At 46.0% G+C, this 57671-nt stretch carries 48 protein-coding genes and 1 pseudogene; 21 read left to right on the top strand and 28 right to left on the bottom strand.

Annotated features, from left to right (window positions below):
* Positions 1-68: 68 nt before the first annotated feature.
* Together L5L94_RS07925 and L5L94_RS07920 are read right to left on the bottom strand one after the other, a co-directional pair.
* A complete protein-coding gene (locus L5L94_RS07925; protein WP_263162368.1) occupies positions 69-530 on the bottom strand; it encodes a TerB family tellurite resistance protein in 462 nt (153 codons plus the stop codon).
* A gap of 100 nt (positions 531-630) precedes the next feature.
* Complete coding sequence (locus L5L94_RS07920) at positions 631-1161, bottom strand: DUF2780 domain-containing protein (protein WP_168827259.1); 531 nt, start codon at positions 1159-1161, stop codon at positions 631-633.
* 190 nt (positions 1162-1351) lie between these two features.
* On the opposite strand from L5L94_RS07920, the gene L5L94_RS07915 reads away from it, so the two are divergent.
* Positions 1352-2059: a hypothetical protein gene (locus L5L94_RS07915; protein WP_105250588.1), complete on the top strand. Its 708-nt coding sequence runs from the start codon at positions 1352-1354 to the stop codon at positions 2057-2059.
* A 33-nt stretch (positions 2060-2092) separates the two neighbouring features.
* Positions 2093-3571, top strand: a complete 1479-nt coding sequence (locus L5L94_RS07910) for a DUF4145 domain-containing protein (RefSeq protein WP_263162366.1) — start codon at positions 2093-2095, stop codon at positions 3569-3571.
* A 22-nt stretch (positions 3572-3593) separates the two neighbouring features.
* Here L5L94_RS07910 and L5L94_RS07905 read toward each other — a convergent pair.
* Positions 3594-3942: pseudogene (locus L5L94_RS07905) on the bottom strand (hypothetical protein).
* 376 nt (positions 3943-4318) lie between these two features.
* Between L5L94_RS07905 and L5L94_RS07900 the strand changes: the two are divergent.
* Both L5L94_RS07900 and L5L94_RS07895 read left to right on the top strand, forming a co-directional pair.
* On the top strand, positions 4319-6190 hold the full coding sequence (locus L5L94_RS07900) for a methyl-accepting chemotaxis protein (RefSeq protein WP_263162362.1): 1872 nt from the start codon (positions 4319-4321) through the stop codon (positions 6188-6190).
* A gap of 482 nt (positions 6191-6672) precedes the next feature.
* Positions 6673-8544, top strand: a complete 1872-nt coding sequence (locus L5L94_RS07895) for a methyl-accepting chemotaxis protein (protein WP_263162360.1) — start codon at positions 6673-6675, stop codon at positions 8542-8544.
* A gap of 83 nt (positions 8545-8627) precedes the next feature.
* On the opposite strand, the gene L5L94_RS07890 is transcribed toward L5L94_RS07895, so the two are convergent.
* Positions 8628-9599 (bottom strand): LysR family transcriptional regulator, encoded by a 972-nt coding sequence (locus L5L94_RS07890; RefSeq protein ID WP_113940290.1) that lies wholly within the window; start codon positions 9597-9599, stop codon positions 8628-8630.
* Positions 9600-9712: 113 nt separating this feature from the next.
* Between L5L94_RS07890 and L5L94_RS07885 the strand changes: the two genes are divergently transcribed.
* Positions 9713-10921 (top strand): multidrug effflux MFS transporter, encoded by a 1209-nt coding sequence (locus tag L5L94_RS07885; RefSeq protein ID WP_113940291.1) that lies wholly within the window; start codon positions 9713-9715, stop codon positions 10919-10921.
* 170 nt (positions 10922-11091) lie between these two features.
* Here the strand turns inward: L5L94_RS07885 and L5L94_RS07880 are convergent, their stop codons facing one another.
* Positions 11092-11925: a hypothetical protein gene (locus L5L94_RS07880; RefSeq protein WP_263162358.1), complete on the bottom strand. Its 834-nt coding sequence runs from the start codon at positions 11923-11925 to the stop codon at positions 11092-11094.
* 226 nt (positions 11926-12151) lie between these two features.
* Between L5L94_RS07880 and L5L94_RS07875 the strand changes: the two genes are divergently transcribed.
* Complete coding sequence (locus L5L94_RS07875; RefSeq protein WP_263162354.1) at positions 12152-12772, top strand: tRNA-uridine aminocarboxypropyltransferase; 621 nt, start codon at positions 12152-12154, stop codon at positions 12770-12772.
* A gap of 558 nt (positions 12773-13330) precedes the next feature.
* Here the strand turns inward: L5L94_RS07875 and L5L94_RS07870 are convergent.
* Positions 13331-15451, bottom strand: a complete 2121-nt coding sequence (locus L5L94_RS07870) for a putative bifunctional diguanylate cyclase/phosphodiesterase (RefSeq protein ID WP_263162352.1) — start codon at positions 15449-15451, stop codon at positions 13331-13333.
* 292 nt (positions 15452-15743) lie between these two features.
* Between L5L94_RS07870 and L5L94_RS07865 the strand changes: the two genes are divergently transcribed.
* The 8 genes from L5L94_RS07865 (at position 15744) to L5L94_RS07830 (ending at position 23318) form a co-directional block, all read left to right on the top strand.
* Positions 15744-16115, top strand: coding sequence for a hypothetical protein (locus L5L94_RS07865; protein ID WP_173497729.1), 372 nt, complete (start codon positions 15744-15746; stop codon positions 16113-16115).
* A gap of 105 nt (positions 16116-16220) precedes the next feature.
* Positions 16221-16889: a class I SAM-dependent methyltransferase gene (locus L5L94_RS07860; protein WP_263162347.1), complete on the top strand. Its 669-nt coding sequence runs from the start codon at positions 16221-16223 to the stop codon at positions 16887-16889.
* A gap of 108 nt (positions 16890-16997) precedes the next feature.
* Positions 16998-17549: an SMI1/KNR4 family protein gene (locus tag L5L94_RS07855; RefSeq protein WP_263162345.1), complete on the top strand. Its 552-nt coding sequence runs from the start codon at positions 16998-17000 to the stop codon at positions 17547-17549.
* Between the two features lie 11 nt (positions 17550-17560).
* Entirely contained in the window at positions 17561-18007 is a 447-nt protein-coding gene (locus tag L5L94_RS07850; protein WP_263162341.1) for a DUF6985 domain-containing protein, read from the top strand.
* A gap of 311 nt (positions 18008-18318) precedes the next feature.
* Positions 18319-18735: a hypothetical protein gene (locus L5L94_RS07845; RefSeq protein ID WP_113940298.1), complete on the top strand. Its 417-nt coding sequence runs from the start codon at positions 18319-18321 to the stop codon at positions 18733-18735.
* Positions 18736-18991: 256 nt separating this feature from the next.
* Complete coding sequence (locus L5L94_RS07840) at positions 18992-20389, top strand: amidohydrolase (protein WP_263162338.1); 1398 nt, start codon at positions 18992-18994, stop codon at positions 20387-20389.
* A 137-nt stretch (positions 20390-20526) separates the two neighbouring features.
* Complete coding sequence (locus tag L5L94_RS07835) at positions 20527-21858, top strand: M16 family metallopeptidase (RefSeq protein ID WP_263162335.1); 1332 nt, start codon at positions 20527-20529, stop codon at positions 21856-21858.
* Positions 21855-23318 carry a M16 family metallopeptidase gene (locus L5L94_RS07830; RefSeq protein ID WP_263162332.1) on the top strand — a complete coding sequence of 488 codons (1464 nt, stop codon included), beginning with the start codon at positions 21855-21857 and terminating at the stop codon, positions 23316-23318. The genes L5L94_RS07835 and L5L94_RS07830 overlap by 4 nt, the downstream gene beginning before the upstream one ends.
* An 88-nt stretch (positions 23319-23406) precedes the next feature.
* On the opposite strand, the gene L5L94_RS07825 is transcribed toward L5L94_RS07830, so the two are convergent.
* Complete coding sequence (locus L5L94_RS07825; protein WP_263162329.1) at positions 23407-25434, bottom strand: alpha/beta hydrolase family protein; 2028 nt, start codon at positions 25432-25434, stop codon at positions 23407-23409.
* A 212-nt stretch (positions 25435-25646) separates the two neighbouring features.
* On the opposite strand from L5L94_RS07825, the gene L5L94_RS07820 reads away from it, so the two are divergent.
* Positions 25647-26198 (top strand): hypothetical protein, encoded by a 552-nt coding sequence (locus tag L5L94_RS07820; protein ID WP_263162327.1) that lies wholly within the window; start codon positions 25647-25649, stop codon positions 26196-26198.
* Between the two features lie 29 nt (positions 26199-26227).
* Here L5L94_RS07820 and trmL read toward each other — a convergent pair whose 3' ends face one another.
* A complete protein-coding gene (trmL, locus tag L5L94_RS07815) occupies positions 26228-26692 on the bottom strand; it encodes a tRNA (uridine(34)/cytosine(34)/5-carboxymethylaminomethyluridine(34)-2'-O)-methyltransferase TrmL (RefSeq protein WP_006079682.1) in 465 nt (154 codons plus the stop codon).
* Positions 26693-26885: 193 nt separating this feature from the next.
* On the opposite strand from trmL, the gene L5L94_RS07810 reads away from it, so the two are divergent.
* Both L5L94_RS07810 and L5L94_RS07805 read left to right on the top strand, forming a co-directional pair.
* Entirely contained in the window at positions 26886-27743 is an 858-nt protein-coding gene (locus L5L94_RS07810) for a DMT family transporter (protein WP_173248142.1), read from the top strand.
* A gap of 28 nt (positions 27744-27771) precedes the next feature.
* Complete coding sequence (locus L5L94_RS07805) at positions 27772-28713, top strand: LysR family transcriptional regulator (protein ID WP_263162325.1); 942 nt, start codon at positions 27772-27774, stop codon at positions 28711-28713.
* Here L5L94_RS07805 and L5L94_RS07800 read toward each other — a convergent pair.
* Together L5L94_RS07800 and L5L94_RS07795 are read right to left on the bottom strand one after the other, a co-directional pair.
* Complete coding sequence (locus tag L5L94_RS07800; protein WP_263162324.1) at positions 28697-29578, bottom strand: patatin family protein; 882 nt, start codon at positions 29576-29578, stop codon at positions 28697-28699. The two genes, L5L94_RS07805 and L5L94_RS07800, sit on opposite strands and share 17 nt — an antisense overlap.
* 77 nt (positions 29579-29655) lie before the next feature.
* Positions 29656-30669 carry a LysR family transcriptional regulator gene (locus L5L94_RS07795; RefSeq protein ID WP_263162321.1) on the bottom strand — a complete coding sequence of 338 codons (1014 nt, stop codon included), beginning with the start codon at positions 30667-30669 and terminating at the stop codon, positions 29656-29658.
* Positions 30670-30793: 124 nt separating this feature from the next.
* Here L5L94_RS07795 and L5L94_RS07790 point away from each other — a divergent pair, with 124 nt between their 5' ends.
* Positions 30794-32794, top strand: coding sequence for a ligand-gated channel protein (locus L5L94_RS07790; protein WP_263162318.1), 2001 nt, complete (start codon positions 30794-30796; stop codon positions 32792-32794).
* A gap of 53 nt (positions 32795-32847) precedes the next feature.
* Here the strand turns inward: L5L94_RS07790 and L5L94_RS07785 are convergent, their stop codons facing one another.
* From L5L94_RS07785 to L5L94_RS07775, 3 genes are all read right to left on the bottom strand, one after another.
* On the bottom strand, positions 32848-33789 hold the full coding sequence (locus L5L94_RS07785) for a DUF4424 domain-containing protein (RefSeq protein ID WP_263162316.1): 942 nt from the start codon (positions 33787-33789) through the stop codon (positions 32848-32850).
* Positions 33790-33835: 46 nt separating this feature from the next.
* Positions 33836-34069, bottom strand: a complete 234-nt coding sequence (locus L5L94_RS07780) for a hypothetical protein (protein WP_011787794.1) — start codon at positions 34067-34069, stop codon at positions 33836-33838.
* 132 nt (positions 34070-34201) lie between these two features.
* Positions 34202-35539: a coproporphyrinogen III oxidase family protein gene (locus L5L94_RS07775; RefSeq protein ID WP_263162313.1), complete on the bottom strand. Its 1338-nt coding sequence runs from the start codon at positions 35537-35539 to the stop codon at positions 34202-34204.
* Positions 35540-35919: 380 nt separating this feature from the next.
* Here L5L94_RS07775 and L5L94_RS07770 point away from each other — a divergent pair, with 380 nt between their 5' ends.
* Positions 35920-36831: a bile acid:sodium symporter family protein gene (locus tag L5L94_RS07770; RefSeq protein ID WP_263162311.1), complete on the top strand. Its 912-nt coding sequence runs from the start codon at positions 35920-35922 to the stop codon at positions 36829-36831.
* A 72-nt stretch (positions 36832-36903) separates the two neighbouring features.
* Here the strand turns inward: L5L94_RS07770 and L5L94_RS07765 are convergent, their stop codons facing one another.
* From L5L94_RS07765 to L5L94_RS07695, 15 genes are all read right to left on the bottom strand, one after another.
* Complete coding sequence (locus L5L94_RS07765; RefSeq protein ID WP_263162308.1) at positions 36904-38295, bottom strand: tetratricopeptide repeat protein; 1392 nt, start codon at positions 38293-38295, stop codon at positions 36904-36906.
* A gap of 493 nt (positions 38296-38788) precedes the next feature.
* Positions 38789-39502 (bottom strand): methyl-accepting chemotaxis protein, encoded by a 714-nt coding sequence (locus L5L94_RS07760; RefSeq protein WP_263162304.1) that lies wholly within the window; start codon positions 39500-39502, stop codon positions 38789-38791.
* Between the two features lie 12 nt (positions 39503-39514).
* Positions 39515-40372 (bottom strand): HAMP domain-containing protein, encoded by an 858-nt coding sequence (locus tag L5L94_RS07755; protein ID WP_263162301.1) that lies wholly within the window; start codon positions 40370-40372, stop codon positions 39515-39517.
* 449 nt (positions 40373-40821) lie between these two features.
* On the bottom strand, positions 40822-41805 hold the full coding sequence (locus L5L94_RS07750) for a formate dehydrogenase subunit gamma (RefSeq protein WP_263162682.1): 984 nt from the start codon (positions 41803-41805) through the stop codon (positions 40822-40824).
* A gap of 79 nt (positions 41806-41884) precedes the next feature.
* On the bottom strand, positions 41885-42454 hold the full coding sequence (gene fdh3B, locus L5L94_RS07745; RefSeq protein WP_105250558.1) for a formate dehydrogenase FDH3 subunit beta: 570 nt from the start codon (positions 42452-42454) through the stop codon (positions 41885-41887).
* 29 nt (positions 42455-42483) lie between these two features.
* A complete protein-coding gene (locus tag L5L94_RS07740; RefSeq protein ID WP_263162299.1) occupies positions 42484-45336 on the bottom strand; it encodes a molybdopterin-dependent oxidoreductase in 2853 nt (950 codons plus the stop codon).
* A 17-nt stretch (positions 45337-45353) separates the two neighbouring features.
* Positions 45354-45554, bottom strand: coding sequence for a twin-arginine translocation signal domain-containing protein (locus L5L94_RS07735; RefSeq protein ID WP_105250556.1), 201 nt, complete (start codon positions 45552-45554; stop codon positions 45354-45356).
* Positions 45555-45950: 396 nt separating this feature from the next.
* Positions 45951-46979 (bottom strand): formate dehydrogenase subunit gamma, encoded by a 1029-nt coding sequence (locus L5L94_RS07730; protein WP_113940318.1) that lies wholly within the window; start codon positions 46977-46979, stop codon positions 45951-45953.
* A 49-nt stretch (positions 46980-47028) separates the two neighbouring features.
* Positions 47029-47625: a formate dehydrogenase FDH3 subunit beta gene (fdh3B, locus tag L5L94_RS07725; RefSeq protein WP_006083566.1), complete on the bottom strand. Its 597-nt coding sequence runs from the start codon at positions 47623-47625 to the stop codon at positions 47029-47031.
* A gap of 26 nt (positions 47626-47651) precedes the next feature.
* Entirely contained in the window at positions 47652-50504 is a 2853-nt protein-coding gene (locus L5L94_RS07720) for a formate dehydrogenase subunit alpha (protein WP_113940319.1), read from the bottom strand.
* 24 nt (positions 50505-50528) lie between these two features.
* Positions 50529-50720: a twin-arginine translocation signal domain-containing protein gene (locus tag L5L94_RS07715; RefSeq protein WP_113940320.1), complete on the bottom strand. Its 192-nt coding sequence runs from the start codon at positions 50718-50720 to the stop codon at positions 50529-50531.
* 177 nt (positions 50721-50897) lie between these two features.
* A complete protein-coding gene (locus L5L94_RS07710) occupies positions 50898-51575 on the bottom strand; it encodes a molecular chaperone (RefSeq protein ID WP_113940321.1) in 678 nt (225 codons plus the stop codon).
* A gap of 10 nt (positions 51576-51585) precedes the next feature.
* A complete protein-coding gene (locus L5L94_RS07705) occupies positions 51586-53247 on the bottom strand; it encodes a 4Fe-4S binding protein (RefSeq protein WP_263162680.1) in 1662 nt (553 codons plus the stop codon).
* Between the two features lie 185 nt (positions 53248-53432).
* Complete coding sequence (locus tag L5L94_RS07700; protein WP_263162295.1) at positions 53433-54110, bottom strand: DUF3306 domain-containing protein; 678 nt, start codon at positions 54108-54110, stop codon at positions 53433-53435.
* The gene (locus L5L94_RS07695) at positions 54110-54574 is read right to left on the bottom strand and encodes a DUF3305 domain-containing protein (protein WP_105250549.1); all 465 of its coding nucleotides are present in this window, start codon (positions 54572-54574) and stop codon (positions 54110-54112) included. Before L5L94_RS07695 ends, L5L94_RS07700 begins: the two co-directional genes overlap by 1 nt.
* A gap of 337 nt (positions 54575-54911) precedes the next feature.
* On the opposite strand from L5L94_RS07695, the gene L5L94_RS07690 reads away from it, so the two are divergent.
* On the top strand, positions 54912-55784 hold the full coding sequence (locus tag L5L94_RS07690; protein ID WP_113940335.1) for a formate dehydrogenase accessory sulfurtransferase FdhD: 873 nt from the start codon (positions 54912-54914) through the stop codon (positions 55782-55784).
* 69 nt (positions 55785-55853) lie between these two features.
* On the top strand, positions 55854-56759 hold the full coding sequence (locus L5L94_RS07685; RefSeq protein WP_006083558.1) for a helix-turn-helix transcriptional regulator: 906 nt from the start codon (positions 55854-55856) through the stop codon (positions 56757-56759).
* Positions 56760-57671 lie beyond the last annotated feature (912 nt).

Genomic DNA, 57671 nt, shown 5'->3' with positions numbered 1-57671 from the left:
GGTGTTTCGCATTCACGCTTTTTTATGGGCTTTTGTTGATTTGCACTTTGACTGAATAGTGGATGTGGTTAGCCAGTTTGTTGGGTTGCAGCTATGGCAAGATTACGCATTTGGATCAACTCGCTGTGTTTGAGGTGCAACAAATCAGCGGTGCGTCGAATGATCTGGTCTTCATATTGGGATAGCTGGCCATCGGCGTAGGCCAGTTGCCACATTGCGAGCAACAATTGCTGCTTTTGCGCTAGGCTAAATTCAGCGTTAATGGCTGAGGTGAATTCAAAGAGTGAGGTTGCGCTTCCTTGTACGCTTTTAGCTTCATCAATCAGTATCTTAGCGTCTATTTCTGACATTGATAAGGTATCGGTTAGCAGCTTAGGTAATAAGGCTTCTTCCTCTGCCGTTAAGGTCTCATCGGCAAACACGACTTCAAGTAACATACTCGCTGCGGCCAGTTTAAGTTGATGTGCCTTGTCTTCAGGGGAGACTGCTTGAGTATGAGCTTCAAAAAATCGTCTTAATTTCGCAATCATATTTGGCGGTTCTCATGCTGGAGGGAATATAAAGTAGAGTCGATAGGGAAGTGAAAGTTCACCCTAAACCTTGTATTGCTTAGGGTGAGGTAAGACTGAATTACAGTAGCGAGTTCAGACCTTTCACCAGTAAGTCTGAGGTGCCTTCAGTGCCATTGGTATCTAAGTAAGACTTTGCTATGTTGATCATTGGCATTGCTAGATCTTTAGAAATACCCAATTTTTCAAAGGCGTCTAATACCATAGCACTGCCTTGCAGTGATGAACCTAAATCACCCGCTTTGGATAATAAGCCAGAAACACCCGATTTTGAGTCCAATTTAGGCGCAGCGGCTAGCAAGCTATCGGCATTAGGAATGCTGGCAGCCAGTTTTGAGTAGTCGGTTGTTCCTAAGCTTGATTGCGCTAAGCCTAATAAACTGCCTAAGCCACCTTCGGCTTGAGTTTGGTTTAAACCCAATTGTGACATGACGCTGCCAACTAAATCATTCGACTGAGTTGCCGCTGCTGTAGTGGTCGCTTTTTCAGTTTTGGCTTGAGTTCCTGCCAAGTTATCTAACCAGCCTGCACTGGCGGGCGCCGCTAAAATACAAGTGCTGAGGAGGATAGAGAAGGTCAGAGTGTGTTTCATATGGAAGCGTCCTTTGATGGTTTGCGCACGAGTTCGCTGGACAGTTTAGCGGGTTTGTCACTTTTGTTGCAGTAGTTTTCTGTGATTTACGGTTCACACTGGTGATTTCTACTGTGCATTGCCAAGGGATTTTCGGTATCCTTAGCGGCAATTCTAAGTGTTAATTCATTTCAATTATTTGGAAAGTCGCATGTCACTATCCGCAATTTTGTCAGAAGCCTATAACTTCTTCCGTAATCATCTGGCGCAACTCGCTATGCTGACGATCCCATTACTCTTGATCCAAGTGGGGATCCAGTTATGGCTTGGTATAGAGATGAGTAAAGTTGATCTAGAAAACCCACAGTTTGGCGCGCCGCATATGATCGCCATGATGCTGTTACTACTTACTTTTTCGGTATTAATTGCCGCTTTGACTCTGTTTTTAGAACTGCGCTCACAAGGGCATAGTCCTTCAGCGGGCGTGGTGTTGAAGGCGAGTTTACCTTTTGTTCCACCATTATTATTGGCTGGGGTGTTTTCTGGTCTAGCGATTTTAGCACCAGTGATGCTGTTTGCCGCCTTCGGTCCTGTGTGGCTGGTAGGATTGGTAATTAGCTTCTATCTCTTTGCGCGTTTAGCCTATGTGAACTTTATGGTTGTGGTTGAGCGCTTAACACCGCTAGAAGCGATTAAGGGTAGTTTTAGTTTTAGTGGCCCTATCGTACTGAAAACCATTGCATTATTGATGTTATATTTACCACTCTCAGTCATAGGTAGCCAGCTTTCTGGGTTAGCGTCCATGGGCGGATTACCTGTGCAAATGTTAGCGGATACTTTTATGTCTTTTATTGGATTATTCGTTAACGTCGCTTTGTTCCGCTTATATATGGTGTCGAAAAAACCAAGCGTCGAATAGTGCAACATCAATTCAGCCTGCAGGGAATCACTCATGGGGACGAAAACAGTCATTAAGGATAGTGAGTTTATCCACGATTTTTCGGTCTCCTTGAGTGATGATTACCTCAAGGCTAAAAGCTATGTGCAGGATGTACCGACACAGTCGCTGCTACACATTCGCAGTTTTACCCATAAACTTACAGAGTTACTGGGGCAAGATAAGCAAATCGCGTTTTCGAGTCCGAATTTATACGATAGGATCGAACAGCTAAATCAGCGGCGCGTGATTGATGTGAAGACCACTCGTGCCCTGCATCGATTGCGTGCCGACGGTAACCGCGGTGCTCATCCTGAGAAATACCATCTCACCCAGGAACAATTACTCGCGCTAGCGCAAAAATCCATTAAAGATGTCCTGACTTTAGTCGAGCACTTGTATCCTAAGGTTAAAAGTCGAGTTGCCCCTGACTACTGTTATGAAGCGACTGACGCAATGACGGTGAGGGACTTATGTTACCGCGCGGTGATGGAAGATGACCCGCAAGCGCAGTATTTGGTGGGGATATCGTTTAAGACCAAGGCTTTGATACTGAAAGAACAAGAACTGCTCAAAGAGCAAGAACTTGCGGCAGAAGCCGAAGCTATATCAAGCCAAGATTTATCCACAGTTTCACCTCTAAATACCATTTCTCACATTAGCGCAGCTGACAGTTTTGCCCGAGCGGCCTATTGGTTTTCCCTTGCGGCACCTAAGCACATGGAAGCCTTACATGAGCATGGCGTAGCACTGATCCACGGTTATCAAGGCGCGCCAGAAGTGGCTAAAGGTGAACAGATCATTGCCATTGCAGCAGCAGCAGGTGTGGTCAATGCGATGGCGTTATTGGGATATTTTTATCTTGTAGGCAGTGAGTCGTTTCAACCCGACAGCAAGTTAGCACAGCAATATTTACAAGGTGCGGCAGATGGCGAGCAAACCGAAGCGATGGCGAATCTAGGTGTATTGCATTACCAACAAAAGAACTTAACTCAAGCCTATCATTTTATAAGCAAAGCCGCGCAAGCAGGTTATCCCCATGCCCAGTATCATTTAGCATTAATGCTTGCCAATGGAGATGGTTGTACTCGAGATATGATTGCCAGTGAGCATTGGATGGCCGAAGCTGCCGAGCAAGGACAACTCGATGCTATGCTCACGCGGGCGCAACATATGCTCAATGATGACAATGCCTTTGGCAGTGATTTGACTCAAGCTGAGGATTATTTGCGCCAAGTGATAAAATATAGCCACAGTGTGCCTGCGATGATTGAGCTGAGTATGGCACTGGCCGACGGTATCTTAGGACGAATTGATGTCGTTGGATCTGCGGCTTTACTTAAACTGGCACGGCAAAATGCCAATAAAAAAGAGGCGGATATTATCGAGCCTCTGTGGCGTTCACTGGTATTACAGATTGAAAATGTGCTTGAGGTAACCCAAGATCCCGCCGAAATTCATAGCCTTAAACGCGCGCAGACCTTACTCGCTTGAGCGCAGTTTTGCTTCGATTGAACTAGTGTTCATCCTCTTTAATGCTCAAAAGTGCGCCCTTGATGGCGTGTCGCATTAGATTCCCTAACAATAGTGTCAGATCCATAAACCTGACTCTGCGGCTCCTCTGTCGCGTGGGCATGCTGCGTTGCGCTTGCCTGAGCCTGATTAAACTTAGCCAACTGACGTGCCATATAAAAGCGGCTAAATAGGACTAAACAACCGAGCGCAATCGCGCCAAATAAGAGCACGAAGGGCAATAAAAATAGTGATAAACAAATTAGGCTAATGCTAATTGCCATCGCTAACCAAGCCCGTGGGCCAGAAATTCGGGTCTGCAGTGGGCTCTGTTGGAACTGTTGAAAAATCATAAGAACTCCTCGATAGGCAGTGGACATTTAGTGTGCAATAGCGAGTGCGTCTAGGTCACGTTAATCTTGATTAATTTACTTTATTTTACTCCAGAGGCCATTTGGGTGTTGCGCATTACTTTGATATGTGATCGCATGCCTATCTATATGTTGTTGCTCGAATAACGGTTGGTTAATTATATGTGTTTGCTAAAATCTTTTTGATGTAAATCTGAGCAATTTCTTTGCTAACTGTACAGAATATGAGAAAATTCAGCGCAAATTTAACTGCAGTTTTAACTCAGTTAGCCGCCTTATTATATTGGTTGTAAATATTCGTTCGACCCGCTCAAACACCCTCTTGTTTCACTGCTTTGTTAATTAATTAGACGCCAACATGAACTCATATTCGCTCAAGCAAAAAATTCTGTTCTCTGTCGTGGCAGCCCTTTCACTCGTGATTGGTTTGTTGTCATGGCAAAGTTATTCCAGCCAAAAATCCCAGCTGTTACAAAACAGCCTAGAACAAGTGCAGCGCTTAGGTGAACAGCAGGCTGAGCGGATCCAAGAATGGTTGGCTGGCCGCCAAGATATTATGGGAGCCCTGGCGAACAAAGTTGAAGGTGACAGCCTCAATACACTTCAACAAGCACAGGCATCGGGCCGTTTTCAGCTGACCTATTTCGGCTCTCAAGCAGGGCAAATGTTGGATTCTGATCCGAGTATTGATCGTACGGGCTATGATCCTCGCCGCCGCCCTTGGTATCAACAAGCCATCAGTGAGCGCGGTCTTATTTTGACAAAACCTTACGTGGATGTTGCCTATAACATTCTGGTTGTGACTATGGCACAGCCTACCGCACAAGGTGTTGTGGGTGGTGACTTATCTATCGCAAGCCTAGTTGACGGTGTTAATCGGATGAAGTTACCGGCAAACGGTTATGCCATCATGATGCACAAAGACGGCACTGTGATCGCTTATAAAGATCAAGCTAAGACGATGAAACCTATAGGTGAAATCGACAATGAGCTTAATCGCAACTTACCAGAACAGAGCCGTGCAGCGGGTACTCTGTTGCCTATGTATTTTGAAAATGAAGGACGTGACAAATTAGTCTGGAGCGTTGATATCCCTAATACAGATTGGGAATTAGTGTTAGTGCTTGATAAGGAAACGCTAGAGTCGCCACTGTCGAGCTTGTTACTCACTCAGTTTGGGCTTTCTGCACTCGTGTTGATCTTAAGTGTATTAGCCATTTCTTGGCTAGTAAGTGTCCTGCTGGGTCCATTGAGCCGAGTATCGCAGGCACTGGCGCGTATTGCCGATGGCAATGGTGATTTAACTCAGCGTATTTCAGTCGACACTCAAGATGAAGTGGGCGTGCTTGCCGACAGCTTTAACCGCTTTGTGGGCAGTCAACATCAGCTGATCAGCCATATTCGCCAATTAGCGAATGAGTTAGATGCCGATGCTGAACGTAGTCTTGCCACCACGCAAACTTCAGTTGCGGAGTTACAACGTCAGCAGCAAGAAGTCGCTATGGTCGCGACTGCGGTAACTGAAATGGCGAGTGCGACTAATGAGATTGCAGCCAATGCTGAGAACACGGCAACAGCGGCTCAACAGTCTGCAGCGAGCAGTTTACAGGGCAAAGAGTTAGTGAATAAAACTCGTAACTCGATTAATTCCCTCGCCGATGAAGTGACTCAAGCAACGGATGTCATTGAAGACTTGAGCCGTCATGCTAAATCCATTTCGAGCATCCTGGCGACAATTCAAGGAATTGCCGAGCAAACTAACCTGTTGGCGCTTAACGCAGCCATTGAAGCGGCGCGTGCTGGCGAGCAAGGCCGTGGTTTTGCGGTCGTTGCCGATGAAGTTCGAGTACTGTCACGTCGTACACAGGATTCGACTCAGGAAGTACATACCACGATTGAAACGCTACAACGGACTACTGCCAGAGCAGTCAGCTTGATGGAAAGCAGCCAAGCATTAGCGGGTCATAGCGTAGAAGATGCCAATGCGGCGGCGAAAGCCCTTGAAGAGATTACGCAAGCGGTCAATGTGATTTCAGATATGGCAGGCCAAATTGCTACCGCAGCGGAAGAACAGACTCAAGTGACGGGTGAAATAACCCAGAATACGGTTGCGATTAAAGATGTGACCGATGAGATTACCGCATCGGCCATGGCAGATTTGGCACAGGCGAGGGGCTTAAAAGCCCGCGCTAATGATCTGAATGCGCAAGTCGCGACATTTATTCTTTAGTTTCCTTAACTCGATTTTTTGAATAATAGATATTTAAGTAAATTTCAAACGTAGGTTTACAATAGCTAATAGTTTTCCTCCGCGCCTTAGGCGGCGCGAAGGTATTACTTTTTAAGTTTTTTTGTGACGAGACAACAGTTAGTTGATTATACCTTTATTTAAAGGTGTCATTCTGTTTAGTTTTTACAAGATTTTAAAATCAATTAATAAATATTTTAATTTGCAATTTTGGTTGAATTTAATTTTTAGTTGTTTGCATTAATATGCATTTTAAGCCTTTTTAATGTTTTGTACTTATTTAAATTTGGCTAATTTAGTTTGTTTTTTAACTTAAATTTATTCTTTAATTTATTTATCTTTCATGGTCAGCGTGAAATAATTAAGTTATTTTACGTCTCTAAGTAAACTCACTGCTGCTAAAAATAGCTGTTGTTATATTTAGTCGGTATGGTTATCAGGTCTTTATTTGTGAAAAATATATTATGAAATCATATTCATTAAGACAAAAAATCCTTTTTTCCGTAATTCTCGCTCTCTCATCGGTAATTTTACTGTTATCTTGGCAAAGTTATACAAGTCAGAAGAAAGTACTATTAGACGTGAATTTAGAACAGGCTCAACGACTTGGTGAGCAGCAAGCGCTACTTATCAGTGAGTGGCTCGTAAGCCGTCAGCAAATTGTTAAAGGAATCGGTGGGCAGTTGAGTCATGACATTGTGCAAGCAATGAAACAGGCTAAGCAATCGGGAGGGTTTGAATCGACATATTTTGGTGAGTCTAACGGCAATATGAGAGATTCAGAGCCTGCAACTGACTATACAAATTATGATCCTCGTACACGACCTTGGTACCAAGAGGCTATGCGAACTGGTGGAAGTGTATTTACTCGACCTTATCTTGATACTGCTTTTAATATTTTAGTGGTGACCTTGGCCGAGCCTGTTGCAGGCGGAGTTATTGCTGGAGATCTATCGATTAGTAATCTTATCGAAGAGGTCAACCGCATGAAGTTACCGGCAAACGGTTATGCCATCATGATGCACAAAGACGGCACAGTGATCGCTTATAAAGATCAAGCTAAGACGATGAAACCTATAGCTGAAATCGATAACGAGCTTAATCGCAACTTACCAGAACAAAGCCGTGCAGCGGGCACTCTGTTACCTATGTATTTTGAAAATGAAGGACGTGACAAATTAGTCTGGAGCGTTGATATCCCTAATACAGATTGGGAATTAGTGTTAGTGCTTGATAAGGAAACGCTAGAGTCGCCACTGTCGAGCTTGTTACTCACTCAGTTTGGGCTTTCTGCACTCGTGTTGATCTTAAGTGTATTAGCCATTTCTTGGCTAGTAAGTGTCTTGCTGGGTCCTCTGAGTCGAGTATCGCAAGCACTTGCGCGTATTGCCGATGGCAATGGTGATTTAACTCAACGTATTTCTGTTGATACTCAAGATGAAGTGGGCGTGCTTGCCGACAGCTTTAACCGCTTTGTGAGCAGTCAACATCAGCTGATCAGCCATATTCGCCAATTAGCGAATGAGTTGGATGCCGATGCTGAACGTAGTCTTGCCACCACGCAAACTTCAGTTGCGGAATTACAACGTCAGCAGCAAGAAGTCGCTATGGTCGCGACTGCGGTAACTGAAATGGCGAGTGCGACTAATGAGATCGCAGCCAATGCTGAGAACACGGCAACAGCGGCTCAACAGTCTGCAGCGAGCAGTTTACAGGGCAAAGAGTTAGTGAATAAAACTCGTAACTCGATTAATTCTCTCGCCGATGAAGTGACTCAAGCAACGGATGTTATTGGCGATTTAAGTCGTCACGCTAAGTCTATCTCGAGTATTCTGGCGACAATTCAAGGGATTGCAGAGCAAACTAACCTGTTGGCGCTTAACGCAGCCATTGAAGCGGCGCGTGCTGGCGAGCAAGGCCGTGGTTTTGCGGTCGTTGCCGATGAAGTTCGAGTACTGTCACGTCGTACACAGGATTCGACTCAGGAAGTACATACTACGATTGAAACGCTACAACGCACTACCGCTCGAGCAGTCAGCTTGATGGAAAGCAGCCAAGCATTAGCGGGTCATAGCGTAGAAGATGCCAATGCCGCGGCGAAAGCCCTTGAAGAGATTACGCAAGCGGTCAACGTGATTTCAGATATGGCAGGCCAAATTGCTACCGCAGCGGAAGAACAGACTCAAGTGACGGGTGAAATAACCCAGAATACGGTTGCAATTAAAGATGTGACCGATGAGATTACCGCGTCGGCCATGGCAGATTTGGCACAGGCGAGAGGGTTAAAAGCCCGCGCTAATGACCTGAATGCGCAAGTCGCGACATTTATTCTGTAATCGCTATTCTTAATAGCGTGCCTCGATATTAGCCCGATAAAGCCTTTGCTTTGTCGGGCTTTTTACTGGCCGTTTTTGTCGTGTTAAAGCATTTCTGTGGGATTGAATAACTTAGCCACACTTTGACAAATGGTTTCTCTAATCCATTTATGCCCTTGATCTTCATCATTTCTTTGATGCCATAACAGCACATAGGCCATTGGCATAAATTCGAAAGGCAGTGGCAGTTGTTTGAGCGGATAAAGTTGGCAGGCGTGACGGGCAAAGCTCGACGGCAGAGTGAAGATTAAATTGCTGTGGGCGCAAACGCTGGCGGCGCCATAAAAGTCGGGTACAGTCGTGCTGATCCGGCGTCTATGCCCAAGATCGGCAAGAAAGTAATCCAGTGCCCACCAATCACTACCTTCACAACGAACCTGCACATGGGCCATATCGAGGTAAAGGGGTAAATTCCATTGTTCTGAGGTGAGCGCCGCCATCAGCGGGTGATCCTCTCGCACTAAGCAGACTTGTTGATCGGTAAATAATGTTTGATAGGCAATCCCTTCGGGCAAGCGATCCACTTGAAAATCCGACAGTGGATGCAAATCCCGCCCTGAAATACCAAAGTCGATTTGCCCTTGCTGCAAATCCTGCATCGATTTTTCGGTCCAGACATAGGAGTCGAGTTTGACGTTGGGTGCCGTGGTCAGCATAGGGCCGATAAAATATGGGATTAAGGTCTCATAGGCGCTTTCCACCATGGCAAAAGAAAATTGTCGATTGCTACTGGCAGGATTAAAGGTCGGAGGCTGAGTGAGTTGATACAAGTCTTGCAATATATTCGGTAGTTTTTGCCCAAGAATGAGGGCATGCGCGGTGGGTTTTAAGCCATGCGCCGTGCGCTGAAATAGGGGATCATCTAAGGTTTCTCTGAGTCGATTTAAGCTCTTACTGAGTGCTGACTGGCTTATATGTAATCGGCTGGCGGCGCGAGTGACACTCTGCTCCTCTAGCAGTACTTTGAGTATGACCAGCAAGTTCAAATCGATTCTGGCTAAGTTGTCGATATTCACAGATATTCCTCAGAGGAAATTTACTTTGGAAATTATACCATTTCTGTTCATACCTTGAGTTAATTAAAATAGCGCCCACTGAAATACCTTTCCCTGATCAACTGAGATTATTTATGCGGCGCAATCTGTTACCTATCCTGATGTCTATGGTGCTGCTCAGCCCATTAGCCATCGATATTTATTTACCTTCAATGCCAACTATGGCGACAGAATTCGCCGTATCTGCCAGTGATGTGCAATCCACACTCGTATTGTTTTTATTCGCCATGGGCTTAGGCCAAGTGTTGATTGGGCCATTAGCCGACCGTTATGGCCGCCGTCCTGTGGCCATTTTCGGGGTCTTACTCTACGGCGCAAGTAGTCTTCTCGCTGCCGCGGCCATCGAGTTTCATTGGTTACAGATTGCTCGTGTGCTGCAAGGTTTAGCCGCCTGTTCAACTTCTATCGTGGTGTTTAGTGCGGTGCGCGACTGCTACTCGCAAAAAGAAGGCGCTAAAATTTACAGTTACTTAAATGGTGCGATTTGCGTGATCCCAGCTTTAGCACCAACCTTAGGTGGCTTGTTAGCGATGCAATTCGGCTGGCGTTCAACCTTCGTTTTCATGACGTTATATGCCATGTTGATGATGCTCGTTGTTGGTTATCGCTTACCTGAGACTCGTCCAGCTAACACTGTTACTACTGGCCCACTTTACCGTTGGGGCAGATTCAAACCTGTACTCGGTAACACCCACTTTTTGTTTTATGCCTTTGCTTGTATGTCGGCTATGGCGGCTATTTTGAGTTATGTGTCTTATGCGCCTGTGTGGTTGATTGGGCATTTAGGGGTTTCTGAGCTGGCGTTTAGTGGCTTATTCGGACTCAATGCTGTGTTCAATATCGTGGCCTGTTTTGCGGCACCGATCGTCATTCGCAAACTGGGTAATCGTCCAACGGTTATTTTGGCTCTATCCTTACTCGTTCTGTCTTCAGTGGCGACAGTGGCGGGCCAACAGTTTGGTCCAAATACAGGGATGGCAGCAGCTTTTAACTTCATGTTACCTATGATGTTGTTATGTGTGGGATTTGCCTTCTTACTCGGCCCCGCGACTAGTATGGCGCTGTCAGCTTTCGGTGAGCGAGCGGGGACTGCCGCGGCTATGCTAGGTTTTATTCAGATGAGTGGTGCATCCGTTTTAGCTGGACTTATACAGCAAACGAATTTAACTGCACCTTATGCAGTGGCACTCGTCATGGGCGTGTTTTCTATCGGTTTATTGTTGATGATGGCGCTGAGTCGATTCGACCACTGGCACCAAGAGCAGTTAGTTGGCGAGCATTAGTAGTATTGAGTTCAGGAGCGATAAAGCGGGATTAGACCCATCATATGATCGATTGTGATGACGATGCTTCAAGAGTAAACAGGGCTGTTTGTGAAATCAGTGCTGCTGAGTATATTCTGTAAACCCTTTGCCCGCAGTCTTGCTAACCACAAGCTGCGGGCATTTTTTATTTAAAAGCGGCCGTTGAGACTAAGTGAAATATCAACGCCATCCCAATCGGGTTCAAATGACTTGGCAATACCAGCTCGAGCGGATATTAAGTCTGTAATACGCCAGTGATAAGCAGTATTAATACTGTAAGGGTCCTTATCGTCTTGAATACTGTAGTTTGCGCCGATAGACCAAGCGCGAGTCATGTACCAATCAGCAGTTAAGTTTACGATTGTACTGTTATTGCTATTGTTATATTGGCCGTTAGGGCCGTTAGTTAGCGTATTATCAGACTGGCTGTAGTAGATGTTTGCTTGCAAATCAATACCTGCTGTCGATTGCATAGGAATAAAACTGCGTATTCCTATGCCGAACGCATCATTGTCAGAATTTCCTTTTGATCCAAATCCAGCATCATAATCACCGTCACTACTGGAGTAGCTAGCATAAACAGCCGAGGTAGCGTTAAAGTAATAACCTAAGTTGATTCCATAAGTATTAGCATTATAGAAATCATTATCTAGATTGAAGTAATTTGCACCAACAAACCATTTAGATGCGAAAACATATTCTCCATTGACAGCATAAGAGTCTAAATCATCATTAAAACTATAATTACCACCAATATTAGATGTTTGTGCTAAAAAGCCACTTATTGCGTAGGGCGCAGAATCTTGACTAACTGGGGTAGAATAGTAGCGATAGTCAGCACTCCAGCCGCCATCACTAAATGCTTCACTTGAGGCGCCATAGTTAATATTGACATCATGTTGGTAGGCTTTGTCTGTGGCTGCAAATGTATTTGTACTCAATAATCCGAATACAACCGCAATACTGATCAGTCTTTTGTCCATTTTATCGTCCTTGTTGTGGGTACTGAAAGCAAGAAAAGTATAATAAATGCTAAGTGTTAGCAGTTTTAACTTATTGACCTTAGCGTTCTTGCTGGTGTCACTATACGATGTCGTCACAAAAGTTCAACAAAAAAACAGTTTGAAAAATAGAGCCTTAAACCGTCTTGCATATTGAATTTGAGTGAGCAGTGTGAGTTTTTAGGCTAAAGTTAAGAGGACTGCGCCTTTGTCGCGTTTTTATTGTTCTATCTGTCGTTATCCGCAAAATGCTTGCTTATGTGCGAGTGTTCAGCCTATCTCTCCAATGACTCAGTTGGTGGTTTTACAGCACCCGAGTGAAGTCGAACATAAGAAGAATAGTGTGCGGGTATTGAGTCTTGCTGTACCTAAAACGCAAGTTTATGTGGGTGAAAGCGAGTCTGATTTCAAAGGCTTACGGGAATATTTAGCGGTGTGTAATAAGCCTATTTATCTCGTCTATCCCTCTGCGTTAAGTGTAAGTGTTGAACAGCAACGTATTAATCCTGATTGTATATTGCTGTTGCTCGATGGCACTTGGCGTAAGGCATTCAAAATGCTGCAGCTGAATCCTTGGTTAACCCAGTATCCTGCGGTGCATTTGGCTGAAGGTTATGAATCGCGCTATCGGATCCGTAAATCGAGTCGTAGCGATAGTTTATCGACCTTAGAAGCTTGCGCTTATATGTTAAGCGCCCTCGATCCTACCCTTGATGTTCAGCCGTTAATGATGGCATTTGATACTATGGTGGAACTGCGGATTAAGGCGATGCCGAGTACAGTGCAGGCTCGTTATCAGAACTCAAATGAATCCAATGGTAAGGTATAGTTGATGAGGTTAAGGCTATTGAGTCTTAGATTTTTTAAGTATGAATTAGTGCTTTTAAGTTATTGAGTTTTGAGACTCCGTACGAATTAAAATAGTCAAAATCTTATTCAGATCACGCTAACGTAATGTGAAATACGGTTTAATAACTGGGATTCATTTGCGCAGCAAATGATGAGATAGCTTTGCCAGCCAATTGCTTTGCAGGGGAGTAATTCCATTCATTACTATTAGTAAATGGCGTGCTGGCAGGGCTATCGAGCTTTAAATATGGTTTTTTTTATTGATAATGATGAGAGCGCTTTGCCAGGCCATCATTGGTTTTGCAGGGGAGTAGATTCCATTCATTACTATTAGTAAATAGCGTGCTGGCAGGGCTATCGAGCTTAAATCGTATGTTTTCTGCAAGAAAATCTTTCCCCTTAGTTCGCGACCCATCAAAATATTTCGATAAAACCTTAGCGGAATCTTTCGTTTTCCGTTGTAAATGTTGAGAGCGTTAATTCGGTACGTCGGTCGGATTATCGAGCCGATGCGAACATCGGCAGTCCTAAATCTGTTCTAGGCTAAGCGTTTTTCCGCAAGAAAGGCTTGGGTGAAGTTTTCGACTGAACTCGGGTAGCCAAATAGAAATCCTTGGGCGAAACCTTGGCCCATATCTGTCATTATGTCTTTTTGTTGTTGAGTTTCAATACCTTCTGCGACGAAGTGAATGTCGAGTGCTTGTGCTAGTTGCACTATAGCATTGCAGAGCTTTTGTCCTGAGACTTCGTTTAAGCGCAAGGCAAACTCGGCATCAATTTTGACGCTGTCTATTGGCAAAGTCCCTAAGCGACTGAGTGACGATAACCCAGTCCCAAAATCATCGATGGCAATGCTGACACCTAACGCTTTGATACGATTGAGTGTGAGTCGTGCTTGCTCCGGTTGTCGTAACAATGCCGATTCGGTAATTTCTAAAATCAGTGCTTCGGCGGGTAACTTCGACATTTCTAAGGCATTTATCACTTGGTCGATAAAATCTAAGTGTTCTAATTGCAGTGGTGACACATTGACTGAAATTCTAAAGTCGGGTTGATAATGTGCTCGCCAGAGGGCCGCTTGTACACAGGCCTGTTCTAATACCCATTGGCCAATGCTGACAATTAATCCTGTTTCCTCAAGCAATGGCACAAAGTCGGCAGCTTCATAATATTCTGTCGGTGACTTCTGCCAGCGGAGCAGGGCTTCGGCAGCAATAGTTTGATTTGTGTGTAAATCGACTATGGCTTGATAAGCGAGAGTGAATTGTTTTAGGCTATGCGCATGCCTTAGGTTATTGATTAACTGTAATTTTAACTCGGCTGCTAGGCTCATTTCCTTATCGTAAAACACGAGATGCGGTAAGCTCTTTTTAGCGCAATACATGGCAGTATCGGCAAGACTAATCAGTTGTCCCGCTTGGTTACTGTGGGTAGGAAATAGCGCAATGCCTATGCTGGTGCCGAGGAAGAACTTTTGGCCTTCAATTTCAAAGGGGCTCTCAAATAAGCTGAGAATCTGTTCTGCAAACAGTTGGATTTCATCTTTGCAGCTACAGTCTTGCAGCACTAAGGTAAACTCATCTCCTCCCATACGGGCTATATCGGCTTTTTCGATACAACCCGCCTCGAGACGGGCGGCGACGAGTTGTAATACTCTATCGCCCATGGAGTGACCGAAGCTGTCATTGATATTCTTGAAACCATTGAGATCTAAAAACATCAACGCCCCCAGTGCGAGGGGATCAGTTTTAAGTTTTTCGAGGGCACTATTGAGGATCTGTTTGAGATGGAACCTGTTAGGTAATCCAGTCAAGGTATCGTACATAGCCCGAGTTGTTAGCTGGGTTTCTAATAGTTTTTTAGTACTAATATCACTGAAAATATTCACATTATAATGAGCATCATCTTCAGTGACGATTTTACGACTGCTCTGCCAAGCAGGGAAGTTACTGCCATCTGAACGTCTTTTCCACGTTTCGCCCTGCCAAAATCCCCTTTGTTTCAAGGCGATTTGGCATTCGGTTTCTTCCCCCATATTATGGGTTCTTACCTCTAAAAATTCAGGGGTTTTACTGATGAGCTGCTCTGCGCTATAGCCGCAAATACGGCACATGGCTTTATTGACAGCCAAAATTTGATTATCAGTGTCAGTGATATACACAGCTTCGGCACTTTCTTCGAGCGTGGTCGATAAAATCTCTTTGGGAATATGAGCAAAACCATCAGAAATCGTTTCGCGCATTTGATTGCGGCGATTAAGAGCTTGTAATTCAACGAGTACAACGGGCTGTTGTTGCAGATAACAGCGATAGAGATTAATTCGAGTCGGCAGTTCATTGCCTTGTTGGCTCATGTGCAGCCAGTTGAATTCAACATTATTGCCTGCAATGGCTTCAAGGATCATTTCCCGCGCAAATTCAACACTATTGCGGCCTGAAGATTGGATCCTCGGAGAAAAATCATAGGGAGTTGCATTCACAAAAGCATCGTATTCAGTCTCAAAATAACTGAGGGTGGCTTGGTTGGCACTAATAAAGCTAAAGCCTTGAATTAAGGCTAAGGGGGTTCTATGGGGATGTGCTTGCCAGAGAGACAGCTTTTCTTGCAGTACAGGATCATCTGTACTGAGTTTCTTAAGTAAGTGTTGCCATCTGATCATTCAGGATACTCCCTTGTGACGCAAAATAGTCACATCCCATTTTTAGGTCTTCGTTGAACACGAAGTTGCCCAATAGTACATCATTCCAATGGGGTTAAAAATAAACCTAATTGTTGTTTCACTCAAATAGAAACTTAAAAAGTGTAGTTTAAGACTTGTATTCAAGCATATTTTTTAAGAACACCTGCTGCATATTTTAAGCTTAGGCAGATTTTATGCTATGTTTTGCACATCTTGCGTGAATTAGCTTTTATCATTGATTCATTCAATTATCGAATAAAGGAGACAGGAAATGGCGTATTTATTTAAAGTGTTAATCTCTAAAATATTAATATCGCTAGTCCTCATCTTTAGTTTTCATCTCGCGTTAGCAAATGCCACCGAGGCGCCAAAGCCTAGATTGACCCTAGAGCAAAAAGCCGATAAGGCACGCATCGACTCACAGCGATTAGAACAGGCTCAATTAGAAAAGGCCCGTCAAGCCACTAAAGAGACGACAGAGCGGGAAGATAAAATTAAGCAACAATCCCAAACCAACGATTGGGAAGCGCAGCAAAAACTTAAGGCACAAAAACAGTTCGACGAAAGAGAAAGTCGCGAGCAAAAATATTTACGGGAAGCAAAAGAAGCTGCCGCAAAAGAGCGTAAAATCCCTAAGCCTTAATTAGGCCATCGACATAGTCGATTTCAGCTAGTCAGTGCTAGCATTATTTGTGGGCATTACGGCTATTCTCATTACTATGCACCTTACTATCACTAGGAATTGTTGTTGAATATCTGCCCCTTATGTCATGGCGTTGAATTACTCGCTTATCATCAAGATAGGAAGCGCAGTTACCAGCAATGCCAAACCTGCCAACTGGTGAGCGTGCCTTCTGAGTTTTATCTTTCGGCCGAGGCAGAAAAAGCCGAGTACGATAAGCACGAGAATCATGCCGATGATCTCGGCTATCAAACATTTTTAAATCGCACACTCAAGCCACTACTTAGCCGTGTTAGCACTTCGGCCCAAGGGCTCGATTTTGGCTGCGGAGAAGGTAAGGCATTGAGTCTAATGGCAAAGGCGCGCGGTTATCAGATAGATAATTACGACCTTTATTACGCTAATAATCCCGAAACGTTAGCCCGCCAATACGACTTTATTACCTTAACCGAAGTCATTGAACACGTGAGTGGTGCCGCAGGGTTACTTGCCCAGCTTGATAGGTTATTAAAACCTAATGGCATTTTGGCGGTTATGACCAAGCGTGTGCAGGATAAAATCGCATTTGCCAGTTGGCACTATAAAAATGACCCTACCCATATCAATTTTTACGCCGAAGCGACCTTTGAATGGCTCGCCCAGCACTATGGCTGGCGATTAGAAATTATCGATAAGGACGTAGTGTTCTTATATAAAGAGATGCATAAAGTTGAGAAAAGTAATGCAACACCCTAATTTATGTGTCTAATTCGATTAAATAAGTTCCCATAAGTGCATATGCGAGCGGTATAAACCAAAAGGATTAACACTGCTGCTAAGTGTCTGGATGAAGGGGTAAATACAATGGACGTTAAGACTTATCTACAGGCATTGAGTGCTATTTACGCCAACATGAATCAAACATTAGAACTGGATCGTGGCTTATCAAACTCAGTCTTAGATGAAGCCGAAAAACAATTAGGTTTTAAACTAGTTTCCCCGCTAAGGGAGCTTTGGGGATATGCCAATGGCGGCAATGAGTGGAGCACAGTCTTTGCCCGAAAAGATTACTTTTGCCGGTATGATTTTTTGTCATTAGCCTCATCATTTAAATTTCGTGACCGAATGAGAAAACAGGCCCAGTACTACGTTGATTACCACGAGCCAGAAGTGCGGGATCCCAAAATCCAATCAGGATGGTATCAAGAAGGTTGGCTGCCCTTTGCCCAATTTGGGGGTGGCACATTACTCTTGATTGCAGATCATTCGCCCTCGGCATTAGGTAAAATGGGACAAGTGATCGCATACACCCATGACCCCGATATGATGGACTTTATTAGCCCAGATCTAAGCCAATTTTTTGCACAATCCTTGGCGCAAATCGCGCTATATCCAGATGAATTAATTGAGGATTAAGGATAACAAAAATGTACGTTCCATTATTCAACAAACCGAGTGAACTGATTATTGAAGGTGAGCTTCAGGGCAACGATAAGTTACGCATAAAAATGCTCGAAGACGTTTCTCTGATGACACCAGAAACGAAGCATCAAATTCTAAATGCTATGCTCAAAATGCATAAGTACTTTGAAGATTATTGTGGTGATTTGGAGGTTTCTTTAAATACCATCAATGAAATAGCCGCAAATACCCAGCCGTTGTACATTATATTGGATGACACCAGCACAATGGAGACTCGGGCAATTCGTTATCATTACGCCTGCAACTGGGAAACCGATCATGGGGTAGAAGTGATGGTACTCAATGGTAATCAAGTGATTTTTGTGGGCAACTGCGGTTACACCTATGGTGTGTTATTAGCCTCCATTGATAGTGCTTTATCCCTTCAAGATGAAGAGCTTAATTTTCTGTGAGTTGCTGACTAAATTTTACTACTATTATTCCCGCGCAATACTGTGTTACTCAGAAAGGCAATTTTAGCTAAGCATTTTAGCCAGACATCCACATATGATGGCTCTTGTTCAAGTAATTTTAGCCAGTACAGGTGGTAGAGAAACCGAAAGTGCATTATGTTGTTGATTTAAAATGGGTGGCTAGACTTTGGCTGGTAAACTAAGCTAAGGAGCCAAAACGTAACAAAGCGTTTAAAATCCTTCGCTTTACTCACTGGAAGTTCAAACTGCTGCTTCAGTTTGAAACTCCTTTAACACGGCGTTAACCTCCTATGACACCTGAATATCTAGCCAAACAAGTTGAATTTATTGACTGGCTCTCGGCTGCAAGTCCCATTGAAGGCGTATTGGGTTCTACATATGGATGGGAATGGCTGCCTACAAGCAGAGATCAAGAGGATCCTTTGAATGGTCCGAAAAAATGTGAGGAAACAAAAGACGCGGAGATGCTTGTGTATAAATCGGCGCTCAGATCTCTGAGAAAAATTGGCCGGTCACATCCTTTGCTTGTGTATGGTCCTCATGATTTTACTGAGAGCTTTAGAGGCGGCGCACTCTTTGCCTTCAAAATGGCAGCGAGAGAGGCCGCTCTCAGACAAAAGGGCGTATGGAGTGAGGTGGCTGAGTTGTATAGCCAAGGCCGATGGCCATGTGGTTTTAAAGAAAATCGTGAATTTGTTGTTTTGTGACTAAAGCTAACGATGCCAAGCATTGGGACAGCTTTTCCGCTGCCTTGAGTTTCTTTAACTGAGATCCGCCATCCCTATCTTTTTCAGGTTGATTTATCTAAAAGCTAGATTCCCGCCCACAGCATTGCGGGAATGACGGTTAAAGACAGCCTCTAATGAAGCACAGTCTCTTTTACCTTTATCACTAAATCTATTAACAATTCCTCCTTGTCCGTGTAGTTTAGGTAGCTTATAAAAACAACAATAGGCTATCGCTATGACTTTACCCTCTGTATCACTTGCTGCATCAACATCATTTGAATTTAAGCCCATAGTAAATAAATCCCGTTTTTCCAAGACCTTACTCGCGTCGGCCTTAGCCTTGAGTTTTATGGGCACGGGTTTTAATTCGGTACAAGCGGCGACCAGTGCTATGCCGGATGCGGCTAAGTTGGCGGCGGGTGTGGAGCAAAAGGTGATCGACTGGCGTCGTGATTTGCATCAACATCCTGAGTTGTCTAACCGTGAGTTTCGCACCAGCAAGATTATTGAAAAACATCTGAAATCCTTAGGATTAGAAGTACAAACGGGTGTGGCGCATACGGGCGTGGTGGCTATCTTAAAAGGCGGAAAGTTGAAAGGCGGCAAGCCTGGTCCGTTGATTGCGATTCGAGCGGATATGGATGCACTGCCTGTGACTGAAGTGGTCGATGTGCCTTTTGCCTCTAGGGTGACAGACACTTATCGCGATCAAAAAGTGGGTGTGATGCATGCCTGTGGGCACGATACCCATGTGGCCATGTTGATGGGGGTGGCTGAAAACCTCGTGAAAGTGAAAGACAGCCTAGCGGGGGATGTGATGTTTATCTTCCAACCCGCTGAAGAAGGTGCACCGGAGGGTGAAGAGGGCGGTGCGGAATTGATGCTCAAAGAAGGGCTGTTTGCTCAGCGCAAACCCGAGCAAGTATTTGGTATGCATGTCACCTCGAGTATGCCGAGTGGCATGATTGGCCTGCGCAGTGGTCCAGCAATGGCGAGTGAAGACTCTTTTACTATCAAAGTGAAAGGCAGCCAAACCCATGGTTCGCGTCCTTGGAATGGGGTCGATCCTATTGTCGCTGCGGCACAAATTATCACTAACGTGCAAACGATCGTCAGCCGTCAGGTGGATATCACTAAAGCGCCGGCGGTGGTGAGTTTTGGTGCGGTCAATGGTGGCATTCGCTCTAACATTATTCCCGATGAAGTCGAGCTGATTGGCACTATTCGCACCTTCGACCAACCCATGCGCGCCGATATCAAAGTGCGTTTAGCGCAAATGGCACAGCTGTCGGCGAAAACCTTAGGGGCGACTGCGACTACTGAGATCCACCAAGGCTATCCTGTGGTGGTTAATAATCCCGAATTAGTCGCCAGCATGCGGCCAGTGCTGGCGAGTGTGGTGGGCGATAAGATGCTGATTGAACCCGGGTTAATCACAGGTGCCGAAGACTTTGCTTACTATGCCTTAGAAACGCCGGGGATGTTTTTCTTCCTAGGGGTGACGCCAAAGGGAACGGACCCTGAAACGGCGGCCAGCAATCATTCGCCAGCATTTTATGTGGATGAAAGCGCGCTAAAAGTGGGCGTTGAGGCCATGACCAAAGTGGCGTTAACGGCACTCAAAGCCCAATAAGTGGCTAACGTATTATTCCGTAAGCACTGCGGTATAACTTGAGCTTACAAAAAATCGGCGCGGGATAAGCTTCCTGCGCTTGATTTGTTAAACAATTTACCTCTATATGTGGATATTTACAGCAAGGAGCGAACAAGATGAAGCGCACGCTATCGGCTCTTGTGTTGGCCATGGGACTTTTGACTCCCCTAAGCCAAGTACAGGCCACCACGGCAGAAGACATTAAGAGTTTCACGCTAGATAACGGCATGAAAATCATGGTGCTAGAAGATGCCTCAATTCCCAATGCCAACATGTATTTATTTTGGAAGGTCGGTTCACGTAACGAAGTGCCCGGCATTACCGGTATTTCGCACTTTTTCGAACACATGATGTTCAACGGTTCGAAAAAGTACGGCCCAAAAATGTTCGACCGTACTATGGAAGCCGCAGGTGGCGCGAACAATGCGTATACCACTGAAGACATGACGGTTTATACCGATTGGTTCCCCGCCAATGCGCTCGAAACTATGTTCGATCTCGAAGCTGACCGCATCGCTAACTTAGATATCAACCAAGCCATGGTCGATAGCGAACGTGGCGTAGTGCAGTCGGAGCGTTCCACTGGCTTAGAAAACTCTAACTGGAATGCCCTCGAAGGCGAAATCAAAGGTGTGGCGTTTTTAGCCCACCCTTATTCGTGGTCGGTGATCGGCCATGAGTCGGATATCGCCGCTTGGTCGCTGGAAGATTTAGTCCAGTACCATAAAACCTATTACGCGCCGAACAATGCCGTGGTCGTGATTGCCGGTGATGTAAAGCTTGCCCAAGTAAAAGCCTTGGCAGACAAGTACTTTGCGCCTATTCCGGCACAGACTCCGCCTAAAGCGATTCGCACTGTCGAACCTGAGCAAAAGGGTGAGCGTCGCACCTTTGTGCAAAAGGCATCGGTCAGCACACCTAATGTGATGTTGGCGTATCACATTCCAGCGGCAACTCATGCGGATTTTTATGCGCTGGACTTATTAAGCTCGATTCTAAGCCAAGGTAATAGCTCGCGTTTATATCAATCATTGGTTGATAAACAAGTGGCCTTAGAAGCGCAAACCTACATGCCGATGTCGGTCGATCCTAACCTCTTCTATGTGATGGGTGTTGCTACACCTGAGGTGAAAGCCTCGACGCTGGAGCATGCGTTGATTGAGCAAATCGATGCGATTGCGGCCCAAGGTATTACCCAGCAAGAATTGGATAAAGTTAAAAATATTAAGTTGATGGATTTTTATCGCTCGATGGAAACCATTAATGGTAAGGCTAATACCATAGGCACCTATGAGATGTATTTTGGCAGTTACGACAAGTTATTTAATGCACCTGAAGCCTATAACAAGGTGACGCCTGCGGATATTCAACGAGTTGCCCAAACCTACTTACGTAAATCGAATCGCACTGTGGCTGTGCTGGCGGCAACTGAGGAGTCTTCCCTATGAAATCGACAGCAGTGAAATCACTTAAGATGGCATCACTTGGGAAATCGTCTAAGTTAATGGCAGCATTGGCTTTAGGCACAAGCTTAATCATAGCGGGCTGCGCGGCGACATCGGCACCAAAGCGGGTCGATACTGGCAGCTTTGCGATGCCAAGTTACGATAAGTTTGTGTTAGATAACGGCTTAACTGTGTACTTAATGCCGCAGCGCGAAGTGCCGTTAATTACCTTAAATGCCGTGGTACGCGCCGGTGCAGTGAATGACACCACCGCAGGCGTGGCACAAATGACAGCAGAAGGTTTGTTGTTAGGTGCGGCGGGGAAATCTAAGGCGGATATCGAGCAGCAAGTGGATTTTCTCGGTGCAAGTTTAGTGGCCGAAGCGGATAAGGAAGGCAGTTATCTGAGTGCTGACTTTATGGCGAAGGACATTGACTTGATGCTGGGCTTATTTAGCGCGGCGATGTTAACGCCTGATTTTGATGCCGCCGAGTTCGATAAACTCAAACAGCGCGCGATTGCTGGGCTGCAGCAGGATAAAGAAAGCCCGCGGGCGGTGATTGGTCGCTACTTCGATAAGCTCGTATTCGGTGCCCATCCTTATGGCAATGCGGCTTCGGGTAACCGTGATTCACTGGAGCAAGTGACAGTGTCGCAGTTGCGCGCCTTCCATAAGAGTTACTATCAACCTTCCAATACCGCGATAACTGTCGTGGGTGACTTTGATGTGGCGTCGATGAAAGCCAAGCTGACGCAAACCTTTGGTCAGTGGCAGGGCAGCGAAAAACTGGTGCAGCCTGATTTAAACCGAGGTTTGCCTCAGTTGACCGAGGCCAAAGTCTTGTTGGTGGATAAACCCGATGCTATCGAAACCACCTTTGTGATCGGCGGTTTAGGTATTAGTCGTGACAATCCAGACTATGTAGGTTTAACGGTAGTGAACACTATTTTAGGTGGTCGTTTTACCTCTTGGCTTAACGACGAGCTGCGGGTGAACGCAGGCTTAACCTATGGCGCACGCTCAGGTTTTAGCCCTTATACCGATTCGGGCGTATTCACAATCAGCACTTTCACTAAGACGGAAACCACTCAAGAAGCGATGGATTTAGCCTTAAAAACCTATGCACGTTTATGGGAAAAAGGTGTAGATCAAGCGACCTTAGATTCGGCTAAAGCCTACGTTAAGGGTCAGTTCCCGCCTCAGTTTGAAACCTCAGGGCAGCTGGCGGGGCTCTTATCTGGCATGTATCTATACGGTTTCGATGATAAGTTTATCAATGAGTTCCAAGCTAAGGTGGATGGTTTGACCTTAGAAGAAACCCAAAGGTTAGTGAAAACTTACTTCCCGCAAAAAGATCTGCAATTTGTGCTGATTGGCAATGCGGCTAAGATTGCACCTATTGCCGCTAAGTACGGCAAAGTGCAAACCGTCGATATTAAAGCCACGGGATTTGGCCAATAAGCCATCATTGCGAGGCTTGATTCAATAAAGAAAAGGTCTGCATAGTGCAGACCTTTTGCTTTTCTGTTCTTGGTGCTAGATGCAGCGTTTATTGTCCACCCGGCTTAGCATAATGGGTCATCCAATCCTTCACTTGGTTATACCAATAGATAGAGTTATTGGGTTTCATAACCCAATGATTTTCATCGGGGAAGTAAATCATCCGTGATTCCACATTGCGAGTTTGCAGGGTGCGGAACAGTTCAAATCCTTGTCCCACAGGTACTCGGTAGTCGAGCTGACCGTGGCTGACTAAGGTCGGAGTGTTAAAGTTAGCTGCAAAGTAATGCGGAGAAATGGCTTTATACAGCTCAGGATTATCCAAGTAGTTGCCAAATCGGGTACTGTGCACGGCAAAATCCGACGCCATTTGTGAATACATGTCGTAAACCGCAGCATGGATCAACAAGGCTTTAAAGGGATGTGGTTGACCTAAAATAATTGAGGTCAGATAACCGCCGTAACTTGCGCCACCCGCCACCATGCGGTCGCTGTCTATCCAGCTTTGTTGTTTAAACCAGTCGGCTGCCTTGAGCACATCTTCGAGGGATTTATTCTTCCAATCTGGGTTAATCGCATCGGCAAACGCTTGTCCGAAGCCGCTAGAACCATGGAAGTTTGGCCAAGCAGTGACATATCCCCAAGAGGCGAAGGTTTGTGCGTTCCAACGATAATGGAAACCGTCGGTAATGGCGTTGTGTGGCCCGCCGTGAACCAGCATAAAGAGGGGATATTTTTTACTGCGATCAAATCCGGGGGGATAGTGAACCCACATTTGAATATCTTGATTTTGATATCCCTTGTAGGTCACTGATTCGTAAGTGCCTAAATCTACATCTTTGAGAATATCGTCATTAAAATTCTCTAGGCGTACCGTCTTACCATTGCGGGGATTAATGCTGACCAAGCGCGCTGGGTGCAAAAAGCTCTCGTTGGTGGCAATCAGTTCACCGTCTTTACCTATGGCGGGTTGGCTAAAGTCAGTTGCCTCTGTAATGGCTTTGACTTTACCGTTTTTGGCATCGATATGATAAATGCGGTTAGTGGCGGCATCTTCGATGGTGGCATAAAAGCCTTTACTGTCGGGGGTCCAATTAAATTGGCTGACCGAACGATCCCACTCTGGTGTTAGCGTATTAAGTTTACGGCTATCGATATCCAGTAACATCAGCCTTGAAGTATCGGCATAGAAACCGGGGATTTTCTGACGGGTAAAAGCCAACGTTTTGCCATTGGGGCTAAAGCTGGGATCAGCATCAGCGGCTTGATTTTCTGGGGTGATATTCTCTGCTTTACCACTGCCAATCGTTGCAAGGAAAAGATCCAGTTTAGGGTCGATACGGTTGTCTGAGCCATAAGTACTGAAGGCAATTAAGCGTTCATTAGGCGAAATATCGTAACTTGAACTGCTTTGGCTCGAGCGTGGTAACTCATGGCCGAGCGCTTGCGTCACGGATTCGACTTCGCCGCCCGAAGCGGGGATCCTAAATACATGGGCTTGTCGACGTTCATCTAACCAGTGATCAAACTGAGCGTAGGGCAAAGCGTTCCACTGGCGAGCTGAGACCTTATTGTCCTCGTCGGCTTTTAGTTGGGTTTTCATCTCGTCCCATGTTTGATTTGGGAATATATTGCTGATGAAATACAAATGCTTGCCAACCCATTTAATACCATTTACGCCAGTAGGTATGTCGGTTAAGCGCTGCGCTTCACCCGGACCGTCCATAGGCAATAGGTAGATTTGGCCTGCGTCGTCTTCATTTCGCTCACTCACAAAGGCTAAGGTTTTGCCGTCAGGTGAAAACACGGGCTCGCTCACCTTTAACCCTTTGACTGTAATAGCACGATTATTTTTACCTTCGCCATCAAAATGCCATAACTGGGTCGAACCTTTATCTTCCTTCAGATCATATTCTGTGACTGGCGCAATAATATGCTCACCAGAGGGCGATACGACTGGGCTACCAATACGCTTAAGTTGCCAGAGCAATTCCACCGAGAGCGGTTTACCCTGCTCCGCAAATGCTGAGCCGAATGGCATCAACAGACAGAGCAATAAGATTCCTGTCTTCTTCACTGTGAGTCTCCTTATCATACATATAGTTATAATGATTTTATTTGTAGTGCAGATTCGAGAGTATAGAAACCGAGCATGAAAGCAAACTGAGTGATAACCCATAGCGGGACGCTTTGTGTAAGCATCTGTGAATGGTTGTCGGCTAATTGTGATTTGTTGATGACAGAATTACAGGCTAATCTAGGGTGATATTTCGGCTGAGGACTAGGTAGATGCAGAATAAAATCAACCGATTAAGACTATTATGGGGAGTGATAATCGCACTGAGTGCTGCTATTCCTCTGGCTGCGCACGCGGCTAAGGTGAGTTTTAGTGAGTTTTGCCCTCAGTTTACTGGTCAATGGGTGGGCGATGCCGCCAAAGTGGGGGAAGCGCCACGAAAAGTGACAGTCACCGGATTTTGCTCCCATGATAAGCGGCAGCTGTTATTGTCTGTGAGTGTTGGCACGCGTGCGCCCTATAGTGAAACCTGGTGGTTTAGGGAGCAGGGCGAGCAAGTGTTGTTGACCTATTACGATGGCGTGTCCCAAGAGAAGCAGCAAGTCTTTAGCTTATATCGTCAAAATGGCGATTATTCTTTGCTGGGTGAGGGCGTGGTGACTGCTCGGTCTGCGTTAATTCAATTACTGTTTGAGGTAAAGGGGGCTGGTGTTCAAGCTAACGCATGGCAATGGACGCAGAATATTCAATATTTAGATGATGATGTTGATCGCTATCAGCTTTTTCGCGGGATAGAGATGACGCCAGTCGCGCCATCTCCTTAGTCGCTAATCCGATTTACCTTCGATAGCGCTTAAAGTGCGCCAGCAAAATCCAGTTGGCGCCATGCTTCATAGCTGATAATTGCCACTGCATTAGACAGATTCAAGCTACGGCTGGTGGCCGCCATGGGGATGCGTAGTCTCTGCTCAGTGGGGATAGATTCGATAATCGCCATCGGTAAACCTCGGGTTTCTGGGCCGAATAGCAGCACATCGTCTTTGGCAAAACTCAGCTCTGTATGCGGGCGACTCCCCTTAGTGGTGCAGGCCATAATGCGCTTGCCTGCCATGGCTTCGAGGAAAGCATCGAAGTCTTTATGGCGAGTCACATTGGTTAAGTCGGCATAGTCCAAACCCGCGCGGCGTAGCTTTTTCTCTTCTAGATCAAAACCTAATGGCTCAATCAAATGTAGCTGGCAGCCATTGTTTGCGCAAAGGCGAATGATATTACCTGTGTTAGGTGCGATTTCTGGCTCATAGAGTGCGATATGGAACATACTGGCCCGCCTGTAGAAAATGACGGCCGATTATACGGCAAACGGTGCCCAAGCGCAGTGTCTGTTGTGGGTGGATTTGGCTAAGTTCATGCAATAGAGGTTGTAATCGGTGGAATTGTTATCTCAAGGCTTGCCTGTTTTATTATCTCAAAGTAACATATCTCAATATCAAGATACTTTTCAAGAAGTCATTATGCCCTTTATTATTGCGTTACTCGCCCCTGTATTTTGGGGGACGACCTATGCGTTAGTGAGTCTCTACTTACATGACATGTCGCCCTACTGGGTAGCCGTGTGGCGTGCCTTGCCTGCGGGGATATTAATGCTGATGCTGCGTCCTCGTTTGCCAACTTTGGTTTGGTCAAAGCTTGGTTTGCTGGCTTTTTGTAATATCGGTGCCTTCTTCACCTTGTTATTTATCGGTGCGTATCGTTTGCCGGGCGCTGTGGCGGGAACCTTAGGGGCCACTCTGCCGCTCATCTTCTTAATACTGGCTTGGCTTATTGATAAAAAACGCCCAGGAATGAAGTGGTTATTATTAGGTTTGATGGGATTAGGTGGGGTCATTTTACTGCTTAACCCGTCGGCGGATCTCGATCCTATCGGCGTGTTGTGCATGTTGAGCGCCACTACGTTAATTGCCTTTTCTTCTCGCTGGATGCAAAAGTGGGATGTGGGTGACTTTTTAGTGCTGACCGCGTGGCAGCTATTATTAGGCGGTTTGATGTTGATCCCACTGGCTTGGTTTATGGCAGGGCCACCGCAGCTACCGAGTATGACGCTTGTACCTTCACTGATATGGTTAGTGATTGCCAACACCGCCGTTGCCTATTGGGCTTGGCTGTGGTCGATGCGAAACTTAGGGCCAGAAATCATGGGTATGGTCGCTTTAGTCAACCCTGTGGTTGCCGTATCATTAGGGGTCATGATTGTGGGGGAAACTTTAGATATGCGCCAATGGATGGGAATCGCGGTGATTTTATTGTCACTGTTATTGATGAAGTTGCCGCAGAATTTAAGGTTAAATCCATTTAAAAAAGTGCAACCCTAGTCATTATTTTGGGGTGAATGAGGCATAGATGCTAAAACGTTTGGATCTGAATTTACTGCCCGTACTCGAAATTCTACTTGAGGAGCAAAGCGTGACCGCCGCTGCTGCGCGGTTGCATTTGAGCCAGTCGGCGGTGAGTAAACAGCTCACACGTCTGAGGGAAGTGTTTGATGATCCTTTATTTGAGCGTACCGCCTATGGCCTAAAACCGACGCCCAAGGCTTTGTCACTCGCGCCTGAGTTACGCCAATGCTTACAGCAATTGGCGCAATTTACTCGGCCGGACACCTTCGAACCCGCCTTGAGCCAACGACAGTTTAGAATGCATTTGGTCGAAACCACCTATTCACTGACCTTTCCCCATTTTATGCCCATGTTGCTCATTCAAGCGCCCGGTGTGAGTCTCAATTGCCAAACGTGGCGACTCGATACCATGGACAGATTACTGCGCTGCGACATCGACTTAGCCATAGGTTGCCGCGAGTGGGATGAGCGTTCACCCATGCATGTGAATAATATTCCCGATGACTTATGCCATGTTGAGTTAGTGCAGGATTATCCAGTGTGTTTGATGCGTCGTGATCATCCGGCGTTAACACAAGAATGGAATTTAGATACCTTCTTGAGTTATCGCCATCTGCAAGTGGCCTTTGGCGGTTTAGAGCATTGGTTGCTGGATGATGTGTTGCAACTCGAGGGCCGTCAGCGGGATATTGCCGTGAATATGACCGACTTTCAGAGTGCTCTCACCCTGTGTGAACAGAGCGATTTGATCCTCTGCGCGCCTTCGCGCTATGCCTTGGCTGTGATGAAGTCTTTTGAGCTTCAGTCTTTACCATCACCCATCAAGCTGATTCCCGGTGCGTATTTATTGATGTGGCACAAACACTTCGAACACGACTTGAGCCATAAATGGCTGCGAGAGTTGATTATTAGTCAAGTGCTGCGTTCGATTACACCTCAGTTTTAGGCACTTTTGGCGCCGTTAACCAAGCGGTTAATGTGGGTAAGACTGCTTTTCCATCCGCTAGCCCTTGTTGATAGACGGCGGTCACCTTATCGATATTGCGATCGAGCCTGGATAAATTAAGTGACAGTGCTGGACGGATCACAAAGGCGTTATTACTCGCAACAGCTTGGTTTAACTCGACTAATGCTTGATTATAAACACTATGGCGTTCACTTAGCGCATGGGCAACGGCGGGGTAGTGTTTATAGGTTTTGCGGGCTAACCAATTCATTTTCATCGCGGATTTTTGATAATGCTCATCTTGAGTCAAGATCACGACTTGGCGTGCGTAACCGTCCTTTCGTGATTGCGCTACTGGTATCGGTTCGCCGATGCCGCCATCGAGGTAAGGATTTTGGTTGATCACGCTGGGTTTAGACATAAAAGGCAGGCTAGAGGAGGCAATGAGCACGTCAAGCAATTTATCGTGATCATTAAAATCGGCCATCCCAAAGTAATCGGTTTTTCCTGTGTTGCAGTTAAAGGCGCCGACCTTGAATTCGGTATTACTATTTAAAAATGTATCAAAATCAAATGGCAGCAACTCATAAGCCATGCGACGGTAGGTAAAGTCTGTATTGACATAATTACCGGTTGCCAGCCAATGGCGGATGCCCATATAGCGTTTGTCATTGAGATATTGCTGCTGAATGTGGAGATTGCGACCAAATTGGCGGGATACATAGGACGCGGGATAAATGGCACCTGCAGATACCCCAATTACATAGTTGAAGTGAAGTGACTGCTGTAAAAACGCGTCTAATACACCTGCGGTATAAATGGCCCTGAGGCCACCACCTTCCAACACTAAGGCCACATCTTTCATCGAGTTACATCTTTTTATCGGTTTATCACCGCAGAATACCCCAGCTTAGCGCAGAAATGAATGCGTGTAAGGTATCCTCAAGATGCGTGACCAACATCAAGATGATGTGACTTTTTCTTAGTTTTAATTGGTAAGATATTGGTTACGTTATCGTTTACGCCATCTTTTTGATGGCCCAGATTAACATGATAGGCTTGGTGAAAATCTGCCTGACTAAAGTATTGGCTAAGTGCATTGAGCGCTTCTTTCACTTTTGCGGGCTGCTTATCCCGCGCCGACGTTACGCTATAAACACTGTAGGTATTGAGTGACCATTCGGGTAATAGGGTGACCAGTTGGCCGCTTTCGAGGTATTTGTGTACTTCAGGTTCGGGCAGGGCGGCAAATCCTAGACCATCGAGTGTGAGTTGAATTAACGCCTGCATATTGTTGACGCTAATTCGCTGGCTTGTCAGTTCAAAACACTCTTGGCTGAAGGCGTGGGTTAAGATATCGCCTTTAGCATAAGTGTGATAGATCCGATTTAATTCAGCTAACTCCGTTGGGTGGCTAAGGTTTTTATGCATTGGCAGATAATTGGGGGAGGCGCACAGTAACATACGCCAATCGGCTAAATGGCGGGCAATTAAGTTGGAATCCGATAAGGGGCCGATGCAAATCGCCAGATCGATACCGTCGTTGACTATATCTATCGGGCCATCTTGCAGCAGTAAATTCAAACTTATCTGTGGATGTGCAGCCAACAGGTAATGAAAAGGTTCGCTTAACAGGCCGCCGCCAAATCCTATAGGCGCGGCAATCTTTAATTCCCCTGATGGAATACCTTTCAAGTTATTAAGTTTCTGCTCTGTGCTTTCGACTATCGCGATGACCTTGCGGCAATTCTCATAGAACAAACTGCCCGCTTCGGTGAGTGTGAGGTTGCGGGTATTGCGGTGGAATAGGCTGATCCCCATGTCCATTTCAAGCTTGGTCACTTGCTGACTTACCGCCGACGAGCTGAGATTTAATTGATGCGCTGCGGCACTCATTGAGCCCTTTTCTGCGATTGTCGCAAAAACGATCATCCCTTTGATCATGTTTTTATTCATTTTTAAGTAACTCTTACAAGTGAATACCTAAAGTCTAACTTGAGCTGATTGTAACATAGAGATACATTGCCGTATTGAAAATTGTTCTCATTTACAATCTTTGCTCAATGGAGACTTGTCGGTTATGTTGTTAAGTCGTAAGAAGTACCTTGCTCAAGTGATCACCGCTTTATGTTTGTTGCCCACAGTACCAGTAACTAATGCCCTTGCGGATACCGCGTCAGATAAAGAAAAGATGATGGAAAGAATCGTGGTGACTGCATCGGGATTTGAACAGCAAATTCGCGATGCGCCGGCTTCTATCAGCGTGATCACCCGTGAGGATCTGGATAACCGCTTTTACCGCGACTTAACCGATGCCATGTTAGAAGTGCCCGGCGTAGTGATTACGGGCGGTGCAGACCGTCAGGATATCAGTCTGCGGGGCATGGGCAGCCAATACACGTTAATTTTAGTGGATGGTAAACGGCAATCCTCGCGCGAGACACGGACCAACAGTGACGGCCCAGGCGTTGAAGGCGCTTGGACGCCACCATTGGCGGCCATCGATAGAATTGAAATTGTTCGCGGGCCTATGTCATCACTTTATGGTTCGGATGCCATTGGTGGGGTAATTAACATTATCACTCGCAAAGTGCCAAACGAGTGGCAGGGTGAGGTGCGACTCGACAGCACTTTGCAGGAAAAGTCTGACTCGGGAAATGTGTATCAAGGCAACTTTTTCGTCAACGGTGGTTTGATCAAAGATCTGCTAGGGATGCAACTTTATGGTCAATATACCCAGCGTGAAGAAGATCAAATCTATGGTGGTTACCGAGGTCGCGATGCGACTAATCTGACAGCGAGATTTGCGCTCACGCCTAATGAAAATCACGATATCATGTTTGAAGTTGGCACTTCTAACCAAGAACTCGACAGCAGTTTAGGTAAAACCGTCACACCGTTAGCACCGGGCGAAGCCTGTGGTCGTCGCGGTTGCCCTGAATCTTCAACGACAGAATATGAAAACAGCTCCTTCTCCCTTTCACATACAGGTCGTTGGGACTTTGGTACTTCGGATAGCTATATCAAGCATGAAGTGTTTGATAATAAAACCCGTAAGATGAAAATCACTAACACGGATGCGCAATCTAGCCTTATCACTACGTTAGGCCAAAGTCATACAGCGACCTTTGGCGCAGCATTCAACCATCAAGATTTAACCGACGAAACAGGTAACCAAGTGAGTGACTTAACTGATATTAGTCGCAAACAATGGTCGGTGTTTTCCGAGGATGAATGGCGCATTGTCGATAGCTTTGCTCTGACCATGGGGCTGCGTTTGGATGATGATGAAAACTTTGGTAATCATGTCAGTCCGCGCGTTTATGGCGTGTGGGGATTAACCGATAGCACCACCTTAAAGGGCGGTGTATCAACAGGGTTTAGGGCGCCGAGTTTACGTCAGACAGTGCCCGACTGGGGACAAGTCAGCCGTGGTGGCAACATGTACGGTAATCCAGATTTACAACCTGAAACTTCAGTTAACTACGAGTTAGGTTTGTATTCTGATCTGACCGAGAGCATTACCGCCAGCGCGGGTGTGTTCTATAACGAGTTTAATGACAAGATCACCCGCGTTGCCTGTCCTGCGACTCAATGTACTGATGGCCCAAATCAATTTGGTTCTAATCCAACGACTTATGTGAACGTCGACGAAGCTGTGACCCAAGGGATTGAACTGAGTTTCGACTATCGCATTCGCTCAAACTTGAGTTTGACGGGTAACTATACCTATACGGATTCGGAGCAAAAGACAGGTGTTTATAAAGGTAGCCCATTGAATCAATTGCCTAAGCATTTGATCCAAGCGTCTTTCAACTACGAGCCTATTGATAATTTAAGCACTTGGTTAAGGGTGAACTACCGTGGCGAAGAGAGCCAACCGACGACAGGACCTTCATCGAGCAGTTTAATCGCCCCTTCTTATACTCTGCTGGATTTGGGGGCTAACTACCAGTTGAACGATAGCTTGAAATTTAGTGTGGGCATTTATAACGCCTTCGATAAGGAAATTACCCAAGAGGAATACGGTTATATCGAAGATGGCCGACGTTACTGGTTAGGTATGACTTATAGTTTTTAAATTAAAAATAGCGAGTTATAAAGAAGCCAGCACTTAGCTGGCTTCTTTTTTGATTATTCAAAATTCGGTTTACGAATAAACAGGACGCTGAGATCTTGCTTTGGCGTGAACTGTTTTTGCTGGAACTCAAAGGTGAGTGGGTCAGTTTTTTTAAGCTCGCCATCAAAACACAAACTAATAAGATCTGTGGGCTGGGATTTTTTTAGGGTGAGTTTGAAGTCCTTAATCGACCCTTGCCAGTTATTAGCTGTGACCAAAATATAGCTAAGATGGCTCCATTCGACGCCAATCTCCTGATCTTCACCGTCTTGTTTGACAACGAGATTACGCTTCCGAATACCTTGCTTGGCGCTTTCATCTAAACAGGCCAGTTCAGTGTAAGTATCGATAATACTATTGGCAGTATCGGGGATGCCCGTTGAGAGGCTTGGCGTGTAACTGTGGCTGATGGAGACAGATTGGCCCGCGGGAAAGGTTTGTTCCCACACAAAGTAATCGCTTAGGGTAAAGGCGATTTGTTGGTCCTCATCCAACCATTGCTTGGGGAGTGCGGGTTTACCCTTGGGGACTTCGGCATATTCGGCAAAGTAAGCGACTTCATCTACACCCCAGCCAAGCTGTTTCAGCTCGGTTGAAATATCGGTTTTATCGGCAAGTTGGGCAACAAGCCTGTGCTGAGTTGGCTGGGTTTTGCCATTCACTTTAAGGGTGAAGTTATCAATGCTGCTGTGATCGGCGGAGCCAAAAAACATTGGTGGCATGGGGAAGGCGATGGGGACGATAAGATCCTGCGAACTGGTGTTGGTAAACACATAATCGACCCTGACTTCGGTCTCGCTGATGAAGAGGGACTCTTTATCCATACTGATATTAGGCTGATATTTCAAGGTAATAGAGCCATTAGCATCCCCAAAACTGCTATCGTTGGCAGAGGCAGTTTCTCCGTAGACGAGTAAAATTATAGCAAAAAGGGGTATGGCTAAGTGTGCTGACATGTACTTCTTAACTCTAGTTGGATGTTTTAGTATCAATGGGGAACTATTATTGCGCGCGGGCGAGGTCGATGGCCGCACTTATCGCATTTCGCGCTTGTGGGCTATTTTTCCAGCAAGTGGTGCGCAGCATGCTGGCGACTAAGTTAGCAATATCATCCACTTCGTGTTGGGCGAGTTGTTGTAGTGAGCTGATACCAATTTCTTCGAAGCGTTTAATTACCGTCGGGCCAACGCCTTTGAGTGCTAATAAGGCTTGTTTTTCTTGTTCATTAAAACCCATAACGAATACTCCTTTATTGTTGGGATTGTGCTCAATTAATAGTACTGGGCAAGATTACCTTTAAACCGAGTTAACAAAAAGGCCCTCGAAGGGCCTGTTTAGTCTTTATGAATCAACAATCATCAATAAGTGTTACATATCACAGGGTTTGAGTGGCTTACGCAATTGAGCGCGCACGTTGTCCATGCCGGCGTAAAACTCTTTCATCATCAATAGACCCATCATCTTGCCGTTATCGGTGACGATCAGATTGTCGGGATCTGTTGGGTCATTTTTAATCGCACCAATCAGTTTCATCGAGGTCATTTCTTTAAATAAGGCGGTATCTAAATTGACGCCAAAGGTTTCGCGGAAATATTTACGCGATAAACGGCCGGAGAACATGCCCAGCAAAAAGCGATATTGCATCACGTCTTTTTTGCTGTAGTTCTTTTGTTGCTCGACACCCATTTGACCCGCTGCGATGCGTTCTTGGTACTTACGTAGCGAGAAAGTGTTCACATAAAGCGTGTCATTTAAGAAACTAAATGAGCCCGAACCTACCCCTAAGTATTCGTCGTAATCGATAACGTATTCATCAAATCCTTCGTCATCGGTTTTACCAAATGCCCATGCAGACAATTGATTATATTGACCATTAAGGCTATTTAATATTTGGCGATATTGGTTTGCCATATCCGCTTGCGGCGCCGCTAATTTGCCTTTAACACTCTTACGGGTTTGATGAGTGATCATCAGCGGATAGGTGGTAATTTGTCTTGGGTCTAAGCGCGATGCCATGTCGAGGTCGTGTTGGATCACTTCATCGGTTTGGCCGCGGAAACCAAAAATCAGGTCGACGTTGATAATAGGGAACAACTCTTTGGCACCCATGATCTTGTCGAAGGTTTGCTGACCCGTGCCGAATTTATCGAGTCGGTCGGTCATTTTTAAAATATCGTCATTAAAGCTTTGTACGCCGATAGACATGCGATCCACTAAGCCTTTGAGCTGTTTAAAGCCTGGGCTGTCTAAATGCTGCGGATCGGACTCGCAGGAGACTTCTTTAATGCTAGGAAATAGGGTTTTAGCGTGTTCTATGGTACGGGCTAATTCGTCTTCTAATACCGTGGTGGTACCACCACCAATGTACATAGATTCAAAGTCATAGCCGAGGGCCTTGACCATTTCCATCTCTTTACGTAATGAGATGAAGTAGGCACGCGCCTTGTCTTCCTTAAACATAAAACGGTGGAAGGTACAGTAAGAGCACAGGGTATGGCAGAAGGGAATATGTGCGTATAGCATATATTTTTTGCCTTCAACCGGTGCTGGCATCATTTCTGCTGAAAGCGTATCGAGGCGAAGATTCTTATCGACATAGTACTGCATGACCCGTTCCATCGAGCCGAGCATCCAGTTAGGGACGGTAATATTCGCTTGATAAGGCGTTGCGATAGCGCCGCTGAGCGTTTGAATAACTGATGACATAACGATTCCTATCTGAGAGTGCTAACCGTAAACACCGAAATTGCTTTAGGTAATTCACGACCACCTAGCGCAATAAGACTACCTCGTATGTAATTGTTAAAACGTGAACTGGTTATAAGTTACGGTTTCCTAACAAGGAAATCACGGGCTTTTTGTTAAGCAGATCATGTTTTAGCGATTGAGAATGCATTTTTATCATGCATTTTTTAGCGGAATTTATTGTAGATTTGCGGGGTTAGCTTGCCGTGTCAGTCTAAATGCTGAGATTGAAAATCACCATTCTAGGCATTTTGTTGCTGGCGGATTAGCGCTTGTCTATCCAAGGGTCGGCTGTCATCATCCGAACGATAAAAATAACCTCTTGATGTAAAGGGCCCACTATGTTGGCAAACGTAAACCGCTTCTTCCCGCTGTTGGCACTGATAGGCGCAATGACAGCTTATCTGATACCGAGTTGGTTTACTGAGCTTAAATCCGCCATAGTGCCGCTGTTGGTGATAATCATGCTATCTATGGGGCTCACCTTAGATCTTCAGGATTTTGCTAATGCATTCAAACAGAAACGTGCTGTACTCGCAGGACTCGTGCTGCAATTTTCTGTCATGCCGCTCAGTGCATTACTAATTAGCCTGTTATTAGGATTAGATAGGGAACTCACCATAGGCATGGTGTTAGTGGGCAGTGTTGCAGGCGGCACCGCCTCAAACGTGGTCTGTTATTTAGCAAAAGGCGACGTGGCTTTATCGATAACCATGACGGCACTGTCAACCTTAGCGGGCGTGGTGTTAACACCACTGATTATTAAGCTGTTGATTGGTGAGATGATCGATATACCCTTCGCTGATATGCTGCTGAGTTTAGTGAAAATTGTGCTGATCCCTGTCAGCGTTGGTGTGATTATCAATCATTTTTTTAAATCGCTGGTGGCTAAAGTCGCTCCTGCATTGCCACTGATTTCTATCTTGGCAATTGTGATGGCGATTACGATTATCGTGGCGTTAAATGCCAATCAGTTTGGTAAAGTTGGCCCGATTATTCTGCTTGCCGTGTTCTTGCATAATGGTCTTGGTCTCGCCTTAGGCTATTTCTGTTGCCGTTTATTAGGCTTTAACCACACAGTTTGTAAAACTATCTCTATCGAAGTTGGCCTACAAAACTCCGGTCTCGCCACTGCTTTATGTATTAAATTCTTTAGCCCCATTTCTGCCATTCCCAGCGCGATATTCTCGATATGGCATAATTTGTCTGGCGCCATGTTGGCAGGATATTGGGCGAGAGAATCGCAAGATTAATAAGATGTTGCTGTCGAAAATAGATAATTCCTGTTGCCTAGCAAGCGAGGCCACAGGCTTAAAATGCTGTGACTAATTAACCGGTAATGGGGTCTCGACAGGCATGAGTGTTAGCTGCAAGATATTTTCTTGCCGGCTTAATGCCAGTGGCAGTGTGTAGTTGGGAATGCGTAATCCGAATACGGCACCTTGTTGTAACAAGTGATACAGCTGATCTGTCATGGTAATCGTTAAACTGGCGCAGCCATGTTCATCGACTCTGCCTTCTAGTGGTAAGGCGATTTTGTCAGCTAAGGTTAGATACGCCGCCATACGCCAGTGAGAGTTTTCTCCAATATTGTATGTGCTGCCATGTAGTTGGTTGTAGCCTAAACCACAGGCCTGCAAGCTTAATTGGGTTTTGGCCGCTGTTGGCAACGAAATAATCTGTTGTCGCTGCTGTGCCAGAAACTTACCCCACGTCAGGCGATGAATAACTGAGTCAAGTGAGATGGGAACATACTGATCTTGCTGTTTTAGTGCATTAAAGCGGGCAATGCCCTGTTCCAATTTAGTGAGATCGTCTTCATATTCCAGTTGTGCCTTAAGCAGATTATATGCGGGCGTTTTAGCTTGTTCCATGCCGGCTAATGCCGCTTTCTCGTAGTATGCCAGTGCTTGCACTTTATCGGCTTCTGCGCCCAAACCGTGCTCTTCCATGCTGCCTAAATGATAGTTAGCGATGGCAACTTGACGCTTAGCACCTTGTAAAAATGCGGCTTTCGCACCGCTGTAGTCATTTTCATTCAACAGCAGAGCGCCGTAGTTTGTCCACGCCGTACCGTCATCTGCTGCCATACCCAATTCTAGCCACTTTATGGCTTGCTGGCGTAACTGCGGGATGTTGAGGCTTTCTCTTTCGCTGCCGACACTTTGCATCGCCATTAAGTACGCGCGCAGATACTCGCGTGAGACATTATCCTGATAGAGGTTATCGGGCTGGAGTTCAAAGGCTTGCCCAAAGTAACTCCCCGCTTGCTGCGCCGCAGTGATTGCTTTCGCTAGATAGAACCTTGAGCTGGGATCTGCCGGACTGTGTGCTCGTCCTAGGTTATATAAGGTCGGTAGTTTAAGACCCCGCGCCAGCGCTTCTTCTAACAAGGGGATGGCCTGCGTTTTTCGATCATTATCCAGCGCCATGCTGCCTAGATTATGGCTGGCATGGGCCGAACCTAAGGCTCTGGCTTGTTCATAGTATTGGCTGGCGGTGGCATTGTCTTGCGTGACGCCACGGCCGAGATGGTAGGCTTTACCCAGTAAGAATAACGCCTCAGCATTGTTCTCTGCTGCTTGCTGCTGTGCTTGTTGCAAGAAAGCGTCGTATTGTTGTTGCTCAAATAGCTGTTCCAGCGCGGACTTTTCTGCAGTTGCTGCAAAGCTTACGGTCAACAGTAATAGGAGAGTCGCAATAGTGAATATCTTCATAACATCCTTGTCGTTAAGCGGGTACTTGTAAGCGGTAGTGCTAGTGAAGTTGTTTAACGTAGAGGCTTGTTATGCTACAAGCAAGCCTTGCGGTTTACCACTGTGTTATGGACAGGCGGATGAATTGCAGCGGTAGCACTGCCGGGTGTTGGCGTTACATGGAAGCCGACGATAGCTAATCGTTGATTAGCTGAGTCCGAAGTTTTTTAGTGGTATTCAATATTGTGGGAGATGGGCAATACGTATCTTCATTCCTGAACTATAGGCTTCACGCTCTTATTATTGCTTTAGTACAGTTGACACTGAATCAATTTAATCATTTTTTGGTAAATAATTTTTATAAAAATATAGTATTAATAATAGGTTAGTTTTCTTGGCTGCGATTTATATTGCAGGTGTGTGTTTCGCTTTATATCTCATCTAAAAATCTGACAGCCCAATAATTTTTGTTATTAGGCCGCAGATTTAAAAGCTTTTTTTAGGGAGCCTAAACCTAAAGCTTAAAATGCGAGACCACACCGACGAGTTGTTCCTTCGTCGCGGCCAAAGAGGTTGCGCTATTGAGGGTGGCTTTACCGCTTTGATTCAGTTCATCGACCATTTCACGAATGGTGGTCAGATTACGGTTTATCTCTTCGGTCACAGCACTTTGCTCTTCTGCTGCGGTGGCGATTTGATTACTGAGCCCATTAATATCGAACACATAAGTGGTCAGGGTATCAAGGTTTTCCGTCACTAGATTGGTGGTATCGGCGGCTTGTTGGCAACTGTGTTTGGTTTGCTCCATTGCGGTTACGGCGGCATTGGCACCAAGATAAAGTTGTTCCAGCATCTGGTTGATTTCTGCGGTACTTGCTTGAGTGCGTGCGGCCAGTGAGCGAACTTCATCGGCGACAACAGCAAAGCCTCGACCTTGTTCACCTGCACGGGCGGCTTCGATGGCTGCATTAAGCGCTAGCAGATTGGTTTGATCGGCAATTTCACCTATTACATTCAAAATCGCGGCGATATGACGGGTATTTTCGTTCATATCATTAATCGCATCAGCGGCGACATCGACTTTAGCGACCAAGGCAATCACAGTGTTGGCAGCTTGTTCAACGGCTTTCTTCGATTTATCCGCTTGCGCATTTGCTTGTTGAGTAAACTGGGCTGCAGATGCAGCATCACCCGCGACATTATGGGCTGTGGCGCTCATTTCAGTCATGGCTGTCACGACTTAGTCGGTTTCGACGGCGTGGATTTGCAGTGCATGATTATTGGCATTTGACTGTACATTCAATTGCCCTATTTGGTCGGACATATGATCCGAGGCTTGGGCAATTTCAGACATAATTTCACGTAGATAACCTATCACACTGTCGAGATCTTCTGCGAGTGAGCAGAGCTCATTTTGTCCTTTAATATTTGTTTTATGAGTTAGGTCGCCATGGGCAAGACGTTCCATTACCCGTTTTATCTCATTGATTATGTGGACGAGTTGTTTACTCATAATGAGGGCGCTGAAGAGTGACGCTACAATCGCGAACAAGATCAATCCCAGTAGGATACTTTCTGTTGAGGTGACTTTATCTTCAGCTTGTTTGCCTAACTCATGATTTCGCAGAGTGATCAGCGCGACTAATTGGTTGATTTGATTACTGACCTTAGGCCCGAGCGCAGCACGCTCATTGGTTAGCTTAGGTACTGCTCCAGTTTGTTTAGCGAGTGCCAGTTCTTCTTGGTAGAGACGAACATAATGTTCTGTTTGTGGTAAAAGAGTGTGAATAGCTTGAGCATCAGCGCCCATGAAGTCGGTATTAAATTTGGTCAGTTGAGAGACGAGTTGTGCAACCTTATGTTGTTGTTCGGCGATAGCTTTACCGTTGTGGACTAAGGTGGCTAAGCGCAACTCAAAAAAGGATTCTCGTACTGTAGTGAAAGTTTCTGCGAGCTGAGTGTTGTCGACTAGGCTTTTACTGGTCTCACCGAGTTCGTTAAAACTGCGATAGCACGAAATACCTATGATGATCAGTAAGATACTTGTAAACACTGATGGCAATGCCGTCAATGTACTGGTTTTGGCATTTTTAAACATGGTGACCTTCTAGGATAAAAAGCAGCAATGCGTAATTTAATTACGCTATAGGTAATTTTAGCGTGCGCGTGAGCTAGCCAGCAAGAGAGTATTTTATGGAAATGTCTACTAAGATACTGTTTTTAATTGAATTGTTTTATTGGTGTTGCATCTGGTTGGTTGCTAAGTTACGAAATGTTGTGTTGTTTAAATTCAACTTTTATCTAGATGATTGTTTTTATTATTAAATAACTATGATACATGCAATTTTTTTACAGTGATTTAGCATTTAAATTGGTCTTTGTGATCTCGTACTCAAATGCTACAAATGATTCAAAATGTAATTCAGACATATACTTAAAGCCGATGACTCATGCTGAAATAAAAGCCCCCGCCAGTAGTGATTGACGGGGGCTCTACGTTTGCTAGTGGCTAAGTATTTTTTGAATACCTACAACTAGATTTCAGTCTTATTCTTTATATTTAAGCGTGCCGTTGGCTTTGATTTCATCAAACCATAGGTTGTGATGTTGGCTTGCCCAGTTTTCATCACAGTAGCCTGACACCATACATTCCATACCACCTTCTGACATCACAGTTGCCATGAAGATGTGTACGATAGAGAAAGCACAGATCACGATAGCGCTCACTGAATGCAGTACCAGGGCGATCAAGCTTAATGTACGGCTTGGCTCGAACAGGTTAGGGAAGAGTAATAACATGCCCGAGGCTGAAATGATTAATCCAAACAGGACAAATGCCCAGAACCACATTTTCTCACCCGCGTTAGCAAAACCTGCATCTGGGTGCTTACCTTTGAACGGACCAAAGTTAATGTAACCGCCTACTACCATGAACCACTTTACGTCGTACATTTTTGGCAGCTGGTTTTTCGCCCATAGGGTGGTCATCAATGCCCAACCTATCATGAAGGGAATCGCCATCACGTCATGGATTTGCTTCGCGCCATAGACGATTGCTTCCCAGATGCCTTCACCCAACCAAGGTTGGAAGAAGAAGCGACCCGCCAGCAAGGTTAAGCCTGTTAAAATCAACAGTAAGCATGGAATCGCGCCTAACCAGTGGATTGAAACATCAAACTTAGACCAGCGATGCACTAACTTGCCTGAAAAACCATGGTGCAGCTTGGAGATGCCATTCACCTTGATAAATAGGACAAAGATAATGATCATACCGAATAGTGCTGCCATTAAGGCGGGCGCTAACCAGTCGCTACGCAGCGCTAATACCCGTAAATCGTAGGTATTGATCGGCTGAGCATGAAACTCACTTTGGGAGGTAGTGTATCCCGTGGCACCATCCTTCAGTTGCGCCCAAATTTGGGCATCAGACTGTTGAACTTGATTCGCCAGTTCATCACCACCATTGGCTATACACACAGCACTAAATAACAGTGCTATGGCGAAACCTATGTGTTTGAACCATTTGTTCATCATACATCCTCTCTCACTTAGTCGCGCCCACCTAGATAGGCGCTAAGCTAAGTCTGTGGACAGATCCTGTTGACCTGAATTAATTCCAAGCCGCGTTTTTAGCACCACGATAAGCCACACGCTCACGGAAGATGCTTGAAACCACTTCGGCATCCCCCGCTAACAGGGCTTTAGTGGCACACAGTTCTGCACACATAGGCAGTTTGCCTTCGGCAATACGGTTTGAACCGTATTTTTGGCGTTCTGCATCTGAGTGGTTTTCTTCTGGGCCACCGGCACAGAAGGTACATTTATCCATCTTACCGCGGCTACCAAAGGCACCTTTTTTCGGGAACTGAGGTGCGCCAAATGGACAGGCGTACAGGCAGTAACCGCAACCAATACAGGCATCTTTGTCGTGTAGCACTATGCCGTCGTCGGTTCTGTAGAAGCAGTTTGCTGGGCAAACCGCCATACAAGGTGCATCTGAGCAATGCATACAGGCGACAGAGATTGAGGCTTCACCACGTTGACCATCGTTGATTGTCACTACGCGGCGGCGTTGGATCCCCCACTCGAGAGCGGAGTCGTTTTCGTTTTTACAGGCAGTGACACAACCGTTACATTCGATGCAGCGCTTGGTATCACACAAAAATTTCATTGTAGCCATAATGGCAATTCTCCTAGCTTAAGCTGCACTTACGCTTTAACAATCTGACAGAGTGATGCCTTGGTTTCCTGCATTTGTGTCACAGGGTCATAACCATAGGTCAGCGCAGTGTTACAAGATTCACCAATAACGTAAGGCACTGTTCCCTCTGGATAATTAGGCGCTAAACTTTCTCCGTGCATCACACCCGCAAAGTGGTATGGCATAAAGGTAACGCCGGGTTTTACCCTTGGGGTAACCATGGCTTGCACCTTAATACGGCCACCTTCGGCGCCTTCTAACCAGACGTCTTCACCGTTACGAATGCCGCGATCGGCAGCGTCGGCAGGGCTTATCTCAACGAACATTTCCTGTTGAAGTTCAGCCAGCCAAGGGTTGGAGCGAGATTCTTCACCACCACCTTCGTATTCAACCAGACGACCCGATGTCAGTACCAACGGGTACTTGCCGCTCATGTCTTTGTCTTGGATAGACTTATACAGCGTAGGGAGACGGTGTACTTGCATGTCGTCATAGGTTGGGTATTTTGCCACTAAGTCACGACGTGCTGTGTATAACGGTTCACGGTGTACAGGGACTTGGTCAGGGAAAGTCCATACAATACAACGAGCTTTAGCATTACCAAAGGGGATACAACCGTGCTTGATTGCCACGCGCACTATGCCGCCTGACAAATCTGTTTTCCAGTTTTTACCTTCGGCTTCCGCTTTTTCTTCCGCCGTCAGATCATCCCACCAACCCAATTGTTTGAGCATATCGGCAGTAAATTCTGGGTAACCGTCTTGAATTTCAGCGCCTTTAGAATAAGTGCCATCGGCTAAAATGCTTTGACCCTTATATTCAACACCGTAACGGGCACGGAAGTTACCACCGCCGTCTTTAACGTGTTTGGCTTGGTTATAGAGGATCTGAGTGCCAGGGTGTTTAGCCTCTGGCGTGCCCCAACATGGCCAAGGTAAACCGTAGGTTTCGCCTTTAGCTGGGCCGCCTGCGGCTTCCAACGTCTTGTTGCTGAAAGTGCCCCAGTTTTGGGTGTGTAACTTGATACGCTCAGGGCTTTGACCTGTCATACCGATAGTCCACATACCGCGGTTGATTTCACGGGTGATTTCTTCAATCACAGGTAAACCATTTTCAATCGCGATGCGTTTAGTGTACTGCTCGGCAATACCCAGTTTTTGGGCTAAACGGTACATGATTTCGATGTCGGTTTTAGACTCGAACAGTGGCTCGATGACTTGCTCACGCCACTGGATAGAACGGCCTGAGTTAGATACTGAACCGTGAGTCTCAAACTGAGTTGCCGCAGGCAGCAGATATACGCCATTCTTACGACGGTGCATAACACCTGCCATCGTTGGGAATGGGTCGACAACGACGACTGTGTCCATCTTGTCTAAGGCATCACGCACTTCACGCTGACGGGTTTCAGTGTTGACCGATTGTCCCCAGAAAAACGCCATACGGATATTATCTTTCTGCGCTAACTTGCTCTTATCTTCTAACACACCATCGTGCCAACGAGAACAAGGGATACCCGGTGTCGTCATTGGATCTTTGCCAAGGTAGGCTGTTTGATCGAAACGACCTTTCACCCATTCCATGTCCAGATCCCAAACATGGGTCCAGTGACTCCATGCTGCAGAGGTCAAACCGTAGTAACCGGGTAAGTTATCAAATAACAAACCTAAGTCAGTTGCGCCTTGTACGTTATCGTGGCCACGGAAAATGTTAGTGCCGCCACCTGAAACGCCCATGTTGCCCAGTGCTAATTGCAGAATACAATAAGCGCGAGTGTTGGCATTACCCACGTGGTGTTGAGTTCCACCCATACACCAAATCACAGTGCCAGGACGGTTATCAGCCATTAATTTAGCCGCTTGATAAACCTCGGCTTCGCTCACGCCAGTGATGTTTTCGACTTCTTTAGGTGGGAACTTCTTCACTTCAGCACGGATACTTTCCATCTCGAAAACGCGGTGCTTGATAAAGGTTTTATCTTCCCAACCATTTTCAAAAATGTGCCATAACATACCGTAAATAAACGGAATATCAGTGCCTGGGCGAATTGCACAATGCAAGTCTGAATGCGCTGCAGTGCGAGAGAAACGTGGGTCAACGACGATGATTTTGGCGTTGTTTCTTTCTTTAGCGATCAGAATATGTTGCATCGAAACGGGATGCGCTTCTGCTGGGTTTGCCCCGATCAGGAAGATGGCATGAGCATTCTGGATATCGTTGAAAGAGTTTGTTTGCGCACCGTAGCCCCAAGTGTTAGCAACACCGGCTACAGTGGTAGAGTGACAAATACGAGCTGAATGGTCGACGTTGTTTGTGCCCCACATAGCCGCCAATTTGCGGTACATGTAACAACCTTCGTTAGAAAACTTAGCGCTACCCATGAAGTACACTGAGTCTGGGCCAGATTCTTTACGAATGTTGAGCATTTGGTCGCCCACTTCGTTAATAGCATCTTCCCAAGAGATTTTTTTCCACTTGCCATCAACCAATTTCATTGGATATTTCAGGCGTTTTTCACCATGACCATGCTCACGCAGTGCAGCACCTTTCGCGCAGTGACCACCAGCGTTGAATGGATGGTCGAATGCGGGTTCTTGGCCCGTCCACACACCATTTTGTACTTCGGCATACAGGCCACAACCGACGGCGCAGGCACTACAAATAGTACGTTTGATTTCGATTGGCGCATCATGCGGCACTTCTTTGGCTTCGACACGACGCATCATGCCTGTGCCCATCAGAGATGCTGCGGCAATACCACCAGTAGCGATACCTGCGTGCTTCATAAATTGACGACGGCTGATGCCTAACGCCGGTTTGTCTGCCACTGTGGCAACATTGGACTTGCGAGTTAACTTCATCGCTGACTTCTCCTAGATTAGCTGCGCAAGCTATCGTAATAGCTGCTGATATGCGCAGTTTCGTGGTAACCCTTTGACTCTTTAGTGGTTACCTTGCTGCTCTCGCTGACCTGTGCCACGCTCATGCCGGTTGCGGCAATGGCGGCACCCGCTACGCTGCCGACGGTGAGCGCTTTGAGCAAAGATCGGCGAGATAAATCGCTGGGTTGCTGCTTCATGCTGACTCCTGAAATTAGGGTTTAGTTTTTGAGATCGCACGGCTTTTTGTGGGGTTCATCTTGTTATCAAAAAGTGAAGATTAGCGGCGGAAAAGATAATGAAATCATCTTGTTTACCATCAATCATCGCGCGTGACGGCAATATAGTAGGAAAGGGTTGAGTAGGAATTGATCTAGGACAGTTTGCAGCCCTGAAATCTGCGGCCGTTCTCTTAAAGCGTTAACTCGCTCATAGTTTAGTGAACTACTGGGGAGGATGGCGTTGGCGGATTTTTGTATCTCGCTGTTTCAGTTGTTAATTTTTTGTGCTTTTGAATTAATGCGATGGGTATCAGTGCGAATAAAAAACACCCCGCGATGCGGGGTGTTTTGAGGATGTAAAAGCTGCGGTTTAACTTAGTCTTTATACTTTAAGCTGCCGTTGGCTTTGATTTCGTCATACCAGAGATTATGGTGCTGGATTGCCCAGTTTTCATCACAATAGCCTGACTTCATACACTCCATACCGCCTTCGCTCAGTACGGTCGCCATCCAAATATGCACTATAGTAAAGGCAATCAAGATAATGGCGCTGATAGAGTGGATCAGCAGCGCGCCCATAGAGGCTTCGCGGGGTAAATCCAAGCCTGGCAATACCAACATGATGCCAGATACGCTGATGAATAAACCAAACAACATCAGGGTCCAGAACCACATTTTTTCACCGGCGTTAGCGAAACCACTGTCAGGGTGCTTACCTTTGAACGGGCCAAAGTTGATATAACCACCTACCACTAAAAACCATTTCAAATCATACATCTTGAAGGTTTGTAACGGCATCCATTTCACCACACATACAGCCCAAGCCGCGATAAAAATGGGACCTGCCCAATCGTGGATTGTTTTGCTGCCATAGATCAATGGCGCCCAAAGGTCGGGGCCTAACATTGGCTGTATGACATGCTTACCTAACATTATGGTTAGACCGGTAAACATCAGTGCCAGACAGCTGCTCGCCATGATCCAATGGATCCACAGATCCGCCTTGGACCAGCGCGAAACCATCTTGCCTGAAAAGCCATGACTCAGTTTTGATGGACCATTCACCAGATAAAACAATAAGAAAGCACCAAACACACCTACCACGGCTAGCGCCATTACGGGGGTTAAGTATTCATTTCTCAGTTCTTTACCTTGGTTACCGGCAACGTTAATCAACACCCCAGTATCTATCCCTTTCGCAGTGGTATAGCCGGCATCGCCTGCTTTTACCGCTCGCCAAAGATCGGCATCGCTGGTTTGCGCTTTCGCCTGTTGTTGACTCGATTGCTGATCACTTGCGTGTACTGGGTTTGAGCTCATGACTGAACCTAATCCCAATCCCATGACGAGCACCAACAGAGCAAACAGACTGCGCAGTGATTTGTTTAACTGTTTGTTTAACATTTTCACTCCTTGCCAGAGGTTAGGGATTTCTCCCTAACCCTCGCTCTGCTTAGTTAATCTCACCTGTCTTGGGGTTGTAACCCCAAATCACGTTAGGATTGCCTCGAGAGGCCATACGTTGACGGTAAATGTTTGACACCACTTCCGCATCACCTGCGAGCAGCGCTTTAGTAGAACAAAGCTCAGCACACATAGGTAACTTGCCCTCAGCAATACGGTTAGCACCGTATTTTTTACGCTCAGCTTCGGAGAAGGTTTCTTCTGGGCCACCGGCACAGAAAGTACACTTGTCCATCTTGCCACGACTACCAAAGGCAGTCTTTTTCGGGAATTGCGGTGCACCAAATGGACAAGCATAGAAGCAATAACCACAACCGATACAAGTATCTTTGTTGTGCAGCACTATGCCGTCTTCGGTACGGTAGAAACAATCTGCCGGACATACGGCCATGCAGGGAGCGTCAGTACAGTGCATACATGCCACTGAGATTGAGGCTTCGCCAGGTAGACCATCGTTGATCGTCACCACGCGGCGACGTTGAATTCCCCACTCGAGAGCGGAGTCGTTTTCGTTCTTACATGCAGTGACGCAACCGTTACACTCGATGCAGCGCTTGGTGTCACACAGAAATTTCATGACTGCCATAATGGCTTATCTCCTCATCAAGTAGGTTAGGCTTTGCTGATTTGGCATAGGCTGGACTTAGTTTCTTGCATCTGAGTCACAACGTCGTAGCCATAAGTTAAAATGGTGTTTGCAGATTCGCCTATCACGTAAGGCACTGTGCCTTCTGGATAGTTTTTCGCTAGGCTTTCGCCTTCAAACACCCCAGCAAAGTGGTATGGCATAAAACATTCACCGGCAATAACGCGCGGTGTCACCATAGCCTTAACCGTGATTTTGGCGCCTTCTGGACCATGAACAAAAACATTGTCACCGTCGCGAATACCGCGATCCGCTGCATCTGCAGGGTTCATTTCGATGAACATTTCTTGTTGTAGTTCAGCTAACCAAGGGTTAGAACGGGATTCTTCACCACCACCTTCATATTCCACTAGGCGGCCTGATGTGAGTGCCAATGGGAAGTCTTTAGCAAAATCCTTGTCTTGAATTGACTTATACAGTGTCGGTAAACGAGCAACCATACGATCTTCGTAGGTGGGGTATTTAGCGACTAAGTCACGACGAGGCGTGTAAAGTGGTTCGCGGTGGCGTGGAATATCGTCTGGGAATGTCCATACAATACAACGAGCTTTAGCGTTACCGTAAGGGATACAGCCGTGCTTGATAGCAACACGTTGGATACCGCCGGAAATGTCAGTTTTCCAGTTTTTGCCTTCGGCGTGTTTTTTCTCGTTTTCGGTCAGGTCATCCCACCAACCTAATTGCTTAAGCATATCGGCGGTAAATTCAGGATAGCCATCTTGGATCTCACTGCCTTTAGAGTAAGTACCTTCGGCAAGAATATTATTGCCTTCATGTTCCACACCATAGCGAGCACGGAAGTTACCGCCACCGTCTTTCACATGTTTGGCTTCGTTATACAGAATTTGGGTACCAGGATGTTTCATCTCTGGTGTGCCCCAACAAGGCCAAGGTAAGCCGTAGGTTTCGCCTTTGGCAGGACCACCGGGGGCTTCTAAGCTGTCAGCATCAAAAGTACCCCAGTTTTCTTGGTGCATTTTTAAACGCTCTGGGCTTTGTCCGGTATAACCGATAGTCCACATACCTGTGTTAAATTCGCGGGTGATATCTTCAATCAAAGGCTCTTCACCATTGACTTTAATATGCTTGAATAGCTCTTTATCTATACCCACTTTTTTGGCGAGTTTGTACATGATCACATGATCAGGCAGGGATTCGAACAGGGGTTCTATGACCTTAGAACGCCATTGTACTGAGCGGTTAGTCGCAGAGATTGAACCGTAGGTTTCAAACTGGGTTGCCGCAGGAAGTAAATAAACCCCATCTTGACGTTGGTGCATAACACCCGCCATGGTTGGGAATGGATCGACAACGACGACGGTGTCCATTTTGTTTAAGGCTTCACGCACTTCACGGCCACGGGTTTCAGTGTTGACCGATTGTCCCCAGAAGAACGCCAGACGAATATTGTCTTTTTGCGCTATCTTGGTTTTATCTTCTAACACGCCATCGTGCCATCGCGAACAAGGAATACCCGCAGAGGTTTGCGGTTTTTGTCCTAGATATTCGCCTTGATCGAAACGGCTCGCTACCCAATTAGGGTCGAGATCCCACACATTATTCCAATGGGCCCAAGCGCCAGTCGTTAAACCGTAGTAACCCGGTAAGTTATCAAATAACAAACCAAAGTCGGTTGCGCCTTGCACGTTATCATGGCCACGGAAAATGTTAGTGCCGCCGCCAGGTACACCCATGTTGCCCAGTGCTAACTGTAAAAGACAGTAGGAGCGAGTGTTCGAGTTACCCACGTGGTGCTGAGTTCCACCCATACACCAAATAATGGTGCCGGGTTTGGTTTCAGCCATCATTTTGGCGACGCGGTACATCTGCGCCTTTGGTACACCCGCAACTAACTCAACTTCTTCAGGGGTATACTTCTTCACTTCCTCGCGGATACGATCCATGCCATAGACACGGTGTTTGATAAACTCTTTATCTTCCCAGCCGTTTTCAAATATGTGCCATAACAGGCCATAAATGAAGGGGATGTCTGTGCCAGGACGGATATGCACGTACTCGTCAGATTTCGCTGCAGTACGGGTGAAACGTGGATCAACAACGATGATTTTGGCACCGCGTTCTTTACCAATCAAAATATGCTGCATGGCAACAGGATGCGCTTCACTGGGGTTTGCCCCAATAAACATGATGCACTTAGAGTTGCGAATATCGTTGATTGAGTTGGTTTGCGCACCGTAGCCCCAAGTGTTAGCAACACCGGCTACCGTGGTAGAGTGACAAATACGGGCAGAATGGTCGACGTTGTTCGTACCCCACAATGCCGCAAATTTGCGATATAAATAAGCTTGTTCGTTAGAGAACTTAGCGCTACCCATAAAGTAGACTGAATCTGGGCCTGACTCTTGACGAATTGAAGCCATTTTATCGCCGACTTCATTAATCGCTTGATCCCAAGAGATCTTTTTCCATTTTCCGCCTTCTAACTTCATGGGGTATTTCAGGCGTTTTTCGCCGTGACCATGTTCACGCAGTGCAGCACCTTTCGCGCAGTGACCGCCAGCGTTGAACGGGTGATCGAATGCGGGTTCTTGACCCGTCCATACACCATTTTGTACTTCTGCATACACACCACAACCTACGGCACAGTGAGAACAGATGGTACGTTTGACTTCGGTGGGAACATTGTGGCCAATATCTTCTTGGGCCTGTGCTTTACGCATCATGCCTGTGCCCAGCATGGACGCCGCAGCGATCCCTCCTGTGGCAAGACTTGCCGATTTTAAGAATTGACGACGATTGAGACCCAGTGCTGGCGCTTTAGCTTCGACAACCTGGTCTGTTTTGCGGGTTAATCGCATCACACACTCTCCTCTATTTTAGTTTTAAAGCGACGCATAATAGCTACGAATATGGTCGGTTTCGCGGTAGTTCTCACTTTTAGGCTCTGTGGTTGCTGCCGTTTTTGTCGAAGCTAACGCTTGACTACTCACAGTGACCACTGCGCCTGCCGCACTGCCGAGTGCCAATGCTTTAAGCAATTGACGACGGCCCATGTCGGAAGCTGGCTTCTTCATAGTGTCTCCTTGTGTTACTGGATAAGGTGGTACAAACGGCTACCACCTCGGTTATTGTGGAAGCCTAAGCTTCCGTTATTGTTGCTAAGGTGAACATTAATCTCACCTTCGTAGTTTGAACTCATCTCTAACATTTACATTTAGCACGCACATGCCGCGCTATCACTCAGTTTAGTCTTAGTTCATTAACTCTACTGGTTTTGCTAAATCGCTGGTGGCTGGCTGTAAGTCTGCGCTGCCTGGGCAATTGACTGGAATATCTAAGCTTAATTGCTCAAAAGCACTGGCTTCCATTGCAAAAAAAGCTTTTGCTAGCTGTGCAACCGTGGCGTAAAACGCCGCACTTGGCGCTTTGGCTAAATTGTCGCAAAAACGGCCAATCCAGCTGCCGATATGGCGTTGGTAAAAAGCCAATTGGCGATAACTTGGCGCTTCTAAAATCAGGGTTCCCATCACTTCACACAGGGCTGCAACGTGATCTTCGGGTTCCTTGACGTTGTCTTCGCGTTCAAACCCTAGTTGCATTAAGTCTTGGCGTAGCAATGCCAGTGGTTTATCCATCAATGAGCCCGTCATAAACCAGCTGCCGTAGGGCAGGATCTCACCGCAACCTACACCGAGGAAGAGGGCAAAATACTCGTCTTCTAGTTGTGCGCTGTTGAACTGCTGTGCGGCGAGTTGGAGTGATAACCAAGCTTTAGTCATCTCGTTGTCTTCATTGGCATCAATTTCAAGATTGGCCAAAAAGTGTAGCAGTTCAGGGCTTGGCTGACGGCGCAATAGGGCGGCTAACAGTTGATAGATATCGGCTCTCAACTGATCGTTTTCTGAAACTTGTCTTACTGATTCGGTCATAGCGGATCTCTTATCGCAGTTGCTTTTCAGGATCTTGAAGAATGTCTTCAAACATGTCTTTTACCCGGCAGTCGCCACACATTTTCAAGCGTTCAATATTGGCAGAAAATGCGCTGTGCGCGCCGACCATATCCAGCATCCGATGCACCATAGATTGGGTCGCAAAAGGAGAGCCGCAGCGAATACATTCGAAGGGGGCTTCTTCTTTCAGGGTGTGTTGTTGCTGACGGGCAGCTTTATCAAAGTTAATTTGTGGCGTAAGGCTTATCACTTTTTCAGGACACGCTGCCTCACATAAACCGCATTGCACGCAGTTTTGTTCGATGAAGTGTAGTGCAGGTTTGTCGCCACCATCTTGTAATGCCATCGTGGGACAAATTGCCACGCAGGACATACACATAGTGCACTTTTCTACATTCACACTGACTTTGCCAAAGGGAATATTGTTGAGGCTAAGGCAAGTATCGATTTCACCCGCTTGGCTATTGAGGTGATCTATCGCTTCAAATAGCGTGTTGCGTTTAGTGGTCGAGGCAAATGCAGCGGGCACGATCACGGGCCAATCTAAGCTGATATCGAGCATCGAATCTAAATCGGCAAGCATGCTCGGGTCGATGAGGCTAATGCGTTGTGGCTGGCCCATTTCATCTAAAATGCTATTGGCTAACGACAGTTCGCCTTTAAGCATTTGCGTTAGGGTTGGCGCTGTTGCATCGGTGTTGAGGATCAGCACTTGGCGCGCGCCCCAAGCGAGAACTGACAACCAATGATCTACGCTAGCAACGGTAATTTCTTCGAGGGCAACGGGGAGGATGTCGCCTGCTAAATCGTCGCTAATAAAGTTGGCGCCGACGGCATTATCGTGGAACAAGATCACTGGTGCGGTTTGTGCTTGCTCGCGGAAACGGCTAACGACTTTGTTCAGGTATGAATGCAAAGCTTGCGGCGTTGGTAAATCGTAACTGATAGCACCCGTTGGGCAAGCGCTGGTACAACTGCCTGCGCCGTGGCAAAGATATGGATCGATTTCAATTTTCTTTGCGACACTGCTGATCGCATCTGCTGGGCAGAAGTTGAGGCAACGATTACAGCCATTGATGCCATTGCGGTCGTGGGCACAAATATCTGGGTTAATTTTGACGTAGCGCGGTTTATCGAATTGGCCGATGAGATCGGGAATTTGCGCAAGGGCATCTTCGAGTTTTTCAGCGTCTTGGCCTACGTGAAAATAGCCGGGTGGCAGCATTTCTAAGTTCAAACAAGCTGCGCTGCTCAAATCGAGCACGATATCGAAATGGGGTTTACGGATTGACACTAAACTGAGTTCGGTAGCCCCATCTTGATGTTCAACACTGACTTGAAATTGGCCTAAAAAGCCTTTTACGCCAATGAGTTTGTTGTAATAGCTTTCGACATCAGTTGCCGCCGCCATAACACGTTCTAGGTGCGCTTCATCTTGGCTGGTAATGGCTTCATTGGCTAAAATCACCCGATGGGCCATAGTGGACAATTTGTCCGCGGCGAGGCGAGCCAGATCTTCTGGGCCAATAATAAGAACATTGCCTTCGGTGGTATAGCTGACAGTTGGCGGGATCAGATTCTGCAACATCTGAGTTTGCGTTAATACCTGTTGTCGCGCTTGTTTTAACGCTTCTTGGGTTTGATTGGTCATCAAATAAGTGCTCACATTGCGTTCCTGAACAGTACTTTGGCTGTTTCTTGTTTTACTGTATCTGGGCAGATTTAGGCGGCTGGTAATAAGTAAGTCATTGCCTTTTCTGCTTTTATCTAAGCTTTTTACTTAGTACAGCAATTCACATACCAAAGTTACGGACATTAAAATTAGCTAAACTGACGTTAAACAACTCGGGTATGTGCCTGAGCTAAGGGCTCTGGTGCATTTTGGGGTAGGTCATCAGTCTCCCCATCCAAATTGTCCGTTATCGGCTCAACTGCCCATTCGATTTCGACTTCATTAGTCTCATGAGTTGTTGTTTCGCTTACATCAAGACTCACGGATGGATTGCTTTCTTCAGTTTGTTTGGCTAAAGCAGCTGATTCTTCATCCGAGGTCTCGCTGTCTTCGGCTATGTAACGGAAGACTTTTTGCATCAATTCAGCTGAGACTTCTGCACTGAGTTTCGGTTGATTACTGTAATCGAGTGCATATTCCAAAAGCCCATCTATCTCGTTGAAATGCGGTTGTTTCCACAATGCACGTAGCGCTGCTGATTTAGCCGCAGGGTCAACATTAGCACCCATAAAACTCGCAAAGCTGCCGCCTATTTCAATTTCGTCGGGATTGGGTAAATCCGCTGCAGTGAGGATGCGATTAGGATCGTCATGCTCTGTAGTATTAGGTTCAATGGCTGACTCTGTGGGTTGAAGCTGCTCAACTGCCATAGTGGGCTCGGCTACGATGGTCTCCTGAGGTGTGATTTCCCCGTCAGCTCGCGCTTCCTCTGCTGCAACTTGTTCGCGCCGTTGGTTCCAGCGACTCAGTAGCCCGCCTGTTTTTTGTATGGATTCAGCCATTAGTCCCTCCGCAATGGATCGTGACTTGGGCCTTGATTATTACGGCCATCGACATGTTTACGGCGATGAGCGGCAATTTCGACTTCACCATATTGGGTGATAAAGGCTTCAATCCAACAAGCGATAGCTTTTGGCATCAATAAGTTGAGGACAGGGGTATTGCCCTCAAGACAACCCGCCGCGACATTCTGATCCGCCGATAATGCCGCCGGTATCCAAGTGCCATCGGCCGTTTCATCACATACTAAATACAGCATGGCGTTATCTAAATCGAGATTGAGGCGATAGCTGGCGCGTTCGTCTTTGTGCAGTTCGAGTAGCACTAAGGTTGCATCGTCTGGGGCTTGATGGGTGGCGGGAAGTAGGTGATCAATTTCCCATTGTACTGAGGTCCAGCGGCCAACTTGCTTCTCTACTTTCTTGAGTGAAACGTACATAGGCCAAACACTAGTTGTATGTTGCATTGTCTCTCCGTCTCAGCCGTGTTGATGGACAAACCGTAGAGTGAACGGTTCGGTTTTACCAACAAATTGCGATAAAAGGTCACTGCAATATTGGTGCCAGTAAACATAGTGGATTAGTTTGAGCTAGATCATCAAAAACACCCTATAAATTGGACATTTTGTCCAGTACAGGATTTTGTTTGGGACATAAAAGGGCTAATGAAAAATCAGCATTGCGGCAGATCACGCATTTAACCCCAATTTTTATGTCTAGGTATAAATATTGCTATGCTCTGGCCATGACTCGTTAAGCGGTAACATTATGATCTCTGAAAATATCACTATTCCTGATAACAACATGAGCACAGATAGCGAAATAGCGGCAGCCAATCCTTCTCAAAAAACTCAGCATCAGTGTTCTTTTGTGAGAACTCAAGTGGAAGTACCGCTAACCATTGCTGTAAAAGCAGTGAATGAAGCCGGGGAAGTGTTGGATAAATTTGTCGCCTGCGAACGTCCGCTTACCGTGTATTTGAACTGGCGACCAATAGTGACACTTATGACCCTAGGGGCGAAACCTGAGTCACTGGCGTTAGGTTATCTTAAGAACCAAGGCTTTATTTCGGATGTCAGTCTATTGGACTCGGTTATTGTCGATTGGGATGTGAGTTCTGCAGCCGTGGTTACCCGTGAACAAACCGCCGATCTGGATGAGAAACTCTCCGAAAAAACGGTGACATCAGGCTGTGGTCAAGGCACGGTTTATGGCAGTTTTATGCAAGATTTAGACGGCATCAATTTACCAACGCCAAGTCTTAAGCAAAGCACCCTTTATAGCTTATTGAAAAATATCAACGAATATAATGAAACCTATAAAAATGCGGGTGCTGTACACGGTTGTGGCTTGTGCGAAGACGATAAAATTATGGCTTTCGTCGAGGATGTTGGCCGTCATAATGCCGTAGATACTTTGGCTGGGGATATGTGGCTGACTCAGGATCGCGGCGATAATAAGATATTTTATACCACTGGCCGCTTAACTTCGGAAATGGTGATTAAAGTCGCCAAAATGGGGATCCCTATTTTGCTATCACGCAGTGGCGTGACTCAGATGGGCTTAGCACTAGCGCAGCAGTTGGGTATTACTATTATTGCCCGCGCCAAAGGTCGTCACTTTTTGGTGTACCACGGTAGTGAAAATCTGCAGTTTGATGCCAATACGGCTCCTTAGCCCCAAGTTAGCCAAGACAGTAATGCTAAAACTTACATGCAGTAACGAAGAATAAGACAAGGAAACAAGATGACGTCTGCCAGTGAATTGGTCTACATGAGCGCGAAGCAAGTGGCCGAGTATTTAGATCTTAATGAGAAAAAAGTCTACGCCATGGCTAATGACAGAATTCTCCCCGCCACTAAAATCACCGGTAAATGGCTATTTCCGAAAGTGTTAATCGACCGTTGGGTAATGGATTCTTGCCACAGTGGCATGCTGACCGACCGTTTATTGATCACTGGTAGTGACGATCCACTATTATCTATGCTGGTGGCGCGTTTGATGGCGCAAGTTGGTAGCCGTGAGTTGATAAGCTACAGCGCAACAGGTTCACGCTTAGGGTTAGAGTTGCTTGCTAAAGGTTATGCCGATGTGTGCACCTTACACTGGGGTAGCATGGAGGATAGAAATATTCGCCACCCAGCTTTACTTAAAGGTTATAACAATCATCAGCAATGGATCATGGTGCATGGTTACTCCCGTCAGCAAGGGTTGATCATGCGTGCCGATATGCACCACAGATGCCAAGAAGAAGATAAAGTCGTGAACTTGCCTTGGCGTTGGGTGAGTCGTCAGGGGGGCGCAGGTAGCCAACAGCACTTAGAGCATTGGTTGTTAAAGCAAGGTGCTCGCTTAGATCAACTTAATGTCGTGCTAACTGCCTATAGTGAACGCGAGTTGGCGGGTTATATCGCTAGGGGGGATGCCGATATTGGTTTTGGTTGTCAATCTGTGGCTTTGGAAAGTGGTTTAAGTTTCGTGCCGCTGATTAAAGAGTCTTTCGATTTCGTTATGCCGCAAAGTATTTACTTCCGTCGTCAACTTCAACAACTTTTTACTATGTTGGCGAGCGGTCACTCGAGGCAAATGGCGGCACTACTTGGTGGCTATGATCTTACAGACTGTGGACAACTGCTATGGAGTGCGAGCTAATCCACTCAACTCGATAATGGATTAAGGTGAATAGAGTTGAATGGTCTCTGAACTACTTATTACTGCTACTACATGCTGATATCTAATGTAGTCAGCTACTAACGAATAAGTATCAAAGAGACCCTCTTTCTATTGCGGATTACGTCGTTTCGACTTTCTATGGTGGGTTGGTGGGAGGCAACTACTATATATAGGTAAAGTATCTTTATCGCCAAATACACTCAGAGTGTCATCTTCTTCTGTTGTTCCCCGTCATTCTCCCATTAACGACTCTATATAAAAGTGGAGGTGAGATATTCCGGTTCGAGCAGCCGTTATTCTCATTTAAATCTGATAGCATTCATGCTCATGATCCCTTTGTCTTGATACTGTACGCTGGCAATCAATTAGGCCAAATTACAGATAAAGCGCTATTTTGTGGATAACTTTGGGGGTAAGTGGTGTGTATCTTGTGGCTAGATTAGATAATTAGAATTAACTGCAAATTTCCTTAAAATAGGGGTTGCACAAAATTCTCTGCTGCCTATAATGCGCATCCACTGACACGGCAGACAGCGAAAGCAGGCTGACGAGTTAGGTTGAATTGAGTAGCTTTTAAGCACTTAATTCAAGCGCAGCAAGAAGTTGTAAAAAACTCCTTGACGCGAAACGGGAAATGCGTAGAATACGCAGCCCTAGCCAACTGGAAGCGTTCGGCGCTCAGTGTGGTACTCAAGTTCTATTACGAATATTGAGTTGCTCTTTAACAAGATAAAACAAGAAATCTGTGTGGACACTCACAGGTGTTGAGTTAATCGAAACTGCTTAACCTTCGGGTTGGCAGTCAAAAATTTAAATCAATGTAACAATGAGTGTTCATAGCAATATGTACAGTTTGTTTCTTTAGTTAGAAACAAAAAATCAGAATTCATT

Origin of the sequence: Shewanella sp. SM21 (genome assembly GCF_025654335.1) — a bacterium.
GTDB lineage: Bacteria > Pseudomonadota > Gammaproteobacteria > Enterobacterales > Shewanellaceae > Shewanella > Shewanella oncorhynchi.
Note: the sequence above shows the minus strand (reverse complement) of the source record. Positions and strands in the feature narration are given on the sequence as shown.

What these genes read in the sequence shown, in the direction of transcription:
- L5L94_RS07805 (WP_263162325.1), top strand. Translation starts at nt 27,772, where the DNA reads ATGCTAAAACGTTTGGATCTGAATTTACTGCCCGTACTCGAAATTCTA.
- L5L94_RS07750 (WP_263162682.1), bottom strand. Translation starts at nt 41,805, where the DNA reads ATGAACAAATGGTTCAAACACATAGGTTTCGCCATAGCACTGTTATTT.
- L5L94_RS07885 (WP_113940291.1), top strand. Translation starts at nt 9,713, where the DNA reads ATGCGGCGCAATCTGTTACCTATCCTGATGTCTATGGTGCTGCTCAGC.
- L5L94_RS07820 (WP_263162327.1), top strand. Translation starts at nt 25,647, where the DNA reads ATGCAGAATAAAATCAACCGATTAAGACTATTATGGGGAGTGATAATC.
- L5L94_RS07685 (WP_006083558.1), top strand. Translation starts at nt 55,854, where the DNA reads ATGACGTCTGCCAGTGAATTGGTCTACATGAGCGCGAAGCAAGTGGCC.
- L5L94_RS07855 (WP_263162345.1), top strand. Translation starts at nt 16,998, where the DNA reads ATGGACGTTAAGACTTATCTACAGGCATTGAGTGCTATTTACGCCAAC.
- L5L94_RS07785 (WP_263162316.1), bottom strand. Translation starts at nt 33,789, where the DNA reads ATGTCAGCACACTTAGCCATACCCCTTTTTGCTATAATTTTACTCGTC.
- L5L94_RS07795 (WP_263162321.1), bottom strand. Translation starts at nt 30,669, where the DNA reads ATGAATAAAAACATGATCAAAGGGATGATCGTTTTTGCGACAATCGCA.
- fdh3B (WP_105250558.1), bottom strand. Translation starts at nt 42,454, where the DNA reads ATGGCTACAATGAAATTTTTGTGTGATACCAAGCGCTGCATCGAATGT.
- L5L94_RS07700 (WP_263162295.1), bottom strand. Translation starts at nt 54,110, where the DNA reads ATGGCTGAATCCATACAAAAAACAGGCGGGCTACTGAGTCGCTGGAAC.
- L5L94_RS07900 (WP_263162362.1), top strand. Translation starts at nt 4,319, where the DNA reads ATGAACTCATATTCGCTCAAGCAAAAAATTCTGTTCTCTGTCGTGGCA.
- L5L94_RS07830 (WP_263162332.1), top strand. Translation starts at nt 21,855, where the DNA reads ATGAAATCGACAGCAGTGAAATCACTTAAGATGGCATCACTTGGGAAA.
- L5L94_RS07705 (WP_263162680.1), bottom strand. Translation starts at nt 53,247, where the DNA reads ATGACCAATCAAACCCAAGAAGCGTTAAAACAAGCGCGACAACAGGTA.
- L5L94_RS07710 (WP_113940321.1), bottom strand. Translation starts at nt 51,575, where the DNA reads ATGACCGAATCAGTAAGACAAGTTTCAGAAAACGATCAGTTGAGAGCC.
- L5L94_RS07755 (WP_263162301.1), bottom strand. Translation starts at nt 40,372, where the DNA reads ATGTTTAAAAATGCCAAAACCAGTACATTGACGGCATTGCCATCAGTG.
- L5L94_RS07845 (WP_113940298.1), top strand. Translation starts at nt 18,319, where the DNA reads ATGACACCTGAATATCTAGCCAAACAAGTTGAATTTATTGACTGGCTC.
- L5L94_RS07920 (WP_168827259.1), bottom strand. Translation starts at nt 1,161, where the DNA reads ATGAAACACACTCTGACCTTCTCTATCCTCCTCAGCACTTGTATTTTA.
- L5L94_RS07735 (WP_105250556.1), bottom strand. Translation starts at nt 45,554, where the DNA reads ATGAAGCAGCAACCCAGCGATTTATCTCGCCGATCTTTGCTCAAAGCG.
- L5L94_RS07835 (WP_263162335.1), top strand. Translation starts at nt 20,527, where the DNA reads ATGAAGCGCACGCTATCGGCTCTTGTGTTGGCCATGGGACTTTTGACT.
- L5L94_RS07910 (WP_263162366.1), top strand. Translation starts at nt 2,093, where the DNA reads ATGGGGACGAAAACAGTCATTAAGGATAGTGAGTTTATCCACGATTTT.
- L5L94_RS07715 (WP_113940320.1), bottom strand. Translation starts at nt 50,720, where the DNA reads ATGAAGAAGCCAGCTTCCGACATGGGCCGTCGTCAATTGCTTAAAGCA.
- L5L94_RS07895 (WP_263162360.1), top strand. Translation starts at nt 6,673, where the DNA reads ATGAAATCATATTCATTAAGACAAAAAATCCTTTTTTCCGTAATTCTC.
- L5L94_RS07765 (WP_263162308.1), bottom strand. Translation starts at nt 38,295, where the DNA reads ATGAAGATATTCACTATTGCGACTCTCCTATTACTGTTGACCGTAAGC.
- L5L94_RS07695 (WP_105250549.1), bottom strand. Translation starts at nt 54,574, where the DNA reads ATGCAACATACAACTAGTGTTTGGCCTATGTACGTTTCACTCAAGAAA.
- trmL (WP_006079682.1), bottom strand. Translation starts at nt 26,692, where the DNA reads ATGTTCCATATCGCACTCTATGAGCCAGAAATCGCACCTAACACAGGT.
- L5L94_RS07850 (WP_263162341.1), top strand. Translation starts at nt 17,561, where the DNA reads ATGTACGTTCCATTATTCAACAAACCGAGTGAACTGATTATTGAAGGT.
- L5L94_RS07775 (WP_263162313.1), bottom strand. Translation starts at nt 35,539, where the DNA reads ATGTCATCAGTTATTCAAACGCTCAGCGGCGCTATCGCAACGCCTTAT.
- fdh3B (WP_006083566.1), bottom strand. Translation starts at nt 47,625, where the DNA reads ATGGCAGTCATGAAATTTCTGTGTGACACCAAGCGCTGCATCGAGTGT.
- L5L94_RS07770 (WP_263162311.1), top strand. Translation starts at nt 35,920, where the DNA reads ATGTTGGCAAACGTAAACCGCTTCTTCCCGCTGTTGGCACTGATAGGC.
- L5L94_RS07730 (WP_113940318.1), bottom strand. Translation starts at nt 46,979, where the DNA reads ATGTTAAACAAACAGTTAAACAAATCACTGCGCAGTCTGTTTGCTCTG.
- L5L94_RS07800 (WP_263162324.1), bottom strand. Translation starts at nt 29,578, where the DNA reads ATGAAAGATGTGGCCTTAGTGTTGGAAGGTGGTGGCCTCAGGGCCATT.
- L5L94_RS07790 (WP_263162318.1), top strand. Translation starts at nt 30,794, where the DNA reads ATGTTGTTAAGTCGTAAGAAGTACCTTGCTCAAGTGATCACCGCTTTA.
- L5L94_RS07840 (WP_263162338.1), top strand. Translation starts at nt 18,992, where the DNA reads ATGACTTTACCCTCTGTATCACTTGCTGCATCAACATCATTTGAATTT.
- L5L94_RS07760 (WP_263162304.1), bottom strand. Translation starts at nt 39,502, where the DNA reads ATGACTGAAATGAGCGCCACAGCCCATAATGTCGCGGGTGATGCTGCA.
- L5L94_RS07915 (WP_105250588.1), top strand. Translation starts at nt 1,352, where the DNA reads ATGTCACTATCCGCAATTTTGTCAGAAGCCTATAACTTCTTCCGTAAT.
- L5L94_RS07925 (WP_263162368.1), bottom strand. Translation starts at nt 530, where the DNA reads ATGATTGCGAAATTAAGACGATTTTTTGAAGCTCATACTCAAGCAGTC.
- L5L94_RS07880 (WP_263162358.1), bottom strand. Translation starts at nt 11,925, where the DNA reads ATGGACAAAAGACTGATCAGTATTGCGGTTGTATTCGGATTATTGAGT.
- L5L94_RS07810 (WP_173248142.1), top strand. Translation starts at nt 26,886, where the DNA reads ATGCCCTTTATTATTGCGTTACTCGCCCCTGTATTTTGGGGGACGACC.
- L5L94_RS07740 (WP_263162299.1), bottom strand. Translation starts at nt 45,336, where the DNA reads ATGAAGTTAACTCGCAAGTCCAATGTTGCCACAGTGGCAGACAAACCG.
- L5L94_RS07690 (WP_113940335.1), top strand. Translation starts at nt 54,912, where the DNA reads ATGAGCACAGATAGCGAAATAGCGGCAGCCAATCCTTCTCAAAAAACT.
- L5L94_RS07870 (WP_263162352.1), bottom strand. Translation starts at nt 15,451, where the DNA reads ATGATCAGATGGCAACACTTACTTAAGAAACTCAGTACAGATGATCCT.
- L5L94_RS07720 (WP_113940319.1), bottom strand. Translation starts at nt 50,504, where the DNA reads ATGCGATTAACCCGCAAAACAGACCAGGTTGTCGAAGCTAAAGCGCCA.
- L5L94_RS07780 (WP_011787794.1), bottom strand. Translation starts at nt 34,069, where the DNA reads ATGGGTTTTAATGAACAAGAAAAACAAGCCTTATTAGCACTCAAAGGC.
- L5L94_RS07865 (WP_173497729.1), top strand. Translation starts at nt 15,744, where the DNA reads ATGGCGTATTTATTTAAAGTGTTAATCTCTAAAATATTAATATCGCTA.